The organism is Kitasatospora sp. NPDC059827, assembly GCF_042731675.1.
Taxonomy (GTDB): Bacteria; Actinomycetota; Actinomycetes; order Streptomycetales; family Streptomycetaceae; genus Kitasatospora.
In genome coordinates, this window is sequence record NZ_JBHWIV010000037.1 from 1 (window position 1) to 55934 (window position 55934).

The 55934-nt window shown below is 74.7% G+C and carries 51 protein-coding genes (1 of these 51 running past the window's edge); 28 read left to right on the forward strand and 23 right to left on the reverse strand.

All coding sequences use genetic code 11. The features are described from left to right. Positions 1-92: 92 nt before the first annotated feature. Positions 93-2306: an MMPL family transporter gene (locus ACFV8H_RS22935; protein WP_380402893.1), complete on the reverse strand. Its 2214-nt coding sequence runs from the start codon at positions 2304-2306 to the stop codon at positions 93-95. Between the two features lie 260 nt (positions 2307-2566). Here ACFV8H_RS22935 and ACFV8H_RS22940 point away from each other — a divergent pair, with 260 nt between their 5' ends. Together ACFV8H_RS22940 and ACFV8H_RS22945 are read left to right on the forward strand one after the other, a co-directional pair. Beyond that, the gene (locus tag ACFV8H_RS22940) at positions 2567-3787 is read left to right on the forward strand and encodes a sensor histidine kinase (protein WP_380402896.1); all 1221 of its coding nucleotides are present in this window, start codon (positions 2567-2569) and stop codon (positions 3785-3787) included. Further along, positions 3784-4491, forward strand: a complete 708-nt coding sequence (locus ACFV8H_RS22945; protein ID WP_380402899.1) for a response regulator — start codon at positions 3784-3786, stop codon at positions 4489-4491. The genes ACFV8H_RS22940 and ACFV8H_RS22945 overlap by 4 nt, the downstream gene beginning before the upstream one ends. Here the strand turns inward: ACFV8H_RS22945 and ACFV8H_RS22950 are convergent. The 3 genes from ACFV8H_RS22950 to ACFV8H_RS22960 form a co-directional block, all read right to left on the reverse strand. After that, positions 4488-5453 carry an alpha/beta fold hydrolase gene (locus ACFV8H_RS22950; RefSeq protein WP_380402902.1) on the reverse strand — a complete coding sequence of 322 codons (966 nt, stop codon included), beginning with the start codon at positions 5451-5453 and terminating at the stop codon, positions 4488-4490. The genes ACFV8H_RS22945 and ACFV8H_RS22950 overlap by 4 nt on opposite strands. A gap of 161 nt (positions 5454-5614) precedes the next feature. Further along, on the reverse strand, positions 5615-9103 hold the full coding sequence (locus ACFV8H_RS22955) for a S8 family serine peptidase (RefSeq protein ID WP_380402904.1): 3489 nt from the start codon (positions 9101-9103) through the stop codon (positions 5615-5617). Positions 9104-9550: 447 nt separating this feature from the next. After that, complete coding sequence (locus ACFV8H_RS22960; RefSeq protein ID WP_380402906.1) at positions 9551-10396, reverse strand: siderophore-interacting protein; 846 nt, start codon at positions 10394-10396, stop codon at positions 9551-9553. Positions 10397-10498: 102 nt separating this feature from the next. On the opposite strand from ACFV8H_RS22960, the gene ACFV8H_RS22965 reads away from it, so the two are divergent. Further along, on the forward strand, positions 10499-11257 hold the full coding sequence (locus ACFV8H_RS22965; RefSeq protein ID WP_380402909.1) for a TetR/AcrR family transcriptional regulator: 759 nt from the start codon (positions 10499-10501) through the stop codon (positions 11255-11257). Positions 11258-11282: 25 nt separating this feature from the next. On the opposite strand, the gene ACFV8H_RS22970 is transcribed toward ACFV8H_RS22965, so the two are convergent. Next, positions 11283-11480, reverse strand: a complete 198-nt coding sequence (locus ACFV8H_RS22970) for a hypothetical protein (protein WP_360230485.1) — start codon at positions 11478-11480, stop codon at positions 11283-11285. A gap of 155 nt (positions 11481-11635) precedes the next feature. Here ACFV8H_RS22970 and ACFV8H_RS22975 point away from each other — a divergent pair, with 155 nt between their 5' ends. The 4 genes from ACFV8H_RS22975 to ACFV8H_RS22990 are packed head-to-tail and all read left to right on the forward strand — an operon-like array spanning position 11636 to position 14763. After that, positions 11636-13093 carry a D-alanyl-D-alanine carboxypeptidase family protein gene (locus ACFV8H_RS22975; protein ID WP_380402912.1) on the forward strand — a complete coding sequence of 486 codons (1458 nt, stop codon included), beginning with the start codon at positions 11636-11638 and terminating at the stop codon, positions 13091-13093. 15 nt (positions 13094-13108) lie between these two features. Further along, positions 13109-13894, forward strand: a complete 786-nt coding sequence (locus tag ACFV8H_RS22980; RefSeq protein ID WP_380402914.1) for a DUF4239 domain-containing protein — start codon at positions 13109-13111, stop codon at positions 13892-13894. 36 nt (positions 13895-13930) lie between these two features. Next, positions 13931-14362 carry a PPOX class F420-dependent oxidoreductase gene (locus ACFV8H_RS22985; protein ID WP_380402917.1) on the forward strand — a complete coding sequence of 144 codons (432 nt, stop codon included), beginning with the start codon at positions 13931-13933 and terminating at the stop codon, positions 14360-14362. Beyond that, complete coding sequence (locus ACFV8H_RS22990; RefSeq protein WP_380402919.1) at positions 14362-14763, forward strand: NTP pyrophosphohydrolase; 402 nt, start codon at positions 14362-14364, stop codon at positions 14761-14763. Before ACFV8H_RS22985 ends, ACFV8H_RS22990 begins: the two co-directional genes overlap by 1 nt. A 39-nt stretch (positions 14764-14802) precedes the next feature. Here the strand turns inward: ACFV8H_RS22990 and ACFV8H_RS22995 are convergent, their stop codons facing one another. Beyond that, positions 14803-15276 (reverse strand): hypothetical protein, encoded by a 474-nt coding sequence (locus tag ACFV8H_RS22995; RefSeq protein ID WP_380402921.1) that lies wholly within the window; start codon positions 15274-15276, stop codon positions 14803-14805. 226 nt (positions 15277-15502) lie between these two features. Between ACFV8H_RS22995 and ACFV8H_RS23000 the strand changes: the two genes are divergently transcribed. Genes ACFV8H_RS23000 through ACFV8H_RS23010 form a run of 3 tightly spaced genes read left to right on the forward strand, consistent with a single transcriptional unit; the run spans position 15503 to position 18428 of the window. Then, a complete protein-coding gene (locus ACFV8H_RS23000; RefSeq protein WP_375896037.1) occupies positions 15503-15652 on the forward strand; it encodes a hypothetical protein in 150 nt (49 codons plus the stop codon). Positions 15653-15711: 59 nt separating this feature from the next. Next, positions 15712-17928, forward strand: a complete 2217-nt coding sequence (locus tag ACFV8H_RS23005; protein WP_380403061.1) for a heavy metal translocating P-type ATPase — start codon at positions 15712-15714, stop codon at positions 17926-17928. Then, complete coding sequence (locus ACFV8H_RS23010) at positions 17925-18428, forward strand: copper chaperone PCu(A)C (RefSeq protein ID WP_380402924.1); 504 nt, start codon at positions 17925-17927, stop codon at positions 18426-18428. The genes ACFV8H_RS23005 and ACFV8H_RS23010 overlap by 4 nt, the downstream gene beginning before the upstream one ends. A 66-nt stretch (positions 18429-18494) precedes the next feature. Here ACFV8H_RS23010 and ACFV8H_RS23015 read toward each other — a convergent pair whose 3' ends face one another. After that, positions 18495-19550, reverse strand: coding sequence for an Acg family FMN-binding oxidoreductase (locus ACFV8H_RS23015; protein ID WP_380402927.1), 1056 nt, complete (start codon positions 19548-19550; stop codon positions 18495-18497). A gap of 128 nt (positions 19551-19678) precedes the next feature. After that, a complete protein-coding gene (locus ACFV8H_RS23020; RefSeq protein WP_380402930.1) occupies positions 19679-20542 on the reverse strand; it encodes a universal stress protein in 864 nt (287 codons plus the stop codon). Between the two features lie 323 nt (positions 20543-20865). On the opposite strand from ACFV8H_RS23020, the gene ACFV8H_RS23025 reads away from it, so the two are divergent. From ACFV8H_RS23025 to ACFV8H_RS23065, 9 genes are all read left to right on the forward strand, one after another. Then, positions 20866-22569: a GAF domain-containing protein gene (locus ACFV8H_RS23025; protein ID WP_375886643.1), complete on the forward strand. Its 1704-nt coding sequence runs from the start codon at positions 20866-20868 to the stop codon at positions 22567-22569. Positions 22570-22774: 205 nt separating this feature from the next. Further along, positions 22775-24049, forward strand: coding sequence for a hypothetical protein (locus ACFV8H_RS23030; protein ID WP_380402933.1), 1275 nt, complete (start codon positions 22775-22777; stop codon positions 24047-24049). A gap of 241 nt (positions 24050-24290) precedes the next feature. Next, positions 24291-24920, forward strand: a complete 630-nt coding sequence (locus ACFV8H_RS23035; RefSeq protein ID WP_380402936.1) for an AMP-binding protein — start codon at positions 24291-24293, stop codon at positions 24918-24920. A 250-nt stretch (positions 24921-25170) separates the two neighbouring features. Continuing rightward, on the forward strand, positions 25171-26268 hold the full coding sequence (locus ACFV8H_RS23040; protein ID WP_380402939.1) for a RimK family alpha-L-glutamate ligase: 1098 nt from the start codon (positions 25171-25173) through the stop codon (positions 26266-26268). Next, positions 26265-27491, forward strand: a complete 1227-nt coding sequence (locus ACFV8H_RS23045) for an AMP-binding protein (RefSeq protein ID WP_380402942.1) — start codon at positions 26265-26267, stop codon at positions 27489-27491. The genes ACFV8H_RS23040 and ACFV8H_RS23045 overlap by 4 nt, the downstream gene beginning before the upstream one ends. Beyond that, positions 27488-28816 carry an MFS transporter gene (locus tag ACFV8H_RS23050; protein ID WP_380402945.1) on the forward strand — a complete coding sequence of 443 codons (1329 nt, stop codon included), beginning with the start codon at positions 27488-27490 and terminating at the stop codon, positions 28814-28816. The genes ACFV8H_RS23045 and ACFV8H_RS23050 overlap by 4 nt, the downstream gene beginning before the upstream one ends. Continuing rightward, a complete protein-coding gene (locus ACFV8H_RS23055; RefSeq protein WP_380402947.1) occupies positions 28813-29706 on the forward strand; it encodes an SDR family NAD(P)-dependent oxidoreductase in 894 nt (297 codons plus the stop codon). The genes ACFV8H_RS23050 and ACFV8H_RS23055 overlap by 4 nt, the downstream gene beginning before the upstream one ends. A 94-nt stretch (positions 29707-29800) precedes the next feature. Next, complete coding sequence (locus ACFV8H_RS23060) at positions 29801-31069, forward strand: phenylacetate--CoA ligase family protein (RefSeq protein WP_380402950.1); 1269 nt, start codon at positions 29801-29803, stop codon at positions 31067-31069. Positions 31070-31153: 84 nt separating this feature from the next. After that, positions 31154-32470, forward strand: a complete 1317-nt coding sequence (locus tag ACFV8H_RS23065) for an FAD-dependent monooxygenase (RefSeq protein ID WP_380402953.1) — start codon at positions 31154-31156, stop codon at positions 32468-32470. A 19-nt stretch (positions 32471-32489) separates the two neighbouring features. On the opposite strand, the gene ACFV8H_RS23070 is transcribed toward ACFV8H_RS23065, so the two are convergent. Together ACFV8H_RS23070 and ACFV8H_RS23075 are read right to left on the reverse strand one after the other, a co-directional pair. Continuing rightward, complete coding sequence (locus ACFV8H_RS23070) at positions 32490-32903, reverse strand: pyridoxamine 5'-phosphate oxidase family protein (RefSeq protein ID WP_375886590.1); 414 nt, start codon at positions 32901-32903, stop codon at positions 32490-32492. A 96-nt stretch (positions 32904-32999) separates the two neighbouring features. After that, positions 33000-33719 (reverse strand): response regulator, encoded by a 720-nt coding sequence (locus tag ACFV8H_RS23075; protein ID WP_380402956.1) that lies wholly within the window; start codon positions 33717-33719, stop codon positions 33000-33002. 247 nt (positions 33720-33966) lie between these two features. On the opposite strand from ACFV8H_RS23075, the gene ACFV8H_RS23080 reads away from it, so the two are divergent. Next, positions 33967-34347: a peptidoglycan-binding protein gene (locus ACFV8H_RS23080; RefSeq protein WP_380402959.1), complete on the forward strand. Its 381-nt coding sequence runs from the start codon at positions 33967-33969 to the stop codon at positions 34345-34347. 107 nt (positions 34348-34454) lie between these two features. Here the strand turns inward: ACFV8H_RS23080 and ACFV8H_RS23085 are convergent, their stop codons facing one another. The 9 genes from ACFV8H_RS23085 to ACFV8H_RS23125 form a co-directional block, all read right to left on the reverse strand. Beyond that, positions 34455-34988 (reverse strand): hypothetical protein, encoded by a 534-nt coding sequence (locus ACFV8H_RS23085; RefSeq protein ID WP_380402961.1) that lies wholly within the window; start codon positions 34986-34988, stop codon positions 34455-34457. 128 nt (positions 34989-35116) lie between these two features. After that, positions 35117-36766 carry a cytochrome c oxidase subunit I gene (gene ctaD / locus ACFV8H_RS23090; RefSeq protein ID WP_380403064.1) on the reverse strand — a complete coding sequence of 550 codons (1650 nt, stop codon included), beginning with the start codon at positions 36764-36766 and terminating at the stop codon, positions 35117-35119. A 319-nt stretch (positions 36767-37085) separates the two neighbouring features. Next, a complete protein-coding gene (locus tag ACFV8H_RS23095) occupies positions 37086-37958 on the reverse strand; it encodes a virginiamycin B lyase (protein WP_380402964.1) in 873 nt (290 codons plus the stop codon). A gap of 78 nt (positions 37959-38036) precedes the next feature. After that, positions 38037-39065 (reverse strand): AI-2E family transporter, encoded by a 1029-nt coding sequence (locus ACFV8H_RS23100; protein WP_380402966.1) that lies wholly within the window; start codon positions 39063-39065, stop codon positions 38037-38039. A 179-nt stretch (positions 39066-39244) separates the two neighbouring features. Next, positions 39245-40420, reverse strand: coding sequence for a winged helix DNA-binding domain-containing protein (locus ACFV8H_RS23105; protein WP_380402969.1), 1176 nt, complete (start codon positions 40418-40420; stop codon positions 39245-39247). Beyond that, complete coding sequence (locus ACFV8H_RS23110; RefSeq protein WP_380402972.1) at positions 40417-41160, reverse strand: glycerophosphodiester phosphodiesterase; 744 nt, start codon at positions 41158-41160, stop codon at positions 40417-40419. Before ACFV8H_RS23110 ends, ACFV8H_RS23105 begins: the two co-directional genes overlap by 4 nt. Continuing rightward, entirely contained in the window at positions 41157-41594 is a 438-nt protein-coding gene (locus ACFV8H_RS23115) for a hypothetical protein (RefSeq protein WP_380402975.1), read from the reverse strand. Before ACFV8H_RS23115 ends, ACFV8H_RS23110 begins: the two co-directional genes overlap by 4 nt. A gap of 27 nt (positions 41595-41621) precedes the next feature. Continuing rightward, positions 41622-42038 (reverse strand): molybdopterin-binding protein, encoded by a 417-nt coding sequence (locus ACFV8H_RS23120; protein WP_380402978.1) that lies wholly within the window; start codon positions 42036-42038, stop codon positions 41622-41624. Between the two features lie 105 nt (positions 42039-42143). Next, complete coding sequence (locus tag ACFV8H_RS23125) at positions 42144-43328, reverse strand: ROK family transcriptional regulator (RefSeq protein ID WP_380402981.1); 1185 nt, start codon at positions 43326-43328, stop codon at positions 42144-42146. Positions 43329-43411: 83 nt separating this feature from the next. Between ACFV8H_RS23125 and ACFV8H_RS23130 the strand changes: the two genes are divergently transcribed. From ACFV8H_RS23130 to ACFV8H_RS23145, 4 genes are all read left to right on the forward strand, one after another. Further along, positions 43412-44644, forward strand: coding sequence for an MFS transporter (locus ACFV8H_RS23130; RefSeq protein ID WP_380402983.1), 1233 nt, complete (start codon positions 43412-43414; stop codon positions 44642-44644). 115 nt (positions 44645-44759) lie between these two features. Next, positions 44760-45323 (forward strand): HEAT repeat domain-containing protein, encoded by a 564-nt coding sequence (locus ACFV8H_RS23135; protein ID WP_380402986.1) that lies wholly within the window; start codon positions 44760-44762, stop codon positions 45321-45323. Between the two features lie 9 nt (positions 45324-45332). After that, positions 45333-46082 carry a TVP38/TMEM64 family protein gene (locus ACFV8H_RS23140; protein WP_380402989.1) on the forward strand — a complete coding sequence of 250 codons (750 nt, stop codon included), beginning with the start codon at positions 45333-45335 and terminating at the stop codon, positions 46080-46082. Between the two features lie 221 nt (positions 46083-46303). Further along, entirely contained in the window at positions 46304-46555 is a 252-nt protein-coding gene (locus ACFV8H_RS23145; RefSeq protein ID WP_380402992.1) for a hypothetical protein, read from the forward strand. 131 nt (positions 46556-46686) lie between these two features. On the opposite strand, the gene ACFV8H_RS23150 is transcribed toward ACFV8H_RS23145, so the two are convergent. After that, positions 46687-48222 carry a TolB family protein gene (locus ACFV8H_RS23150; protein WP_380402995.1) on the reverse strand — a complete coding sequence of 512 codons (1536 nt, stop codon included), beginning with the start codon at positions 48220-48222 and terminating at the stop codon, positions 46687-46689. Between the two features lie 278 nt (positions 48223-48500). Here ACFV8H_RS23150 and ACFV8H_RS23155 point away from each other — a divergent pair, with 278 nt between their 5' ends. The 4 genes from ACFV8H_RS23155 to ACFV8H_RS23170 all read left to right on the forward strand — a co-directional run bounded on the left by ACFV8H_RS23155 (position 48501) and on the right by ACFV8H_RS23170 (position 52084). Further along, positions 48501-49016 carry a DinB family protein gene (locus ACFV8H_RS23155; protein ID WP_375886553.1) on the forward strand — a complete coding sequence of 172 codons (516 nt, stop codon included), beginning with the start codon at positions 48501-48503 and terminating at the stop codon, positions 49014-49016. Positions 49017-49285: 269 nt separating this feature from the next. Beyond that, a complete protein-coding gene (locus tag ACFV8H_RS23160; RefSeq protein ID WP_375886552.1) occupies positions 49286-49678 on the forward strand; it encodes a cell division protein SepF in 393 nt (130 codons plus the stop codon). Positions 49679-49838: 160 nt separating this feature from the next. Next, complete coding sequence (locus ACFV8H_RS23165) at positions 49839-50507, forward strand: TetR/AcrR family transcriptional regulator (RefSeq protein WP_380402999.1); 669 nt, start codon at positions 49839-49841, stop codon at positions 50505-50507. After that, positions 50504-52084 (forward strand): MFS transporter, encoded by a 1581-nt coding sequence (locus tag ACFV8H_RS23170; RefSeq protein WP_380403002.1) that lies wholly within the window; start codon positions 50504-50506, stop codon positions 52082-52084. Before ACFV8H_RS23165 ends, ACFV8H_RS23170 begins: the two co-directional genes overlap by 4 nt. A gap of 62 nt (positions 52085-52146) precedes the next feature. Here the strand turns inward: ACFV8H_RS23170 and ACFV8H_RS23175 are convergent, their stop codons facing one another. From ACFV8H_RS23175 to ACFV8H_RS23185, 3 genes are all read right to left on the reverse strand, one after another. After that, a complete protein-coding gene (locus ACFV8H_RS23175) occupies positions 52147-54612 on the reverse strand; it encodes a SpoIIE family protein phosphatase (protein WP_380403005.1) in 2466 nt (821 codons plus the stop codon). 145 nt (positions 54613-54757) lie between these two features. Next, a complete protein-coding gene (locus ACFV8H_RS23180; protein WP_375886544.1) occupies positions 54758-55378 on the reverse strand; it encodes a TetR/AcrR family transcriptional regulator in 621 nt (206 codons plus the stop codon). Positions 55379-55563: 185 nt separating this feature from the next. After that, positions 55564-55934 carry the final stretch of a 4-coumarate--CoA ligase family protein gene (locus ACFV8H_RS23185; RefSeq protein WP_380403008.1) on the reverse strand. Its footprint extends 1216 nt past the window's final position, so only the last 371 of its 1587 coding nucleotides appear in the window; its start codon lies beyond the right edge, outside the window; it ends in the stop codon at positions 55564-55566.

Below are 55934 nucleotides of genomic sequence, written 5' to 3' on the forward strand. Positions count from 1 at the left end.
GCTGGGGAGCAGCGGCGGGCCGGCGGCCTCAGGTGGTCAGCGGGCGCTCCGGTGGTCAGAGGCGCGCCGGTGGTCGGCGGACGCTCAGGCAGTCAGCGGACGCCGAGCTGGTCCGGGGCCGGGCGCGGCGCCGCGACGGGCGGCCGGGCGTCGGTGCCGGGCGCGGCGGCCGGGGCCGGTCGCAGCGGCCACCAGAGGGCGCGGCCGAGCAGGGCGGCCAGGGCCGGCACGGTGACCAGGGAGAGCACCAGCGCGGAGAGCAGGATCCCCAGGGTCAGCGAGAACGCGACCTGCTCGCTGCCCGGGGTGGTGGCCAGCGTCGCGAAGGAGCCGGCCAGCACCAGGCCCGCGGTGGCGACGGCCGGGGCGGTGTGCCGGACGGCGCGGGCCACGGCGGAGCGGGCCGACCCGGGCCGGTGCATCTCCTCGCGGATCCGGTCGGTGATCAGGATGTTGTAGTCGGTGCCGAGCGCGACCACGAACAGGAACAGCACCAGCGGGAGCGTGAAGGAGACACCGGGCCGGTCCAGGCCGTGCTGGAACAGCAGGGTGGCCGCGCCGAGGGTGGCGGCGAACCCGAGGCCGACGGAGAGCATCAGCGCGACCGGGGCGAGCAGGCTGCGCAGGAGCAGCAGCAGGATCAGGGCGATCAGGGCGGCCGCGACCGGGAAGACCACGGTGAGGTCGCGGTCGACGGCGGTGGCGATGTCGGCGAAGATCGCCGCGGTGCCGCCGACGTGGCCGACCGTCCCGGCCGGGGTGTGCGCGGCGACCGCGGCGCGGACCGGTCCGGAGGCGAGGTCCCGGGCGCGCTGGCTCTGCGGGTCGGCGTTCAGGTAGAGGTCGATCCGGGCGGCCCGGTGGTTGTCGGCGAGGACGGGCCGGCCGACCTGGCCCACCCCTTCGACGCCCTTGAGCTCGCGGGCCAGGCCGTCGAAGCGGGCCGCGTCGACGGTGCCGCCGTCCCGGGCGACCAGGTAGACGGTCGTCGGGTCGGAGACGCCGGCGGGCATGGCCCGGGCGATCTCGGCGGCGGTGGCGGCGGCGGCCGTGGTGGTGGAGTCGCCCTGGCTGTAGTCCATCGTGAGTCCGGCGGTGCCGGCGGCCAGCGTGCCCAGCAGGGCGACGGAGGCGAGCAGCAGCGCCAGCGGCCGGCGGGCGACGAGCTCACCGAAGCGGGCGGCGACGCCCGGGCGCGGCTCCCGGCGCAGGGCGCGGGAGGGCCAGAAGATCCCGCGGCCGCAGGCGGCGAGCAGGGCGGGCATCAGGGTGAGGCTGCCCAGCAGCATGACCAGCACGGCGACGGCGACGGCCGGGCCGAGCGAGCGGAACTGGCCGAAGCTCGCCACGGCCAGGGTGGCGAAGGCGGCCACGATGGTCAGCGCGGCGGAGGTGATCGCGGTGCCGACCTTGCCGGACACCTCGGCGGCGGCCTCCCGGGCGTTCTGCTCGGGCCGGGCGCGCAACTGCTCGCGGAAGCGGAAGAGCAGGAACAGCAGGTAGTCCACGCCGATGCCGAGCAGCACCACCCCGATCAGGCCGGGGGTGGAGCTGTCCAGCTTGAGACCGGTGAGGGCGGCCGCGCCGGCCACGGCGCCGCCGGCCGCGCCGCTGACGACGGCGACCGCGAGCAGCGGCAGCAGGGCGGCGAGCACGCTGCGGAACACCAGCACGTTGAGCAGCACGATCAGTGCGGTGAGCAGGGCGCTGCCGAGCACCGCGGCGCCCCGGTTGGCCTCGGTGGTGTCGGACAGCTGGGCGAGTCCTCCGGTGAACCCGGTGCGCATGCCGATCCCGTCGAACTGGGCCCGGGCCTGGTCCCGGAAGGTGCGGTAGACGCCCTGGACGCCCTCGTCCGAGGCGTTGCCGGTCAGTTCGACGCTGAGCAGTTCGAAGGTGCGGTCGGGTGCGACCGTGGCGGGAGCGACCCGGGGGGTCTGGGAGCGGTCGGGGACCAGGGCGGCCGGCTCGTCCGGTTTCCGGGGCATGGTGACCCGGCGTTCCCCCAGTTTGGCGGCGCCGGCCTCGATCTTGTGCTGGTCGTCGGCGGTGAGCGTCTTCCCGTCGGTGCGGGCGACCAGCACGGTGACGGTGGTGGCGTCCGGCTTGATGCCGAAGTCCTGCTCGGCGATCCGCAGTGCGGCCGCCGAGTCGTAGCTGCGCGGCAGGAACTCCCCGCTCTGCGACTGGGTCACCCGGGACATCAGCATCGGGCTGAGCACGGCCAGCCCCATGCCCAGCACCGCCCACAGGGCGATGACCTTCCAGGCGTGTCGGGTGGAGAATCCGGTCAGTGCGCGGATCACTGTTCCTCCGGTCGGTGGACGCGAACGTCGGCCTCTGGACCGGGGGTTCCCGGCCTGTTCCAAGACCATCAGCCGCGGGGGTGCCGGGGCGTCCTGGCAGCGGAGGATTCCGCCGGGGGCCCGCGCTCCCCCGCCGGGGGCCGGGACCGGGACCGTGGTCCTGGTCCGGGCCCCTGCTCCTCCGCCCGGGGGACCACGCAAGGGCCGCCCGGCCGATGCCAGAATGGGGGCGTCAGTGCTGGTCAGCCGGGAGGAATCAGATGGACGGGCGTCAGCGCCCCGGGGTGGACACGGCTACCGACGGGCCGCCGGAGGACTGGACGGACCGCCTCCCGTGGACCCGTACCGACGCCATGGTGGCCATCGGCGCCGGCGCCCTGGACCTGATCGGCTACGTCCTGCTCGGCCCGGCGACCGGCGCCCTCAGCATGTCCGTGCCGGGCTTCGCCGTGGTCGTCCTCGCCGGCCTGCCGCTGCTGGCCCGGCGCAGCCGCCCGGTGCCGGCGCTGGCCGCCGTCCTGGTGCTCCAGGCGGCGGCCGACCTGCTCTCCCCGAGGGGCCCGCACTTCGGCGCGGTGCTGGTCGTCGCGCTGTACTCGGTCGCGGTGAGCCGAGGCGTCCCGGTGACCGCGGCCGCCGTGGGCGTGACGGCGGTGACCACCACGCTGAGCCAGCTGCGCTTCGAATCCCCGCTCTGGCCGCAGCTCATCGCCGACCCCGTGGCCGCCGTCATGGTGGCCGGGGCCGGTCTGGCGGTGGCCCGCTGGCAGCGCGAGGTGGCCGCCAACCGCCGGCTGCTGGCCGACCGCGCGGTGGCCGACGAACGCCGCCGGATCGCCCGGGAGTTGCACGACATCGTGGCCCACCACATCACCACCATGCAGCTGATGGCCGGCGGTGCCCGCGCCAACCTCGGGGACCAGGAGGTGGTCCGGGACGCCCTGGTCGTCCTGGAGTCCTCGGGCCGGCTGGCGCTGCGCGAGATGCGCCAGCTGCTGAACGTGCTGCGGACCGGGGACGAACCGGACGCCGCCCCGCCGCTGCCCCAGCCCGGGGTGGAGGACCTGGAGCGGCTGGTGGACGAGTCCCGGGTGGCCGGGCTGCCGACCGAGTTCACCGTCGACGGGCCCCCGCGCCCGCTGCCGCCGACGGTCGGCCTGACCGTCTTCCGGATCGTGCAGGAGGGCCTCACCAACGCCCGCAAGTACGCCGGGCCCGCCCGGGCCACCGTCCGCCTCGCCTACCACCCGGACCGGGTCACCGTCGAGGTGCGGGACGACGGCGGCGGCGCGCCCCCGGCGGAGCCCACCGGCCGGGCCGGGTACGGCCTGCTCGGCATGCGCGAGCGGGTCGCCCTGCACGGCGGCACCCTGGCGACCGGCCCGCAGCCGGGCGGCGGCTTCGCCGTGGCCGCCGAACTCCCGCTGAGCGACGCCGAATCGGCCGAGGCCGCGGTCCAGACCGGGCAGGTGCTCCGATGACCGGGCGGATCCGGGTGCTGCTGGTGGACGACCAGCCGCTGGTGCGCCGCGGCCTGTCGCTGATCCTCTCCCCCGACCCGTCCCTGACCGTGGTCGGCGAGGCCGGGGACGGCGAGCAGGCCGTCGCCGCCGCCCTCCGGCTGCGCCCCGACGTCGTGGTGATGGACATCCGGATGCCCGTCCTGGACGGCGTCGGCGCGACCGAACGGCTGGCCCGGGAACTGCCCGGCTGCCGGGTCCTGGCGCTGAGCACCTTCGACATGGACGAGTACGTGGTGGCCGCGCTGCGCGCCGGCGCCCACGGCTTCCTGCCCAAGGACGTCTCCCCGGAGGAGCTGAGCTCGGCGATCCGGACGGTGCACGCCGGGGAGGCGGTGGTCGCCCCGCGGCTGCTCACCCGGCTGATCTCCACCTACGTCCGGGCGCCCGTCGCGCCCGCCCCGGTGTCGTCGGCCGCCGTACCCAACGGCGAGCTCACGCCCCGGGAGGTCGACGTGTGGCGGCTGATCGCCACCGGGCTCGACAACGGCGCGATCGCGCTGGCCCTGGAGATCAGCCAGTCCACCGTGAAGAACTACATCACCAGCATCTTCGGCAAGCTGGACGTCCGGGACCGCGCCCAGGCGGTGATCGCCGCGTACGAGTCCGGCCTGGTCACCGCCCGCACGGGGCACGGCGACCAGGCCGACCGGAACTCCGGTTAGTCGAGGCTCTTGAGGAAGTCCAGCAGCGCCTCGTTGACCTCGGCCGGGCGCTCCTGCTGGGTCCAGTGGCCGGTGTCCGGCAGCCGGACGTGCCGGTGCAGCCTGGGCAGCCGGCCCAGCAGGTAGGCCAGTGCCTCCGGCGGCACCATCGCGTTGACCAGGTCCTGTTCGCCGGCGACGTACAGCGCGGGCACGTCGACCGTCACGCCCGCGAAGGCGGCCAGCAGTTCGGCGTTGCGGTCCAGGTTGCGGTACCAGTTGAGGCCGCCGGTGAAGGCCCGCTCGCCGTGGGTCGCGTAGTCGGCCTCGAAGGCGTCGAGGTCGGCCTCGGTGAGCCAGGCCGGCAGCCGCTCCGGCTCCGGGACGGTGTCCAGCAGCTTCTTGCCCTCGGGGACGATCCACGCCCGCGGCTTCCCGTCGGGCTGGATGCCGCACAGGATGCGCCGCAGGCTGGTCCGGACGTCGGCGGCCAGTTCGGCGTCGGCCCGGCCGGGCTCCTGGAAGTAGAGCTGGTAGAAGCCCTCGCCCCAGTTCTCCCGGGCGGCGGTGAGCGGCGGCGGGCCGCCCACCGGCAGCGGCGGCACGCTCAGCCCGGCGACCCCGCGCACCAGGTCGGGCCGCAGGGCGGCGGTGGCCCAGGCGACCGGCGCGCCCCAGTCGTGCCCGACCACCACGGCCCGCTCGGCGCCGAGCGCGCGGATCAGCGCGGTCACGTCGCCGACCAGGTGGAGCAGGGTGTACGCGTCCACGGCCGCCGGCTGCGCGCTGCGGGCGTAGCCGCGCTGGTCGGGGGCGACCACCCGGTACCCGGCCGCGGCGAGCGGCGCGAACTGGTGGCGCCAGGAGTACCAGCTCTCCGGGAAGCCGTGCAGCAGCAGGACCAGCGGCCCCTCCCCCTGTTCGGCGAGGTGCAGCCGGACACCGTTCACCTCGATCTCGCTGTGCTTGATCGCCTCGTTCAACTCCCGCTCCCGTTCCGCTCCGTAGGACCCCGAGGGCTCTCCTCCCAGGCTCAACAAGCGGGCGGCCCCGGCTTGTTCCGGCAACGGGACAAGCAGCCGAGGCCGCCCCGGAACTCCGGGACGGCCTCGGCCTCAGGCTGGTGCGCTGAACTGGTTGAGCGTCAGTTCACCGTGTAGCTGTAGGGGATCGCCGCGAGCACCGCACCGGTGGTGCCGAGGCTGTTGTTGGCGGTCGGCACGAAGGTCGGGCCGGACACCAGGTAGAGCAGACCCTTGACCGTGCTGCCCTTGGGGCCGGTCGGGGTGACGGTCACCTGCAGCGAGCCGGTGGCGCCGGGGGCGACGGTCACCGGGGCGGCGGCCGTGGCCGTGGCGTTCACCGCGGCGGCGTACGGGTCACCGGTGCTGGAGGTCAGCGCCGGGTCGAACGCCAGGGTGTGCGCGGTGGCGGTGATGGTGGAGGTGCCCTTCGGCGCGCCGGCGGGGCCGAACGGGCCGATCTGCTGGACGAAGGTGCTCCAGGCACCGGGGACGATCGGCTGCTCGGCGCTGCCCTTGGAGGTGGCGACCGAGATGGCGGAGCCGTCCTGGGCCTTCTTGAGGTCACCGAAGAGGTCCGGCGAGGCGGTGGTGGCGCTCAGCTCGATCTGCGCCGGCGTCGAGGACGCCGCCACGGCCTTGAGCTGGTCGGTGCTCGGCGGCACCAGGAAGCTCGGCACCGAGGAGGTCAGGCTCAGCGGCAGGTTGACGCTGGCCGAGGCACCCTGCGGGACGAGCGGCAGGTCGACGCGCTTGTCGAGGCGGCCGTCGGCCGCGATCGACTGGGTGGCGACCGTGTTGTTGGTGTAGTTGACGTTGACGGTGACCGGCTTGCCGGCCGCCAGCTTCGTCTTCGGGTCGTTCGGCAGACCGGCCGCGGTGGCCTGGTTCTGGTTGAACGCGATGCTGCCGGCGAAGTCCTGGGCGAGCTCCTGGCCGCTGACCGGGCCGAGCACGTTCAGGACGAAGCGCCAGTGGCCCTCGGCCGGGTTGATCGTGGTGGCCGAGACGCCGTTGGCGGCGCCGGTCAGGTTGCCCTGGGCGTCGAACAGCGTGTTGCCCTCGATGTCGACCGGGGTGCCGTTCGGGCTGATCAGGGCGCCCTGCATGAACAGGTTCGCGTCCTTGCCGACGGTGACGCCGACCCGCAGGTCCTTCTGGCCCTTCGGGACGTCGAAGCCGTAGGCGAACATCTGCGTCGGCGAGGAGCCGCGGCCGTTGCCACCGGTGATGGTGCCGGTGAAGCTGCCCTTGCCGTCCTTGACCGGGACGAGGCTGCGCAGCACGACCGGGACGCTGGTGGTGTTGCCGTTCGAGCTGGAGACGAGGACCGCCTCGCTGCTGTCACCGCTGGTCGCCGGGGTGGTCAGCTGGACCTTGAGGGTCTTGGTCTGACCGGGCTGCAGCTCGGTGGTGTTCGGGCTCACCGCGCCGGCCGGGACCGCGCGCTGGGTGGAGGTGCCGAACTGGACGTCGCCGGTGTAGCCGGCCTTGCCCGCCGGGGTGTACATGATGGCGGTCCACTCGCCGGCCACCGGGTGCGGGACGTCGACCAGGCCGAAGTTGGCCGGGGTGGCGCCGCCCTGCGGACGGGTGTTGGTCTCGAAGCGGCCCGACGGGTCGAGCAGCGTCATGCGGACCACGGGGCCGTTGGTGACCGGGTTCGGGCCGCCGTGCCAGGCGATCGACGCCGCGAGGCGGTCGGCACCGGCCGGAACGGTGAACTTGACCTGCTTCTGCACCCAGTCGGCACCGTTGGTGGCGTACTTGAAGGTGTCGGTCGAGGCCGAGTCCAGCTTGACGACCTGCTGGTTGGTGGCCTGCGGCGCGAAGCTGCGGGTGGTGGCGCTCACCGACTGCGGCTCGTCACTGGTGTTGGTGACGGAGACGTCGGCGGTGTGGGTCGAACCGGGGGCGCCCTGGATGCTCACCTGGCCGGTGTTGACCACGACGGTGCGGGCACCGTCGGTGCCGTCGCCGTCGTCGTAGCCGCGGGCGGCCTCGACGGCGGCCCGGACGTTGAGCAGACCGGCGCCCTGCTCCTCGGCGGGGACGCCGAGGTCGGTGGCGGTGCCGGTGATGAACTTCTTCACCAGCGCCGGGGACGGCGAGTCGCCGCCGTGGGTGTCGCGGTAGGCCTGGATGACCAGGGCCGCGGCACCGGTGACGAACGGGGCGGCCTGGCTGGTGCCGCCGAAGGGCTGGATGTTCGAGCCCTTGCCGTTGAAGTTGGTGCAGTCCGCGTACTTGGTGGTGTCAGCGGTGCACAGCGCCCAGTCCGACTCGCCCGGGGCGACCAGGTCGAGGGTGCGGCCGGCCATGGTGAAGCCGCCCGAGGAGAGCGCGGAGATCCGGCTGTTGTTCCAGGTCTTGTTGGAGAACTTGGAAGCCGCGTAGCCGGTCTGCTGGTAGTTCTGGTTGTCCGTCGACGCGCCGACCGAGATCACGTACGGGTCGGTGGCCGGGGTGCCGATGGTGCCGCTGATACCGGCGTCACCGGTGGAGACCGCGACGGTGACACCGGCCTTGACGGCCTGCTCGTTGAAGAGCGCGATGGTGTCGTGGGCGCCGCTGTCCGGGGTGACGTTGCCGCCGAAGGACTCGTTCAGCACGTCCACGTGGGCGACCCGCACCGCGTAGTCGATGGACTGCAGGATCGACGAGTTGGACATCATCTCGCCGCCGGCCTTGAGGGCGACCAGGTCGGCGTCCGGGGCGAGGCCGCGGATGTTGATGTTGCAGCCGGCCGGCAGCGGGTGCGAGGCGTTGACGAACTGCGAGACGTCGTAGGTCTGACGGCCCTGGGCGATGACCGCCGAGGCGTCGCCGAAGGCCTCGGCGCCACCGCTCGGCGCGTCCCAGCCCTCACCCGAGAAGTCCTGGTGGTCCACCACGGCGTGCGAACCGTCGGCCCGGATGAAGTCCGGGTTGTTCGGGTCGAGCGCGTCGGCGATGTAGGCGACCTTGACGCCCTTGCCGGTGGCCAGGTTCTCCACGCCGGGGTTGCCGTTGCCGCTGTAGGCACGGACCGAGTAGAGGCCCTCGGGCTCCAGCAGCGGCTTGGTCGGGTCGGAGGGGCAGACCGTGTTGGTCGCGTTCTCCTGGGAACCCTGGCCGTTGCTGCCCGAAACGGCCTTCGACGCGTCGCCGGACTTGCCGGAGGCCGTGGCCGCGGTGTCCGCCTTCTTGGCGGTGGTCGAGGCGACGGGGGCCACCTGGACCTGGGTGTCGGCGACCACGGCGGCGACCGCCGGGTCGGACTGGAGCGCCGCGCGCTCGGCCGGGCTGACCGTGGCGGAGAAGGCGTTGCCCACCACGAAGCTCTTGACGTTGGTGCCGCCGTTGGCCTTGACCTTGTCCAGCAGCGGCTTCTGCGCGCTGGCGGTCTTCTGCTCACGTGCGCCGAGGTGACCGTGGTCGGCCGGGGCGTCCGCTATCTGGTCCTTCAGGATCACGATCACCGGTGCCGGCGACCCGTCCGAGGACGCCGCCTGGGCGTTCTGCGGATCCTGGGTCGGGGCCGCGCTCGCGATGGTCCCGAGGCTCAGGACCATGGACGCGGCGGTGACGGTGACGGCGGCTGCTAGCTGGGTCTTGCGCCAGCCGATCAATGGACATCCTTTCGTCTGATGAGACGTCAGGTTGCACGATCCGGCCTACGAATCCTGGTCGGACGCGCGGTGCTCCGGACCGCGCGTCCCGACAGCGGTCGCATTCCAGCGCATCCGGCACGACCACGACAAGGGGTTAAAACCCCATCAGAAAGTAAAAATGACCATCAGAAAGTAAAATACACAGTATAAATCCGGCCGCCGCTGCCCCTTTTTCACCGATCAGAGCCGGTCAGGGACGGTCAGAACAGGCTTCCGCAGCTGCAAAAACGTCAGTGGCGAACTCTGGACACTGGCGGAACATCGCCACCCCGGCCCACCCGCTGCCTCTTTGTCGACACCGCGACTCTTCTTCCCCGTCGACGGCTCTCGAAACAACGCTCGGCACGCACAACGAACGGCACGCAGAACGCTCGGCATGCAGAACGAACGGGGCGGCCGAGGAGTTCACCCCAGTCGCTCCCGGGCGTCCGCGAGGTCCTCGGCCGTCGGCGCGTCGTCCTGGGTCAGCCGGTGGCGCCAGTAGCCGGTGAAGTCGATGTCCGACTTCGGCACCCCGTGCTCCTCCACCAGGCAGCGGCGCAGCGCCCGCACCGCGCCCGCCTCCCCGGCCAGCCAGACGAAGGGCCGCCCGCCCGGCAGCGCGCCGCCCCGGAACGCCGCGGTCAGCAGGGCGCCCGGGGCCGCGCCGTCGCGGTGCAGCCAGCGCACCTCCAGTTCGGCCCGGGTCGCCAGCCGCTGACGCTCCGCCCGGTCCGCGACCTCGATCCAGGCGTACGCCCGCACCCCCTCCGGCAGGGCCTCCAGCAGCGTCGCCACGGCCGGCAGGGCGGTCTCGTCGCCGGCCAGCAGCACCCAGTCGGCGGCCGCCGCGACCTGGGCGAACGGGACCGGCGGGGCGTACAGCGCGGAGGGCCCGACCATGCCGAGCCGGTCCCCCGGCGCGGCCCGCAGCGCCCAGGCCGCGGCCATGCCGGAGTCGCCGTGCAGGACGAAGTCGACCTCGATCCGCCGGGTGCCGGGGTGCCTGCGGCGCAGGGTGAAGCTGCGCATGACCGGGCGGTCGGCCTCGGGGATCGCCAGATAGGCCTGGTACCAGCCCATCGGGTCGTCCTGCCCCGCCGGCAGCTCCGGCTCGCGCTGCCCCGGGCGCGGGAAGCAGAGCTTGAGCTGCTGGTCGGGCGTGCCACCCACGGTGTCGTCCAGGGCCTCCGCCTTGAAGACGACCCGGGCGGTGCGCGGCGTGATCCGGTCGACCGCTACGACCTCGATGAAGGTGACGGGCAGAGTCATCGGTAACCCCTCGCTGTGCGGATCGCTGTGCGGAATCCTGATACCTTACGACATAAAGAGTTGCTCTCGCCAGGATACTTTACGCCATAAGGAGATGCCGGGATGACCGTCTACGCCGGGCAGGGAGACGCCCACCGCTCGCTCGCCCTGCTGTGGGGGCACCCCGGGGAACCGCGCACCGGGCGCAGCGGCCCGAAACCGGGGCTGAGTGTGGACGCGATCGTGTCCGCCGGAATCGCGGTGGCCGACGCCGAAGGAATGGCCGCCCTGTCGATGCGCGCCGTGGGCGAACGGCTCGGCCGCACCGCGATGGCGCTCTACACCTACGTGCCCGGCAAGGCCGAACTGCTCGACCTGATGCACGACCGGGTGCTCGCCGAGCTCCCCACCGGAACACCGGAGTTCGACGACTGGCGGGCCGACGTCACCGCCTGGGCCGAGGAGTTGCACGCCTGCTACCTGCGCCACCCCTGGGTGCTCCAGGTCTCGCAGGCCCGACCCGTCCTCGGCCCGGCCGAACTCGCCGCCATGGAACACCTGTTGGCCGCGCTGCAACCGGCCGCCCTGCCCCCGGGGCGGCTGCGCGGGGCGGTCGCCGCGCTCTGGCAGTTCGTCCGCGGCACGGCCGCCGCCACCGCCGACGCCCGCGGCGCGGCGGCCGCCACCGGCGTCACGGACGAGGAGTGGTGGAGCACCCGCTCCGCCCGGCTCGCCGAACTGGCGCCGGACTTCCCACGGCGCTTCCCGCTGCTGACCGCCCTCCAGAGCGCCGGCGGCAGCCCGGAGGACACCGGCGCGGACGCCTTCCGCACCGGCCTGGCCGTCCTGCTCGACGGGGTGGCCGCAGGCGTCGGCGCCTGAACCGAGGGGCCGGGAGGGAGGCCCGCTACCCCCGCCGGGCGGCGGGGATCGCCAGCAGGGCGCCGAGCACCAGCAGCACGGCGTACCCGGCGGTCTCGTGGCCGTCCGGCACCAGGAAGCGGACGAAGCCGAACAGCCGGAAACCCCCGAGGTGGTCGGCCAGCAGGCCGGTGCCACCGCCCAGGATCAGGACGAAACCGAGGTAACCGAGCAGGGTCTTCATACTCCCGAGCCTAGGAATCCGCCGGCCCGCGCCCAACCGACTTTCGGCGCGACCGGCGTTGACCAAAGTCGCGTCCCGCCCTCCCTCCGGACGGAGCAGCAGACACGGCGGTCCGACGGCGGCGCCGGTACGTTCGCCGTGTGCAGCCAAAGCATGTGCAGCCAGAGCGTGAGCAGCGGGAACCGCAGCAGCGACCGCAGCAGAGACCACCGTCCGTCGCCAGGGTCGCGGCCGCCTCCGCCGCCTCCGCCCTGGTGCTCGCCGCCGGCGCCCCGGCGGCCCTCGCCCAGGACGCCGCCGTCGGCGGCGAGCGGCTCGGCCGCCCGGCCGTCCAGGTCGCGCCGCTGGCCGGGGCCCCCGCCCTGCCGGCCGAACTGACCGGCCGCTCCTGGCTGATCGCCGACGCCGGCACCGGCGAGGTGCTCGCCGCGCGCGACGCCCACCTGCCGATGCCCCCGGCCAGCACCCTCAAGATGCTGTTCGCGGACACCGTGCTGCCCAAGCTCAACCGCTCCACGGAGCACCAGGTCACCCCCGCCGAACTCGCCGACCTCGGCGTCGGCAGCAGCCTGGTCGGCGTCAAGGAGAACCTGCCGTACCGGGTGGAGGACCTCTGGCGGGGCGTCTTCCTCAGCTCCGGCAACGACGCCGTGCACGTCCTGGCCCACATGAACGGCGGCGTCCAGCAGACCGTCCGGGAGATGCAGGCCCGCGCCCAGTCCCTCCAGGCCCGGGACACCAAGGTGGTCTCCCCCGACGGCTACGACATGGACGGCCAGGTCTCCTCCGCGTACGACCTCACCCTGTTCGCCCGCGCCGGGCTGCGCAACGCCGACTTCCGGTCCTACTGCGCGACCCGCACCGCCCGCTTCCCCGGCGGACTCGACAAGGCCACCGGCCAGCGCACCGCCTTCGACATCGCCAACACCGACCGGCTGCTCGGCAAGTACCCCGGCCTGATCGGCGTCAAGAACGGCTACACCACCAACGCGGGCGCCACCTTCACCGGCGCCGCCGAACGCGGCGGCCGCACCCTGCTGGTGACCGTGATGCACCCCGAGGCGCAGAGCAAGGTCTACGACGAGGCCGCCGTCCTGCTGGACTGGGGCTTCGCCGCGGCGGGCAAGGTCCAGCCGGTCGGGCAACTCGTCGAGGACCTCGCCGCGCCGAAGGGCACCACCAAGGACGGCGCGCCGGGCGCGCCCGCCACCCCGGCCGACGGCGCCCCGCAGGCCGCCGCCGACAGCGAGGCCGACCTGCCGCCCTGGTCCCGCACCCCCGTCCTCGGCGGCGACGACTCCGTCCTCGCGCCCGCCCTCTGGACCGGCGCCGCCGTCGCCACCGGTCTCGCCGTCTGGGGCACCGCCCGCGGCTCCGCCCGGCGCCGCGCCGGCCTCGCCGCCGCCCGCACGGCCCCCGCCGTGGGCGCCGCGCCCACCGGCCCCAGGCCGACCGGCCCCGCGTCGGCCGGCGGCAGCACGGGCCTCGGCACGGGCGTCGACACCGGCGCCTCCCGGATCGGTGCCACCGGCGTCGGCGGCCGCGTCGCCCGCCGTCTCACCCGCCGCGCCCGCGCCCTCCTCCGCGGCACCCGACCCCGCCGGGACGGCTGACCCCGGGGGGCGGTCATGGAGCTCTGGCTGCTGAACCACCTGTCCACCGCCTGGCTCGGCGTGCTGGTGGTCGGCGGGTCCGTCCTGCTGGCCCTGGCCGGGAGCGTCCTGGTCAGCCACTGGTCCCCGGCCCTCGCCCGGGGCGGGAACAACGACATGGTCGGCGTGGTGCTCGGCATCTTCGGCGCGATCTACGGCCTCATCCTGGCCTTCGTCATCGTCAACCTGTGGACCGAGCTGCAGGACACCCAGAAGGTGGTCTCCGCCGAGGCCACCGCGGTCTCCCAGATCGCCCGGGACGCCGCCGCCTTCCCGCCCGGGCCCCGGGCGGCCGTCACCGCGTCGGTCGGCGACTACGTGCACGTCGTGGTGGAGCGGCAGTGGCCGCTGATGAGGGCCGGCCGCGGCGAGTTCACGGCCACCGGCACGGAGGTCGACGCGATGTACCGGGCGCTGCTCGCGTTCGATCCGCAGTCGCCGTCCGAGCAGGCCTTCTACGCGAAGGCGCTCGACAGCCTCAACGACGTGGCCGGGCGGCGCCGGGACCGGATCAACGCGAGCGGCTCCGAACTGCCCGTCCTGCTCCAGGTCCTGATCGTCGGCGGAGCGGTGGCGATCGTCCTGCTGGCCCTGCTGTACGGCGTCCGCGCCCGGCGGGCACGGCTGCTGTTCGTCGGCTCGGTGGCCGCGCTGATCGGTTTCAGCCTGCTGCTCGTCCTGGTGCTGGACCGGCCGTTCGCCGGGGAGCTCTGCATCTCGCCGGAGCCGTTCAGACAGAGCGCCCTCGCCCGCTTCTGGTGACCGGCCACAGCCCTCCCACCTCGTAGACTCTCGGCCATGACCACGCCCGACCCCACCGCAGCGGCCCGGCTCGCCCGGATCGTCAGCCTCTCCTCCGGCAGCTACCTGCTCGTCACCACCTACAAGAAGGACGGCACCCAGGTGCCGACCCCGGTGTGGGTGGTCCGGGACGGGGAGGCGCTCGGCGTCTGGACCGTCGCGGACTCCTGGAAGGTCAAGCGGATCCGCAACCGGGCCGACGTCCTGGTCGGCCCCTGCGACGTCAAGGGCCGCCCGACCGGCGACCAGTACCCGGCCACCGCCGAACTCCTCACCCCCGAACGCACCGCCGCCTACCGCACCCTGCTGCGCCAGAAGTACGGGCTGCTCGGCGTGCTCACCCTGCTCGGCAGCCGGCTGCGGCGCGGCGACCGCGGCACCGTCGGCATCCGGATCACCCTGACGGAGCAGGCGGACCGGACGGACTGATGGAACATGACGAGGCCGCGCCGCCGCCCCTGCTGGTGGTGGACGGCGCGAACGTGGTCGGCTCGGTCCCCGACGGCTGGTGGCGCGACCGGCGCGGCGCCGCCGAACGCCTCCGGGACGCCCTGGTCGCCGTGGCCGCCCGGGGCGTGCCGGAGCACCCCGGGCCGCTGGAGGTGGTGCTGGTGGTCGAGGGCGCGGCCCGGGGCGTCACCGGGCTGCCGGAGGTCCGGGTGGTGTCGGCGGCGGGCAGCGGCGACGACCGGATCGTGGAACTGGTCCGCGAGGCCCGCGCCGGGGATCCGGCGCGGGCCTGCCTGGTGGTCACCGCCGACCGCGAACTACGGTCCCGGGTCGGCGCGTTGGGCGCCGCCGTGACGGGCCCGCGGAGCGTCCGGCGCTGAGCCCCCGGCCGAGTCCGACCACGGTCGGTCCGACGGCGGTCAGTCCGTCGGCGGAACGGGGCGGACCTGGAGGGCGTTGATGCCCCAGTGGATCGACGGGTCCGAGGTGCGGACGGTGAACTGGAAGTCCCGGCCCGGCCGGGCGGGGATCTCCACCGAGCCGACGCCGACCGCGTCCGCCGGGCACTGCACCGTGAAGTCGGCCGGGGCCTGCCCGCCGACGTGGACCTGCACCGAACCGCCGCCCCGGCAGCCGACGATGACCGTGATCGGCAGCGACTCCGTCACCGAGGCCGTCACCGCGCCGCCGTTGCCGATCCAGTCCGGGATCGAGAACATGGTGTCCTCGTCCGGGGTCGGCGGCAGGATCCGCCCCGTCCCCGGCGTTCCGAACGGGTCGTCCGGGCCCGGCCCGTCGGCCGGCCGCGCCGACGCCGTTCCGGCGAACGCCAGTGCCACCCCCAGGACCCCGGCCGCCATGCCCAGTACGCGGGCCCGCTTCGTCGTCCCCATCGCCATCCCCCCGGATGCTCGTCGTCCGTGCGCCGGTCTTCGGCACACGAATGATCCTACGACGCCGGTACGACACCGGTGCGGCGGCGAGGGGCGGACCGGTACGGGCGGACCGTGACGAGCGCCACCCGCTCGGCCCAGGAGGTTCGGGAACCGACCGCTCCGGCCGTCCGACTGGTGGGGGGTGAAGCCGAAATCGCCGGGTGTCCGGCCGTCGAGTGTGCTGGTGGGGTTCGCCCTGCTGCTGGTGGTGGTGTTCGTGGTCTCGTACGCGGTGGGGCGGCAGGCGGGGCCGGTGGCCCCGGGGCTGACGCCGAGCCGGGGCGGCGGTTCCTCGCCCGGCATGGGCGGGCACGACATGGGCGGGATGCGGTGAGCCCGGTCGCGGGGGCGGACACCGGGGAGCTGGTGTCCACCGATCTGGCGGTCGGCGGGATGACCTGCGCGGCCTGCGTGGGCCGGGTGGAGAAGCGGCTGGGCCGGATCGACGGGGTGACGGCCGGGGTGAACCTGGCGACCGGCCGGGCCCGGGTGCTGCACCCGGCCGGAGTGTCCGTGGACGAGCTGGTCGCGGCCGTCGAACGGGCCGGGTACACGGCCGAGTTGGCGGCCTCCGGGGTGCTCGGCGGGCTGCCGGAGGAGGAGCCGGACGAGCGCCGGCGGCTGCTGGTCACCGCCCTGCTGGCCGTCCCGGTGCTGGCCCTGTCGATGGTGCCCGCGCTCCAGTTCGACGCCTGGCAGTGGGTCTGCTTCGCGCTGGCCGTGCCGGTGGTGACCTGGGGGTCGGCCGGCTTCCACCGGCGCGCCCTGCAAGGGCTGCGGCACGCCGCCGCGACCATGGACACCCTGGTCAGCCTGGGCGTGGTGGCCTCCTTCGCCTGGTCCGCCTACGCGCTGTTCCTGGGCGGGGCCGGGGAGTTGGGCATGCGGATGCCGTTCTCGCTGACCGCCGACGGTGGCGGCGCGGCGCACGTGTACCTGGAGGCGGCGGTCGGGGTGCCGCTGTTCGTGCTGGCCGGGCGGCTGCTGGAGGGCCGGGTGCGCCGCCGCAGCGGCTCCGCGCTGCGGGCGCTGGCCGAGCTGGGCGCCAAGCAGGTCTGCGTCCGGGCGCAGGACGGCGAGGAGCACCTGATCCCCGTCGAACTGCTGCTTCCCGGGCAGGAGTTCGTGGTGCGGCCGGGCGAGCGGGTGGCCACCGACGGGGTGGTGGTGGAGGGCGGTTCGGCCCTCGACCTGAGCCTGCTCACCGGGGAGAGCGTGCCGGTGGAGGTCGGCCCCGGGGACGCCGTGGCCGGGGCGACGGTAAACGTCGGCGGTGCGCTGGTGGTGCGAGCCACCGCCGTCGGCGCGGACACCCAACTGGCCCGGATCACCGCCCTGGTGGCCGAGGCCCAGGCCGGCAAGGCCCGGGCGCAGAGGCTGGCGGACACGGTCGCCGGGGTCTTCGTGCCCTGCGTGCTGGCGGTCGCGGTGTGCGTCCTGGGCTTCTGGCTGGGCGCGGGCGCCGCCCCGCAGGCGGCCGTCACGGCGGCGGTCGCCGTCCTGGTGGTGGCCTGCCCGTGCGCACTGGGCCTGGCCACCCCGACGGCGCTGCTGGCGGCGACCGGGCGCGGCGCCGAACTGGGCGTGCTGGTGCGCGGCCCCGAGGTGCTGGAGAGCCTGCGCCGGGTGGACACCGTGGTGGTGGACAAGACCGGCACGCTGACCACCGGCCGGATGGAACTGGCGGCGGTGACGGTCGCCGAGGGGTGCACCGAGGCGGAGGTGCTGCGGCTGGCGGGCGCGGTCGAGCACCGCTCGGAGCACCCGATCGGGCGGGCCGTCGCGGCCGCCGCCCGGGAGCGCTGCGGGACGCTCCCCCCGGTGGACGGCTTCGCCGCCGCCACCGGCCTCGGGGTGTCCGGCACCGTCGAGGGCCGTCCGGTCCGGGCCGTCCGGCCGGACGGCGACGCACTGCCCCCGGAGCTCGCCGCGGCGGTCACCGCGGCCGGGACGGCGGGCCGCACCGCCGTCCTGGTGGAGCTGGACGGGCGGGCCGCGGCCGTACTGGCGGTCGGCGACACGCTGCGCTCAGGCAGTTGGCGGGCCCTCCACCGGCTGCGCGGGATGGGCCTGGAGACCGTGCTGCTGACCGGGGACGGCCCGGGCGCGGCCCGGGCGGTGGCCGCCGAGCTGGGCATCGAGCGGGTGCACGACTCGGCCTCGCCCGAGCGCAAGGCCGAGGTGGTGGCCGAACTGCGGGCCGCCGGACGGACGGTGGCGGTGGTCGGCGACGGCGTCAACGACGCGGTCGCCCTCGCCTCGGCCGACCTCGGGGTGGCGCTGGCCTCCGGCAGCGACGCCGCGATCGGCGCGGCCGGGCTGACCCTGGTGCGCGGTGACATCGAGGCGGTGGTGGACGCCGTGCGGCTGGCCCGACAGACCCTCGCCACGATCCGGGCCAATCTGCTCTGGGCCTTCGGCTACAACCTGGTGCTTATCCCGCTGGCGGCCGTCGGGCTGCTGAACCCGATGCTGGCGGCGGTGGCGATGTCGCTCAGTTCGCTGCTGGTGGTGGGCAACAGCCTGCGGCTGCGCACCTGGGAACCGGGGCGCGGGCGGGCGACGGGGGGCCGTACGAACAGCAGCCGGGCGAAGGGCGGTCTGCGGTGAGGACATGGATATCCGGGCCGCTCGGCCGGCTCGCCGTGGCCGGCCCGCCGGTCGGCGCCGCGGCGCTCGCGCTGGCCCTGCTCACCGGCTGGACGGCGGTCGGCGGAGCCGGCGTCGGCCCCCGCCCGGTGGAGGCCGGCCCCGGCTGGGTGCTGCTGCCCACGGCCGGCGCGGCCACCGCCACCGCGGCCTTCTTCACGATCCGCAACCCGGGTGACGTACCCGACGAACTGACCGGCGCCGGCTGGGAGTTCGGCGGACCGATCACCCTCAAGCGGCACCTCCACCAGGGCGCGGCGGGCCGCTGGGAGCCCGTCCCCGGCCTGCCCGTCCCCGGTCGGGGCGAACTGGCGATGACGCCCGAGGACGCCGACCTGATGATCCCCGCCCCGCCCGCGCTGCGGCCCGGCCAGCGGGTGGCCTTCACCCTCACCTTCCGGCACAGCCCGCCGCTGCACCTGACCGCCGAGGTCCGCACGGCGGCCGACCGGCCGCGCTGAGCCCTAGCCTGAACGGGCCGGCCCGGTGCCGGGGAGCGCGGGCTCCCCGGCACCGGGCCGGGCCGTTCAGCCGAGTGTCTCCTCGACCGGCCGCCGGGGCGTCGCCGCACCGGGCGGGCCGTACCCGATCCGCAGCACCAGCTGGACGTGCGCCGGGCCGTCGGCCGGGTCGCGCAGCGCCCAGCGGAGGTCCGGCCACTCGAGCGCCTGGTGCCAGACCGTCAGCCGCACCCCGTGCACGGTGGCCAGCAGCCAGACCCTTTCCAGCGCCTGCCCGGCGCGCAGCCAGTCCAGCGGGCCGTCCCCGGGGGTGGTCAGGGTGCACAGCTGCGGCAGCGCCTCGAAGCGCCGCTCCGGCCCGACCGGCGGGGCGGGCGGCCCGCCGGGGGCCGTGGCGGAGCCCGGGCCGTACGGCGGGCGGCCGGCGTACCGGCGCATCGGGACCCTCGCGTCGCGGTCCAGAGAGCCGAGCGCCTCGTACGGGATGCCGTCGGTGCACTCCCCCGGCGGGCGCAGCCAGGCGCGGCTCTCCGCCACCCGGGCCGGGTCGTCCTCGCAACGGCGCTCCGCCTCGGCGGTCAGCGCCAGCACCCGCCGGACACCGGCTTCCTCCAGCGCGGCCACCACGATTCCCTCCTCGGCGGCGGCGGTGAGCAGTTCGCCGAGCACCGCCTCGGGCACGTCCCGCTGGGCGAAGGGCTCGCGGCTGGAGCGGCGGGCGGCGACGGCCGGGCGGAGGTCGCGGCCGAAGGGCAGGCGTACGCGGGCCGGGGCGGAGAGGTCGAGCAGGGCCAGCAGGCCGGGCTCAGCGGGCTCCGGGAGCAGCCGGACCACCGCCGCGCGGCCGAGGTGTCCGGCGGCCACCCGCAGGTTGAACACGGCGGCGCCGACCGCGATGTGCAGCGCCGCCCCGACCGGGTCGGCCAGCGGCAGCCCGCGGGAGGGGTCGGCGTGGACGGCGAGCCCGTGGCCGTCCGGGGTGGGCACGAAGCGCCAGGGCTGGCTGTTGTGCAGCGACGGCGCCGCGCCGCCCGCCGCGGCGAGCAGGCGCAGCTCCGCCGGGGTGAGCGCCGGGGTTGGAACCGGGCTCGGAACCGGGGCCGGAACCGGGGTGCGCATCATGGCGATCAACTCCTCACGACCGTCCGGCGGTCGACGACTCGACCGCGGAGTCCTCGCTGCTTCCGAGCGTGCGCGCCGGGCCCCGGCGCGGGCCAGGGCCGAAAGCCCCTCCGCCGCCGGGGCGTCGGTCACCCGTGCGGGACGACCGCCACCGGGGCCTCGGCGTGGTGCAGTGCCGCGTGGGCGATCCGGCCGAGCCGGGGGCCGAGCTCGATCGGACGGCGGCGCCGGCCCACGACCACCAGCCCGGCCCCGGCGGAGGCCTCCACCAGGCCGCGCGCGGCGCCCAGCCGGACGTCCTCGACCACCTCGACCGCCGCGTGCCGCTCGCGCGGACCGGCCAGGGCGAGCGACAGCAGCTTCGCCTCCAGCGCCTCCAGTTGGGCGATCTCCCCCGCCGGCACGGCCCCGCCCGCGTAGCCGAACAGCGGCGGCAGGTCCCAGCCGTGCACCGCCCGCACCCGGGCGCCGCGCAGGGCGGCCTCCTGGAAGGCGAAGGCGAGCACCTCCTCCTCGGGCGCGTGGGCGTCCACGCCGACCACCACCTCGCCGGCTCCCTCCCCGGCCCCCTCGCCGCCGACCTCCCGCACCACGACCACCGGCGTGCCGCTGCGCCCGGCCACCGCCATGCTGACCGAACCGAGCAGCAGCCCGGTGAAGCCGCCGCGTCCGCGCGAGCCGAGCACCAGCAGCTCGGCATCAGCGGCGGCCGCCACCAGCCCGTCCACCGGGGCGTCCAGCACCGTGTCGGTGTGCACGGCGAGCTCCGGGTGGCTCCGGCGGACCGCGTCCGCGGCTTCGGCCAGGGTGCGCTCGGCGGCTGCCGGGAGGTCGTCGGGCTCGGCGTAGGAGGACACCCCGTCGGTCAGCCACGGCCAGGCGTGCACCAGCCGCAGCGCCGCCCCGCGCCGTCGCGCCTCCTCGGCCGCCCACTGGGCGGCGGCGGTGCTCGCCGGCGAGCCGTCGACCCCGGCCACCACGGTTGACGTCATGACGGTTCCTCCACTGTCTCGGCACCGGGGACGGCGCGTGACTGACGCCCCGTCCGCTCTGCTCCCACCCTGTCGCCCGCCGACGGCGCGCCGCCAGAGGCCGCAAGCCCCCCGTCCACAGGACGAAAGACCCCCGCCGAACAGTACGGGCGACCCCGGCCGCCACCCCGTCGACACCCGGGCACTACGGTGTGGACACGGAATACCCGCTGGTCGGACGGTCCCTGATCGGGCCGGGCGGCGCGGGTCGACGGGTCACGGCGTGAACGAGGAGGACAGCGGTGGGCGGAGCGGACGGCAGCGCGGCGGGCGGCGGCGCGCGGATGCCCCGGCTGCGCCTGGACGAGCTGCTGGAGGAGCTCCAGTGGCGGATCGACGCGGCGCGCGGCACCCAGAACCGGGTGCACAGCCTGCTGGAGGCGGTGCTCGCGGTCGGCCGGGAGCTGGACCTCGCCCAGGCGCTGCACCGGATCGTGGAGGCCGCCGTCGACCTGGTGGACGCCCGCTACGGCGCGCTGGGCGTGATCGGGCCGGACGGGCACACCCTGTCGCAGTTCCTGACGGTCGGTCTGTCCGAAGCGGAGATCGAGGAGATCGGCCCGCCGCCCTCCGGCCGGGGCATCCTCGGTGAACTGATCCGCCACCCGCAGCCGCTGCGCTGCCCGGTGCTGTCCGAGCACCCGGCCTCGATCGGCTTCCCGGTCGGCCACCCGCCGATGCACACCTTCCTGGGGGTGCCGGTACGGATCCACGGGGAGGTGTTCGGCAACCTCTACCTGACCGACAAGCGCGGCGGGCTGGACTTCGACGAGGACGACGAGGCGGTGATCTCCACCCTCGCGGTCGCCGCCGGGGTCGCGATCGACAACGCCCGGCTGTACGAGGAGGCCCAGCTGCGCCAGCGCTGGCTGCGGGCGAGCACCGAGATCACCCGCAGCCTGCTGTCGGGCGCGCCGCGCCTGGAGGTGGTCGAGCTGATCGCCCGCCGGGCCCGGGAGATCGCCGGGGCCGAGCTGGCGGACGTCTCGGTGGCGCTGGCCGGGCCGGAGGAGCGGGCGGAGGAGCTGGCGGTGGAGGTCGCGCTCGGCGCCGAGCCCGCCGCCCGGCTGGGGGTGACGGTGCCGGTGGACGGCACGCTCTCCGGCGCCGCGTACGCCTCCGGCTCCCCGGCCACCAGCGACGACCTGGCCGCCGACGCCCGCTTCCCGGCCGGTCCGGCGGGCCGCTTCGACGGGCTGGGCCCGGCCGTGGCGGTGCCGCTGGGCACCGGCCCCGGGTACGGGCGGGGTGTGCTGCTGCTGGCCCGGGCGCAGGGGCAGCCCGCCTTCGGGCCGGAGGAGACCGGCCCGCTGCTGGGCTTCGCCGACCAGGCGGCGCTCGCCCTGGAGCTGGCCGAACGGCGGCGCGACGCCGAGCAGTTGAACCTGCTGGAGGACCGCGACCGGATCGCCCGGGACCTGCACGACCTGGCCATCCAGCGGCTCTTCGCCACCGGGATGACGCTGCAGAGCGCGGGCCGGCTGATCGAGAGTCCGGCCGCCGCCGACCGGGTCGCCCGGGCGGTGGCAGACCTGGACGAGACCATCAAGATCATCCGTTCGACCATCTTCGGCCTGCGCGCCCACAGCGAACCGGACCGCGGCCTGCGCGCCCGCGCCACCCGGGTGGTCACCGAGGCCCAGGGGCCGCTCGGCTTCGCGCCCCGGCTCAGCCTGGAGGGGCTGCTGGACACCGACGTCCCGCAGGAGCTGGCCGAACACGTGGTCGCCGTGCTGGCGGAGGCGCTCAGCAACGCCGCCCGGCACGCCGGGGCCGGCCGGGTCGAGGTCAACCTGCGGGCCCTGGCCGGGCGGGTGGTGCTCACCGTCACGGACGACGGCACGGGCATCCCCGAGGGCGGGCGGCGCAGCGGGCTGCGCAACCTCGCCGAACGCGCCGCACGGGTCGGCGGGGCCTTCACCCACGGCCCGGCGGACGACGCGGGCGGCGGCACCCGGCTGGTGTGGGAGGCCCCGCTCGGGTCCTGACCGGCGACCCCGTACCCGCAGCCGTACCCGGCGCGACCGGCGCCGCACCCCGCCGCGCCCGCCGCCGTACGGGGGAACTCCGCCGCGGCCCCGCCCCGTAGCGGCGCCGCCGCCCCGGGGCGCCCCTAGCCTGCTTCGCGTCCCCCGAGCGTTGCGCCGAGCCCCCGCCGTGCGCCCCGCCGAGCGTCGAGCACGAGGACGGCCGATGGCCCACGAGTCACCCGCGACCGCCACCCCGCCCCCGGGCACCGCCGAGGTGCCGTCCGCGCCGCCGCCCAGCGGGTCGGTGACGGCGCTGCGGCTCGCGGCGGCCGCCGCCGGCGCGCTGCCCGCGGCGGTGCTGCGGCTGGCCGGGATCCACCCCTCGCCGGTGCCGGCCATGCTGTTGTTCGGTCTCGGGGTGCTGTCGGCGGCGCTGCTGCTGATGTGGGCGGCGGAGACCGCCCGGGCGGACATCTCCGGGCCGCTGGCGCTCGCCCTGCTGGCCTTCATCGCGGTGCTGCCCGAGTACGCCGTCGACCTCTGGTTCGCCTACACGGCCGGCACCCGCCCCGAGTACGCCGCCTACGCGGCCGCCAACATGACCGGCGCCAACCGGCTGCTGGTCGGCGTCGGCTGGCCACTGGTCGCGCTGGCCGCGTACCTGGCCGCCCGGCGCCGCGGCGTCGCCCCCGGGATCGTGCTGCGCGAGCACCGCCGGATCGACACCGCGTTCCTGGGGGCCGCCGCGCTGGTGGCCTTCGTGATGCCGGCGATGCGGCGGATCTCCTGGGTGCTCGCGGTGGTGCTGATCGCCTGGTACGCCTACTACCTGTTCCGGATCAGCCGTTGCAGCGAGACCGACGAGGAGGAACTCGTCGGTGTCCCGGCCCGGCTGGCCCTGCTGCCGAAGGCCCGCCGACGGCCCGTCACCGTCCTGGTGTTCCTCGCGGCCGCGGCCGTCGTCTTCGCCTGCGCCGAGCCCTTCGCCACCTCGCTGGTGGACGCCGGCTCCTCGCTCGGCATCGACCGCTTCCTGCTGGTGCAGTGGCTCGCCCCGCTGGCCTCCGAGGCCCCGGAGCTGATCGTCGCCGTGGTGTTCGCCTGGCGGCTGCGCGGCGACGACGGCCTGGGCGCGCTGCTCTCCAGCAAGGTCAACCAATGGACGCTGCTGATCGGCTGCCTGCCGCTGGCCCACCTGCTGGGCGGCGGCCCGGCCTCGCTCCCCCTGGTCGAACGCCAGGTGGACGAGGTGCTGCTGACCGCCGCCCAGACCGTTCTGGCCGTCGTCCTCCTCCTCGACCTGCGGTTCCTGCCCTGGAAGGCCGCCCTGCTGCTGGTGCTGTTCGCCGTCCAGTTCGCCCTGCCCGGCGAGTCCTCCCGACTGGCGCTCAGCTGGGTGTACTTGGGCCTGGCCCTGCCGTTGCTCGTCCTGCGGCTGCGCGAACTACCGCCCACCGTACGGGCGCTGGCCGGGCGGATCGCCGGCGACCCGCACTGAGTGGGGTGAACTGCCGTGCGGGCGGCGACCGCAGGAGCCGAGCGGGTGGGCGGCGAACTCCTCGGGGCGCCCGGGCGCACCGTCCTCACCCGAACGATTTCCCCGGTCGGGGGCGGTTCACAGTTCCGCCACGAAGTCTTGGAAGAACACCCTCAACATCCATTGTCGCCACGCATGTTCGAAGGTAGAGTCGCCGTTCGCCGAGCACGGATGAGCAGTTCTCAGCGCATTTGGGGCGGGCATGTCAAATATTCACGATTTCCCCCGGGTCGCCCCCGACCTACTTGACGTCCTCAGAGATATCGCACGTCGAAATCCCCGCCGTCCGGCGATCGTCTACCACGGACCCGCCCCGACCCACGGCCGACCCCTGGAGTCGGCGAACTCCCTGGCCACAGAGCCGGGATCGAACCCCGGCACGGTCGCCGTACCGACCGTCCACGCACCGGAAACGGTGGTCGCACTCCTCGGCGTGCCGACCGCCGGGGGCCGCTGTCGCCCCGTCGACCCGGCATTCCCACCGGCCCGCCGACAAGCCATGGCGGCGGCCGCGCAGTGCCGTACTGCGGTCTCCGGAAGCATCAGCGAAAGCCTTCAACTCGCAATCCGATTAGTGGAGTTACCGGAGTCGACCGCAGAACCTTCGAATAATCCCGGGGACCCCCCGGCACACCCGTCCACGGTGGCGCCGGAACAACCGGCCGGCATTCCCTTCACGCTTCACCACGGGTTCGACCGGGCAGCCGAAACCCGTCCTGACTCCCCGCCGGGCCGTCAGAACCGCCGCCGACGCCACCACCCCGGCCGGCGTGGCCCGACGCATCGCGGCCACCGCACGAACGAGGGGGCCACCCCGAACTCCGCGTCCTGACAGGCTGATCGGGCCTCGGCGCCACCCCCACCACGACCGCCCCCGGACCGGGCCGACGCCGACGCCGACCGCGCCGCGCCGCACCAACGGGTGCGCAGGGCCGTCGCCGAGGTCCGCGCTGCGGCCGAGCCACACACACCCGCTCCGCACCACACCCCTCACCACACCCAGGCGCCCGCCCGAGAGGCCGCGCGCCCGGCACCCCACGCCCGGAGACCGCCATCACCCCCGCCGCACCCCGAGGAGCACGATGACCACCCCCGCCCCGCCCGGCCCGCTGCGCCGGCTGTGCTGGATCTTCCCCGACCGGGAGTCCTCCCGGATGGCCGAGATGTGGCACGGCTTCTTCTGGGACCTCTACGCCGAGAGCGCCGCCGACCTCGGCCTGCGCTGGACCAGGCACGCCCCGGACGCCGTCAGCGTGGACGCCACCGGCCCCGGCCGCCCCCGGGTGTACGTCGACGACGAGGTGGTGACCCCCGAGGACACCCTCTTCATCACCGCGCTCTACTCGCTGCCGTACCAGTCGATGGACGTCTTCAACCAGTACGCGCTCTACGCGGTGCTCGAACAGGCCGGCTTCTACCTGCCGTTCCCCCCGCAGGTGTCGCTGATCGGCAACGACAAACTGGCCACCCTGCTGTTCCTGGCCGACTCCCCGGTGCCGACCATCCCGACCGTGCGGATCGGCACCGGGCGGGACACCGCCAAGTACGGCTACGAGGTCGCGCTCGGGCGGATGACCTACCCGGCCATCGTCAAACCGGCCGGCTGGTGCGGCGGCGGCGGGATCAACCTGGCCCGCAACCCCGAAGAGGTGCGCGGCCTGGCCAGCCTCGCCCAGGGCGGCGACACCACCCTGGTGATCCAGCCCTACCTGGGCGACGGCACCATCGACTACCGGGTGTACGTGGTCGACGGCCGGCCGTACGCGGTGATGAAGCGCACCCCCGAGCCCGGCTCCCCGGTCGCCAACGCCAGCCGCGGCGGGGGCATGGAATTCCCCCCGGTGCCACCCGAACTCGCCGCCGCCACCGCCTGGTTCGCCGAACGGCTGCCGATCCCGTTCTTCTGCGTCGACTTCCTGTACGACGGCGAGCGGTACTGGTTCTCCGAGCTGGAACCGGACGGCGTGATCGCCCCGGACCGCACCGACCCGCACCGCAGCCTGCAACGGGACGTCACCCGCGCCCGGTTCGCCGCCTACCGGGACGGCCACGCCAGGTGGCTCGCCGACGGCGCCCGCCCGCTCACCCTCGACGCCGCGCCCCGCACCGGCCCCGTCCCCCGCACCATCCCCACCCCCGTTCTCGTCCCCGCCCCCGCTCACCGGACGGACCCCCGATGACCGCCTTCTCGCTGTCCCCCGAGGCCGCCGCGCCCCGGCTGCACGTGGCCCGGCGCACCCTGGACCGGCTGCGCAGCGTGCCCGCGCTGGCCCCGCACTACCCCGCGCACCTCGACGCCGGCTCCCTCGACGCGCTCGCCCAGCTCCCCCCGCTGGCGAAGGTCGACCTCAACACCGCCCTCGCCCACCTGGAGCCGGCCGCCGAGCAGTCCGCGACCTGGCTGTTCCAGAGCGGCGGCAGCACCGGCGCCCCCAAGGTCGGCTACGCCCCCACCGGCTTCTACATGGCCAGCGTGCACGCCCACTGGCAGCCGCTCGACCGCACCGACCTCTTCGTCAACGCCTGGGGCGCCGGCCGGATGTGGGGCGCCCACTTCCTCGCCGCCGCCCTCGCCGACCTCTCCGGCTGCCGGATCATCGCCCTCGGCTCGGTCGCCAAGGACGAGTACGGCGCCTGGCTGGAGCTGCTGGCCGCGCGGCGGGTGACCGCCATCGGCGGCACCCCCAGCGTGCTGCGGCTCTGGTTCGCGCACGCCAGGTCCGCCGGCATCCGGCTGCCCGCGCTGCGCAAGGTGCTCTGGCTCGGCGAGGCCTGGCAGCCCCAACTGGACGCCGACCTCGCCGAGGTGGCCCCCGAGGCGCGGCGCTGGGGCATGTTCGGCAGCACCGAGACCTGGGTGGTGGGCACCAACACCCCGGACTGCCCGGCCGAGGTCTTCCACCCGCTGCCGCACCAGTTGGTGCACGCCGACCCCGGCGGACTGCTGGACTTCACCGCCCTCGACCCGGAGATGCTCAACCCGGTGCTGCGCTACCGCACCGGCGACGCGGGCGAGTTGACCGACTGCCCGTGCGGGCGCCCCGGGCCGGCCATGCGGGTGCTGGGCCGGCGCGACAGCGTCGTCCAGGTCCGCGGCCTCGGCCTGGACGTGGACGAGCTGATCGAGCGGGCGGAGCGCGCCCCGGGCGTGGCCCGGGCCCAGGTGGTGCTCACCGAGCGGGACGGCCGGGCGACCGGCGTGGACCTGCTGGTGGTGACCGCCGGCACCGTGGCGGTACCGGACGTCGAGCGGCTGCGCACCGAGCTGTTCACCGCCACCTGCACCCTCGGCACCGCCTTCCAGCACGACCCGTGGGCCTTCCGGGTGCGCCCGGTGGACGAGTTGGTCAGCAACGGCCGCACCGGCAAGACCGCCGCCCTGGTCGTCCGGGAGGAGTCGTGACGGCCGACACCACCCTGGCGAAGCGCGCCCCGGCGCCGCTCGGGCGGAGCTTCTCGCTGTTCTGGGCCGGACAGACCGTCAGCCTGGTCGGCGACAAGGTCACCGTCTTCGTCGTCCCGACCCTGATGATCTTCGTGCTGCACGCCTCCGCCCTCCAGGTCGGCGTGGTCGCGATGGCCCAGTACCTCGGCATCCCGCTGCTCGGGCCGGTCGCCGGGGTGCTGGTCGACCGCTGGGACAAGCGCCGCACCATGCTCGTCTGCGACCTGGTCCGGCTGGCCGCCGTCGCCGCGATCCCGCTCGCCCACGCCCTGGGCGCGCTCTCCACCCCGCTGCTGTTCGGCTGCGTGGCCGTCATCAGCGGCGCGACCATCTTCTTCAACGTCGGCTACCTCGTCGCCGTCCCCGCCGTCGTCCCCGAGGACGGCATGGTCCGCGCCTACTCCCGGCTGGAGGGCAGCGGTTCGGTCGCCGAGGTCGCCGGGCCGTCCATCGCCGCCGCCCTCTACAGCGCGCTCGGCGTGGCCGCCCTGCTGGTCGACGCGGCCAGCTACCTGGTCTCGGCGGCCTGCTTCCGCCGTATGCGCCCCTGGGGCGAGCGGACCGTCGAGGAGGGCTCGATCCGGGAGCGGCTGACCCGCGGCTTCCGGCTCAACTGGGCCGACCCGGTGCTGCGCCGGGTGGTGCTGGCAGCCGTGGTCCTCAACTGCGGCGGGCCGGTGTACGTCACCGTGCTGCCCGTCCTCGCCTACCGCGGCCTGGGCGTGCAGGTCGGCGTGTTCGGCGCGGCCATGTCGGTCGCCGCGCTCGGCGCCCTGCTCGGGGCCGTGGTCGCCCCCCGGCTCTCCCGTCGGTTCGGCCTCGGCCGGACGATGGCCTGGTCGCTGCTGCTGCACTGCCTGGTCGGCCTCGGCGTGCTCGCCGCGCCCGCGCTGCCGCCCGGCCCGGTGATCGCCGTGACCATGGGCTGCTACGGCTTCTTCATGTCCTGCATCAACGTGTGCAGCGCCCCCGTCCGGCAGTCCCGGATGTCCGCGCGCAACCAGGGCGTGATGCACGCCGCCTTCCGGACCGTCACCTGGGGCGTCATCCCGCTCGCCGCGCTGGTCGGCGGACTCGCCGTCGCGCTGCTCACCGGACCGCTCGGCGTCCTGGACGCCGCCCGCCTCACCATGGCCGGCGGCACCCTGCTGGCCGCCTGCTCCTTCGTCCCCGCGCTCGGCCTCCAGCCGCTGCTGGACGCCGCCGAGCGGGCGAAGAGCACGGCCGCAGTCCCGGCGGAGGCAGTCCCGGCGGAGGCGGTCCCGGCGGAGGAGCCGACGTGAACGACACCGAACTCACCGACCCCACCGGCCGGGTCCTGCTGATCACCGGCACCTCCTCCGGCATCGGCCTGGCCACCGCCCTCGCCGCCGCCCGGGCCGGCTACACCACCGTCGCGACCCTGCGCGCACCCGAGCGCGCCGGGCCGCTGCGGGCCGCCGCCGAGGCCGCCGGGGTCACCCTGGACGTCCACCGGCTGGACGTCACCGACCCCGGCTCGGTCACCGACTGCCTGGCCGCCGTGCAGCGTCGGTACGGGCGGCTGGACGCCGTCGTCAACAACGCCGGCGTCTCCAACTCCGACCCCACCCTGGAGATGTCCACCGACGCGGCGCTGCGCGCCAACCTGGACGTCAACTTCTTCGGCGTCGCCACCGTCAGCCGGGCCGCGCTGCCGCTGCTGCGCGCCGCCGGCGGCCGCCTGGTCACCGTCGGCAGCGTGCACGGCGTGGTCGGCCAGCCCTTCAACGAGGCGTACTGCGCGGCGAAGTTCGCCGTCGAGGGCTTCCTGGAGGCGCTCGCGCCGGTCGCGGCGGCGCACGGGGTCCGGGTCTCGGTGGTGGTGCCGGGCTTCGTCCCGGACACCGGGTTCGGCGTCTTCCCCGACGTCAACCGGGCCACCCTGCACGCCGCCTCGGGCCCGTACGCGGACACCTTCGCCGACTACCTCGACTGGGTCGGCGGCCCGGGCTGGGAGTCGGCCGGCCAACCCGCCCGGGAGGTCGCCGAGGTCGTGCTCCGCACCCTGCGCGAGCCGCGGCCGCCGTTCCGGGTGCCCGCCAACGCCTGGGCCGCCGACTACCTGGCCGCCAAGCTCGCCGACCCCGACGGCTCCGCCGTCCAGACCCTCGCCCGCGGCTGGCTCGGACGGCCCGCGGCCACCCCCGGCTGAGCCCCCCTCCGCCCGCCGCCCGCCTCCTGCCCCCCGTCCCGACCCTCCTCCCGACCCTCCTCCCGACCCCCTCCCGACCCACGGAGTCCCGCCCATGCCCGCCAAACCCCTGGCCGAGCTGATCCGCTTCGCCCGCGCCCACTCGCCCTTCTACGCCGAGCTCTACCGGGAGCTGCCCGAGGGCGCCGACCGGCTCGACCAGCTCCCGGTGATCGACCAGACCGCCTTCTGGGCCGCCAACACCTGGCCCGACAACCGCGTGCTGACCGGCCCGCTCACCGACGCCGGCGTCTACAAGACCGGCGGCACCACCGGCGTCCCCAAGTTCTCCCCCTGGACCCGTGCCGAACACGCCGACTCGGTCACGGCCTTCGGCGCCGGCCTGGTCCGGGCCGGGCTGCGGCCCGGCCACCGGGTGGCCAACCTGTTCATCGCCGGCGAGCTCTACGGCGGCTTCCTCTACATCGAGAACGCCCTGCACCACGCACCGGTCGACAACGTGCGCCTCGGCGTCGGCGGCGCCGCCCCGGACAGCTACATCGCCGACCTGATCACCGGCTTCGGCGTGCACGTCCTGGCCGGCGAGCCGATGAAGCTCAGCGCCGTGGCCGAGTGCCTGGTCGCCCGCGGCGAACGCGCCGACGGCGTCGAACTGCTGCTGTTCGGCGGCGACCTGCTCTTCGCCGACCTGCGCCCGCTGCTCGCCCGGGCCTTCCCCCACGCGGCCGTCGCCTCGGTCGGCTACGCCTCCAACGACGCCGGACTGGTCGGCGCGCCCGTCCCCGGCGACGACGTCCGGGTGCACGAGGCCTTCGCCGACCGCACCGTGGTCGAGCTGCTCGACGAGGTCACCGGCGAGCCCGTCACCACCCCCGGCACGCCCGGCCGCGTCGTGGTCACCAACCTGTTCCGCACCCTGATGCCGATCCTGCGCTACCCCACCGGCGACCGCGCCGCCTGGGTCGACGGCGAGTGCCGACGCTTCCGCCTGCTCGGCCGCACCAGCGAGGGCGCCCGGGTCGGCACCGTCACCCTGCCCACCGAGGAGATCCGCAGCGTGCTGGTCGCCGCCGACCCGGACCGGCACATCGCCGGGATGCAGCTGGTGCAGCGCCGTTGGGACGGCCGCGACGGGGTCATCCTGCGGCTCGGCCACATCGGCCAGCCGCCGCCCGCCGACCTCGCCGACCTGTCCGACCGGCTGGTCGACGCCGTCCACCGGGCCCTGCCGCTCTACCCGTCCGAGGCCGCCCTCGGCAGCATCCACCCCCTCACGGTGGAGTGGGTGCCGCGCTCCGAGCTGGTCACCAACCCGCGGACCGGCAAGCTCCAGCAGGTCCTGGACGAGCGGCCCCGGGAGTAGGGAGCGGAGGGTGGGTGATGACGCACTGTCAGCACCCTGTCGGTGCCCCGCCGGTGCTGGCAGCGGTCTGTCCGTGTCCTGTGGGTGGCGCTGCGCAGTCTGGTCCACGACAGCAGCGCCGAACCCACCGGAGGCACCACCGTGACCACCACCGTGACGACCACCCCCCTTCCGCTCGACTCCCCGGCGCACCCCGGCGCCACCGGACCCCGGGCCTCGGTCCTGGTCTCCGGCGCCGGCATCGCCGGCACCGCACTCGCCTACTGGCTCCAGCGCTACGGCTTCCGCGTCACCGTCGTGGAGCGCGCCCCCGGCCTGCGCGGCGGCGGTCAGGCCGTGGACATCCGCGGCAACGCCCTGGAGGTCGTCGACCGGATGGGCCTGCTCGCGGAGGTCCGGTCCCGCCGGACCGGCCTGCGCGGCATGTCCCTGGTCGACGGGGACGGCCGCGAGCTGCGCCGCACCACCGAGTGGACGGCCAGCGGCGGCCCGGTCGGCGGCCCCGACGTGGAGATCCTGCGCGACGAACTGGCCGAGCTGATCGCCGGGGCCGCCGGGCCGGGCGTCGAGTACCGCTTCGACGACAGCATCGACACCCTCGTCCAGCACGGCGACGGCGTCCAGGTCCGCTTCCGCAGCGGCGAGGAGCGCTCCTTCGACCTGGTCGTCGGCGCCGACGGCCTGCACTCCCGGACCCGCCGCCTGGTCTTCGGCCCCGAGGACGACTACCTGCACCCCGTCGGCAGCTACGTCGCAGGCTGGACCGTCCCCAACCACCTCGGCCTCGACCGCTGGGAGATCGCCCACGAGGGCGCGGACGGCCACGGCTGCCTGGTGATGACCGTCCGCGGCAACACCGAACTGCGGGTCTTCGTCACCTTCTCCACCGACGAGCCGCTCGACCGGATGCTGCCCCGGGACCGCGCCGAGCAGCGCGAGCTGGTCGCCGGGCGCGCCGCCCACCTGCGCTGGGAGGTGCCGCGCTTCCTGGCCGGGATGTGGGAGACCGAGGCCTTCCACTACGACGTCGTGGCCCAGATCCGGATGGACCGCTGGTCCCACGATCGGGTCGCCCTGCTCGGCGACGCCGGGTACTGCTGCTCCCCGTTCACCGGCCAGGGCACCAGCATGGCGCTGACCGCCGCCTACGTCCTGGCCGGGGAACTCCACGCGGCCGGCGGCGACCACCGCACCGCCTTCCCCGCCTACGAGCGGCGGCTGCGCGGCCACGTCGCGGCCAACCAGGCCATCCTCGACCTGACCCGCGACCGCTACGGGGCCGACGCCTCGCTGCTCGGCGGCCCGGACACCGACGGCGCCCCCGGCTTCGACCGGCCCGGCGTGGAGCTGGAGGCGGCCTTCCGGGCCGCCACCGCCTTCGACCTGCCCGACTACGCCTGACCTCCCGGCACCAGGGCGTCTAGAGCAGGCAGCGGCCGATCACCAGTTCCGGCCGGATCCGGATCCGGACCACGTCCGGGGCGGTCGCCGTCCCCGGGCGGACCTGGGCACGGCCGAGGACGGTGACGAACCAGCCGGAGCCGTCCCGGCCGTCCACCTCGTCGGCCTCGAAGGCGATCACCGCGCCGTCCACCGCCCGGGCCAGCTCGGAGTCGGCGGGCGCGGAGACCAGCACGCCGCCGGGCGCGAGCCGGAAGGTCACCGGCAGGACGGCCGGAAGGGCGTCGACGGTGTAGACCACCCGCCCGACGGGGGCCCGGCCCAGCAGCTGCAGCGCCCGCCTCCGGTCGAGTTCGCGGGGCCCGGACGGGTCCGAGCGGTGGACGGGGTCGGACGGCGCGGGCCGGGGGGACGGGACGTGATCGCGGTTCATGCGAGCGATGCTCACCCGGGGCCGGGCCCGGTCACGAGGGCCGATGGTCCCGCCGAGGGGCCCGCCCCGGGCAGGTCGTCAGCCCCGGGCGGGTCGTCAGCCCCGGCCGAAGCGCAGCGGCGACGCCGAGGCGGCGGCGGCCGACTGCCGCAGCTCGGTGGCGATCAGCGCCGCCTGCACCCGCCGCTCCACCCCGAGCTTGGCCAGCAGCCGGGACACGTGGTTCTTCACCGTCTTCTCCGCGAGGTAGAGCCGCTCACCGATCTGCCGGTTGGTCAGGCCCTCCCCGATCAGCGCCAGCACCTCCTGCTCGCGCGCCGTCAGCGCCGGTCCGGCGGTCACCGGCCGGGCGGGCTCGGCGTCGCTGCGCAGCCGGTTCAGCAACCGGGTCGCCGCGCCGGGGTCGAGCATCGACCGGCCGGAGGCCACGGTACGGACGGCGGCGACCAGGTCGGTACCGCTGATCTGCTTCAACACGTACCCGGCGGCGCCCGCCATCACGGCGTCCAGCAGCGCCTCCTCGTCGTCGAAGGAGGTCAGCATCAGACAGGCCAGGTCGGGCATCCGCGACCGCAGTTCACGGCAGACGGAGACCCCGTCGCCGTCCCCGAGCCGGACGTCCAGCACCGCCACGTCGGGCCGCAGCGCGGGCACCCGGACGAGGGCCTGCTCGGCCGTCGCGGCTTCCCCGACGACCTCCAGGTCCGGTTCGCCGTCCAGCAGGTCGTGCACCCCGCGGCGCACCACCTCGTGGTCGTCCAGCAGGAACACCCGGACCGGCGCCGAAGCCCCGACGCCCTCCACCTCGGTCGCCATCACGCGGTTTCCACCTTCGTCACCCCCGCACACTCCCGGCGGGGCCCACCGCATCATCCCCCGCCACCCCCCGGCGGCCCAGGGCCCAACGGCCCCATTCGCCCGTCACCGTCACCGTCCTCGGCTCCGTCCCCCGTCCCTCCGCCGTCCCGGGACGTCCCGCGCTGGTGGGACGTCCGGCCCGCTGTTTGGCTGATGACCGCCCGCCCGGACTCCGTACCGGGCCGATCGGAGAAGGAACCCCGTGATGCGGACGAAGCTCGCCCTCAGGACCACCCTGGCCCTCGCCACCGCGGCCGTGACCCTCACCCTGGCCGCCCCGGCCCAGGCCTCGACCGGCGCCTCCTACATCGGCGACGGCTACCCGAACGGCTACAACTCCGTCCACTGCGTGCAGACGATCCTCAACGACTGGGTCGCCAACGTGGTGGGCGACTCGGGCGCCCGGGTGCAGGAGGACGGCATCTGGGGCCCGAAGACCAAGGCCCTGGTGGTCCGTTACCAGACGGTCCAGAGCCACAGCAACCCGAGCGTCGTCCCGGACGGCATCGTGGGCAGGATCACCGGCGACATCATGATCTACAGCAACACCCAGCCCTGCTACAAGTACATCCCGACCATGTACTGATCCCACCGAACCCGTCCGGCCAGTGCCGCCCCCTTCCGGCACGGGCCGGACGCCGTCGTCGGCAGCGCGGCCCTGACGACCGCTCAGCGCTCCCGGCGGACGGCCTCTCAGCGGCCCTGCCGCCGGGCGTTCCCCAGGCCCACCAGCAGGAAGGCCAGCGCCACGCCTGCCCCGCCGACCGCCGCGAGGGCCGCCTTCGCGGCCGACCCGCCGCCGTCGGTGAGCAGGATCGACACCGCGGCCGGCACGGCCACGGCGGTGCCCACCAGCAGCCAGCCCGCCAGGGCGACGGCCGACGGGCGGCCGCTCCGCGGCACCGGCCCGGCGTCGAGCGCGGCCCAGCGGGCCGCGGTCTCCCGCCGCTCCCCGCGCCGGTCCCGCAGCGCCCGCACCCGCAGGACCGTGCCGCCGACCAGCCCGGCCAGGGCCACCTGGGCGGCGGGGCGCCAGTCGGGCCAGGCGAGCAGCAGTCCACCGGCCAGCGCGAGTGCGGCCCACCAGAGCACGCAGGCGGCCGCCGCGGTGCGGGTAGAGCGGGGCCGGTCGGCGCCGGCCTGGAGGTCGGCGATGGCGGGCAGGTACCAGACGCAGCCGCTCGCGGTGAGCGCGGCGGTGCCGATGGCGAGGACGGTGTGGGTCATGGCCGGCCTTCCGGTGTCGCAAGGGGAGTGACGGAGGGTGGGAGGAGGAGCCGTCCCCGCCCGCCCGGGGGCAGCGACGCGGGCGGGGACGGCGTTCGGGGGGCTGGGAGTGCCGTGTGGATCGGGCTTCAGCCGTCGAGGGACGAGGCCCGGGCCCGTTCGACCCGGCTCAGCGGCCGGTCGTACTTCACCGGCTCCACGTCGCCCAGGTGCGGCGCCGGCTTCCCGCTGTGCACCAGGACGTCCCGGGCCGCGATGTCCGGGTGGTGGAGGTCGAAGGCCGGGGATTCGGAGCGGATCCGGGGCAGCTTGACGAAGTTGTGCCGGGGCGGCGGGCAGGAGGTGGCCCACTCCAGCGAGCGGCCCCAGCCCCACGGGTCGTCCGAGGTGACCTTCTCGCCGTACTTGGCGGTCTTCCAGACGTTGTAGAGGAACGGCAGGATCGACAGGCCGAGCAGGAACGACCCGATGGTCGAGACGGTGTTCAGGGTGGTGAACCCGTCCGAGGCCAGGTAGTCGGCGTAGCGGCGCGGCATGCCCTCGGCGCCCAGCCAGTGCTGGACCAGGAAGGTCGTGTGGAAGCCGACGGTGAGCGTCCAGAAGGTGATCCGGCCGAGCCGCTCGTCGAGCTTCTTGCCCGTCATCTTGGGCCACCAGAAGTGGAAGCCGGCGAACATCGCGTACACCACCGTGCCGAACAGCGTGTAGTGGAAGTGGGCGACGACGAAGTACGAGTCGGAGACGTGGAAGTCGATCGGCGGGGCGGCGAGCAGCACGCCCGTCAGCCCGCCGAACAGGAAGGTGACCAGGAAGCCGACCGTCCAGAGCATCGGCGTCTCGAAGCTCAGCGAGCCCTTCCACATGGTGCCGACCCAGTTGAAGAACTTCACACCGGTCGGGACCGCGATCAGGAAGGTCATGAAGGAGAAGAACGGCAGCAGCACCTGCCCGGTGACGTACATGTGGTGCGCCCACACCGTGACCGAGAGCCCGGCGATCGCGATGGTGGCCGCGATCAGGCCGGAGTAGCCGAACATCGGCTTGCGGCTGAACACCGGGATGACCTCGGAGACGATCCCGAAGAAGGGCAGCGCCAGGATGTACACCTCGGGATGCCCGAAGAACCAGAACAGGTGTTGCCACAGCATCGCCCCGCCGTTGGCCGGGTCGAAGACGTGCGAGCCGAACTTGCGGTCGCACTCCAGCGCGAGCAGTGCGGCGGCCAGCACCGGGAAGACCAGCAGCACCAGCACCGAGGTCAGCAGCACGTTCCAGCAGAAGATCGACATCCGGAACATGGTCAGGCCGGGCGCGCGCATGCAGATGATCGTGGTGATGAAGTTGACCGCGCCGAAGATGCTGCCGAAGCCGGAGAGCGTCACGCCCATGATCCACATGTCCGAGCCGACGCCCGGCGAGTGGACGGCGTCGGAGAGCGGCGCGTAGAGGAACCAGCCGAAGTCGGCGGCCCCCTGCGGGGTGGCGAAGCCCGCCGCGGCGATCAGCGAGCCGAACATGAACAGCCAGTAGGAGAGCATGTTCAGGCGCGGGAACGCCACGTCGGGGGCGCCGAGTTGCAGCGGCATGATCCAGTTCGCGAAGCCGGTGAACAGCGGCATCGCGAACAGCAGCAGCATCACCGAGCCGTGCATGGTGAAGGCCTGGTTGAACTGCTCGTTGGAGAGGATCTGCGTTCCGGGCCGGGCGAGTTCGGCGCGCATGACCAGCGCGAGGATGCCGCCGATCAGGAAGAACGCGAACGAGGACACCAGGTACATGGTGCCGATCGTCTTGTGGTCGGTGGTGGTCAGCAGCCTGACCACGGCCGAGCCGGGTCGGCGGGGCCGAACCGGCCCTGCCGACAGGGGCGTTGGCGGTGGGGTCGGGTCGCCCTGTGCCTGGGTGGCGCTCAAGGACGCGCTCCTTCGGAACGTCGTGCGAATGGATGGCGATCCATGATCCGAACGCACGCCCCGTGCACCCCAGGGCCGTTGGGCCCGCCCGCCCGGGGCCGCTGGGCCCGAGTTCCCGGCCGCGGCCGGGACCTCCCGACCGGGACCCGGGCCGGGACCCGGGCGGATTCAGCCCCTCAGCCCCTCAGCCCCTCAGCCGGGCGAGCTGTCCGCGCTCCAGCGCCGCGTACACCGTGCCGTCCGGGTCGACGGCGATCCCGTGCGGCTCGGCGCCCCGGCCGGGGATGGTGTGGCCGTCCAGCCGCCCGTCGGGGGTGAGCACGCCGATCCGGCCGGCGGCCCACTCGGTGAACCAGAGCCGCCCGTCCGGGCCGGCGGTGATCGCGTGCGGCCTGGCATCCCGGTCGGCCAGCGGGTACTCCGTCACCTCCCCGTCCACGGTGATCCGCCCGACCAGCCCGCCGCCGATCCCGACGTACCAGAGCGCGCCGTCCGCGCCGGCGGTGATCCCGACCGGCGCGGTGCCCGCGGTGGGGAGCCGGTGGACGGTCACGTCGCCGTCGGTGCTCACCCGGGCGATCGCGTCGGCCTGGTTGAGCGCGCACCACAGCGCGCCGTCCGGCCCGGCGGTGATGTGCGCCGGCATCGCCCCCTCCACGGGCAGCGGGTACTCCGCCACCTCCCCGTCCACGGTGATCCGCCCGACCACGTCGGCGTTGACCTCGGTGAACCAGAGCGCCCCGTCCGGCCCGGTGACGATCCCGCCCGGCCCGACGCCGATCGCCGACAGCGCGAAGGAGGAGACCTCGCCGTCCACCGTGATCCGGCCGATCCGGCCGACGTTCATCTCGGCGAACCAGAGCGCGCCGTCCGGGCCGGCGGTGATCACCGACGGCGCGCAGCGCGGCGCGCCGAGCCCGAACCGCCGCACCGAGCCGTCCGGCGCCAGCCGCCCGATCTCCCCGGCGTGGACGAGCGTGAACCACACCCCGCCGTCGGGCCCCACCGTGATCCCGTACGGCCCGTCCCCCGCCTCGGCCACATCGATCAGTTCCACCCGCGCCCCTCTCAAACTATCGCGACCGTTGTCGCGTTAGTGATGCTCGCATGCCCGTCCCGCCCCGGGCAACCGATTTCACCCCGGTTCGGAGCCCAGCCCCCGCAACACCGAGATCACGCCCATCCCCGCCGCGCAGACCGGCACCGCCAGCAGGGCGCCGAGGATGCCCGCGATGCCGGAACCGGCCACCACGGCGACCATGATGGTCGCCGGGTGCAGCTCGACCGTCCGGCTCTGGATGATCGGCTGGAGGATGTTGCCCTCGATCATCTGCACCGTCAGCACCACCCCGAGCGCCCACAGCGCCGTGCCCAGGCCGCCGTCGGCGAGGGCCACCAGCACCGCGACGGTGCCGGACAGGAAGGCGCCCACGAAGGGGATGTACGCCCCCATGAAGACCAGCGCCCCCAGGCCCGGGGCGCCGGGGACGCCCAGGGCGAGCAGGCCGACGGTGATGAAGCCCGCGTCGATCAGGGCGATCAGGGTGGTGCCGCGCATGAAGCCGGCCATCGCCTCGAAGGCCCGCTCGGCGCAGGCCACCACCGTCTCGGCGCCGCGCCCGGGCAGGTGGGCGCGGATGCTGTCGCCGGTGCGGTGGCCGTCCCGCAGGAAGAAGAACACCAGGGCCAGGGCCAGCACCGCGCCGGTGATCAGCTGGGTGAGCAGGCCGAGGCCGGACAGCACGCCGTTGGTCAGCGTCGAGACCAGCGAGTTGGTCTCGCCCTTGGCGTCGGCCAGCGCGTGCTCGACCTTCGCCCCGAACGGCCCCAGCCACTCGGCCAGCCGGCGGCCGGCCGCCGGGAGCGAGCCGGCGATCTGCGGGGCGCTGTGCACCAGGGAGTTGACCAGCAGGACGATCACCCCGGCCACCGCCGCGACCAGCAGCACGCAGGTCAGCCCGGCCGCCAGGCTCCGGCTGACGCCCCGCCGGACCATCCAGGGCACCACCGGGTACAGCAGCGAGGCCCCCAGCAGCGCCAGGACGAACGGCACGGTCGCGGCCCGCAGCTCGACCAGCGCGAACACCACCAGCGAGCCCACGGTGATCAGCAGGATCACCGCCACCGACCAGGCGGCCGCCTGCCGCACGGCGGGCGGCAGCATCAGGTACGGCCTGCGGTGGTCGGGCGGGCCACCGGACGGCCCAGTGGACGGACCAGCGGGCGGGCCACCGGACGGGCGCTCCACGGACACGGCCACCTCCGCCGGGATCGTCATCGGGTCCGGCGGCGACGAGTCCGGACCCGACCCAGCTCAGCAGAGAATCTGACGATCCGCCCGTTCTACGCCCCGCCGGCCGCCTCGATCCGCACCGGTCCGCGCGGGCCACCGGCCGCGCCGGCGAAGGCCAGCACCCGCTCCGCCTCGGCCTCCGCCGCCACGCGGTCCGCCCGCGCCAGCCGGACGAACGGCTCGACGACCACACCCTCCGCCGGCCCCGCGTACCGCCACGTCCCGGCGACCAGCCCGTCCACCAGCAGGGTGCCGAGCACCAGGCCGTTCCGGGTCATCACCCGGTCCTTGTACCGCTCCGGCAGCACCCGGCTCCGGTCGGCGTGCGAGAGCAGCAGGTTGTCGAAGGGCGCGACCAGCCGCACCGGCGCCGGGACGTCCGGGTCCGGCCGGGGCGCCCCGGGCAGGTCGTACAGCACCCGGTCCCGCTCGTCCCGGAAGGTGAGCAGCTGCGGCGCGAGCCGCCGCAGCACCGGGCCGAGGCCGCCGAGGCCGGACCACTTCCGCAGGTCCGCCGCACTCGCCCGGCCGAAGGCGGCCAGGTAGCGCAGCACCAGCCCGCCCAGCCGGTCCGACCCGTCCGACCCGTCCGGCCCGTTCGAGCCCCCCGGCCCGTCCGGCGAGGGCGACGGGTCCAGCGGGCGGCCGAGCCAGGCCTCGGCGGTGGTGTGGGCGGCCGGGCCGCTGCGCCCCCACAGCCCGCGCGGCGGCACCTGGACCAGCGGCAGCAGGCAGCGCGCGGCCTGGGCCAGCGCGGCCGGGTCGCGGTCCGGGCGGGTGGCGGCCAGCAGCGTGCCGAGCTGCTGGAAGGTGCGCGGCTCCCGCTCGACCAGCGTGCGGGCCTCGGCGGCGAGCGCGGCCGGGTCGAGCCCGGCGAGCCGTCGGCCGTAGGTGGTGCGCAGCGCCTGGTCGAGGACGGGCTGGAGCAGCGGGCGCAGGGCCAGGCAGTCCTGGGCGGTGACCAGGTGGATGGTGCCGCGCTGGAGCGCGATCCGGACCGCCGCCCGCCGGTCGAGCAGGTCGCTCAGCCCGTCCGGGGTGAAGTCGTCCAGCCGGGAGAGCAGCCCGAGGTAGGGCGGCTGCGGTGCGGCCTGGGCCTGGAGTCCGACGAGGTGGTGGACGACCTCGGCGGGTGGCCGGTCGGTGCGGGCGAGCAGGTGCTGGCGGGCCAGCAGGGCGCGGCCCAGGGCCCGGGGGCCGAGCACCCGGGGGCCGGGCACCGTCACCGGCGGCCGTCCAGGACCGAGCGCAGTACGGAGATCCGGTTGGTGGTGATGGAGGCGGCCCCGGTGTCGCGCAGTCGGCGCATGGTGCGGCGCAGGTCGGCGGTCCAGGTGGAGACGGCCAGCCCCTCGTCGGCGGCGGCCCGGACGAAGTCGGGGGTGACCAGGCCGAACGGCGGGTTGAGGAAGCGCGGGCGCAGGTCGCGCAGCAGCGCGGGGGCGGGCATCCGCGGCTGCTTCCAGGTGAGCGCGATCTCGGCGTCGGGGCTGAGTGCGCGGACGGCGAGCATCGCGGTGGCGGGCCCGCAGAAGGCGACCAGGTCCTCGGCGCCCTGTCCGGTGACGACGGACCAGGTGGCGGCGGCCGGGCCGGGCTCGTCGAGGTCGATGAGCAGTCGGGGGCCGTCGGCCGCGGCGACGGCCTTGATCGCCTCGGCGAGGGTGGGGACGGCCAGGTCGCCCTGGCGCAGCTCGGCGAGCTGCTCGGTGGTGACCCGGCCGATCGAGCGCGGGTCGCCCCAGAGGCGTTCGAGGGTGGTGTCGTGCAGCAGCACGGGCACCCGGTCTCGGGTGAGCTGGACGTCCACCTCGACGGCGTCGGCGCCGGCGGCGAGCGCGGACTCCACCGAGGGCAGGGTGTTCTCGCGGTGGCGGTACGGGTCACCGCGGTGGGCGACGGCGAGGACCGGGCGGCGGTCGGCGGGGGCGGGAACGGAGGCGGAGGCCGCGGTGGGGATGCTCATCGGATCTTTCCGGAAAGCCAGGGGGTGAGGTCGTGGACGCCGAGGGCCTCGCGGTAGCCGGACTCCCCGGGGACGGTGACGATCAGCGTGCTGGACGGCGGGAAGGTGCGGACCTTGACATGCACCAGGCCGGACCAGACCGAGTTCAGGAAGGCCGGGACGCTGTCGCGCGGGACGTCGAAGGCGATGCCCTCCACGGTGACGGCGGCCTCGTCGTGGGTGAACAGCCGGACGGCGGTGTGCGGGCTGCCGTCGAACTCGAGCAGGGCCTCGTGCGGGATGGCGCCCGGTTCGTCGTCCTGGCCGACCAGCCCGGCGAAGGTCCGGTCGCTGCCGATGTCGTGCTGGGCGCGGACGGTGCGGCCGTGCCGGGCGGCGACCGCCTCGATCGCCAGGACGGCGGCCTGGGTGGTCGGCAGGTTCGGGTGGTTCATCCGGGCCTTTCGTTCAGCAGACCGGCACTAGCGCCGTTCGATCATCACATTGGTCGACTTGATGACCGCAGTCGCGGGTGCGCCCGGGACCAGGTTCAGCTCCTCCGCCGCGTCCCGGCTGATCAGCGACACCACCCGGAACGGCCCGGCCTGCACCTCCACCTGGGCGGCCACGTCGCCGAGCCGCACCTCGGTGACGATCCCGGGGAAGCGGTTGCGCGCCGAGGAGGGGCGCCCCTCGGCCTCGGCGTTCTCCGGCCGGGCCAGCTCCCGCGCGAAGGCGGCGAGTTCGGCGCCGGGGATGATCCGGTGCCCGTGCTCGTCCCGCACCGCGGCGAGCCTCCCGGCGTCCACCCAGCGCCGCATGGTGTCCGCGCTGACACCGAGCAGCGCGGCCGCCTCGCCGATCCGGTACGGGTTGACCGGCACCTCGGGCTGGCCCATGTACGACTCCTGACGGTGGTTCGAGCTACGGGGTACGCGCCCCCGGTGGGTTTCGCGCCCCCGGCGGCCATCCTGCCGTACCGGGGACGCGGACGGAAAACAGACCTACGGCTCGCCGAAGAGGTCCCGCCGTACGGCGTCCCCGGCGGTGAGCACCGCCCCGGCGAGGACGGCGCCGCCGCCCGCCGTACCGGCCCGCACCTCGGTGCGCAGCGGGGAGAGCCGGGCGAGGCAGCGCTCCACCCGGCGGGCCAGTTCGGCGCCGCCGGCCCGGCCGATCTCGCCGCCGAGCACCACGCAGCCGGGGTCGAGCACCACGCAGACGCTGGCCGCGCCGAGCGCGATCCGTTCGGCCAGCTCGTCCAGGAAGGCCGCACCCGCCGCCCCGCCGGCCAGGGCGGCGCGTACGACGGCTTCGGCGGCGGCCGCGTCGTCGGCCGGGCCGACGGGCAGCCCGTGGGCGCGGGCCAGCGCGCACAGAGCGGCGCTGCCGACCAGGCCGTGGAAGCCGCCCTCGCAGCTGTCGGCGCTGGGCAGGCCGGTGGCGCCGGGGACGGGCAGGAAGCAGATCTCGCCGGTGCCGCCGGAGAAGCCGCGGCGCAGCCGCCCGTCGAGGATGACGGCGGCGCCGACGCTGTGGCCGAGCCACATCAGCACGAAGGTGTCGCGGTCGCGGGCGGCGCCGACCCGGTACTCGGCCCGGCCGGCCAGGTTGACCTCGTTCTCCAGGATCACCTCGGTGTCGGGCAACTCCCGTAGTGCGGCGAGGAGTTCGGCATGCCAGCGGGGGAGCTGGCCGGTGCTGTGCAGCCGGCCGGTGGCGGGGTCGACCAGGCCGGGGGCGCCGACGGCGACGGTGTGCAGCCGCTCGACGCCGGCGCCGCGCGCGGTCTCCCGCAGGGTGCGGACGATCGCCGCGGCGGTGTCCTGGGGCCCGTCGGCCTCGACGGGGATCTCGGCGGTGCCGAGGGTGCGCCCGGCGAGGTCCGCGACGACCAGGCTGACGCCGCCCTCGCGGACGTCGAAGGCGGCGATGTGGGCGCGGGAGGCGACCAGCGCGTAGAGCCTCGCGTTGGGGCCGCGCCGCTGTTCGCCGCGTTCGCCGACGACGGCGACCAGGCCGGTGCGCTGGAGGCGGTCGAGCAGGTCGGCGACGGTCGGCCGGGAGAGGCCGGTGAGGTCGCGCAGCTCGGTCGCGGTCAGGGGGCCCTGTTCGAGCAGGAGGTTGAGCGCCAGCCGGTCGTTGATGGCCCGGGCGGTGCTCGGCGTGGCCGTACGCACGGTGGTCATGGCGGATCATCCTTCCAGAGTGTTTCTATCAGGGTCCCTTCCTGATAGTTTATCGACCACCAGGACCGGGAGGGAACCGCAGCATGACCGCCACCAGTCTCGAACCACTCTCCGAACCACACCGCGCCCGCCGGAGCATCGCGCTGGTCTTCGGCGTGCACGGCGCCGTCGGCGGCACCTTCGTCACCCGTATCCCGTGGATCCAGGACCGCCTGAACCTCTCCCCCGGGCAGCTCGGCCTCGCCCTGGTGATGCCCGCCATCGGCTCCTCCCTCGCGATGCCGCTGGCCGGGCGCGTCGTCCACCGCTACGGCGGCCGGGCGGCGGTCCGCGGACTGCTCTCGCTCTGGTGCCTGGCCCTCACCCTGCCCGCGCTCGCCCCCTCGCTGCCCGCCCTGTGCGCGGTGCTGCTGGTGTACGGCGCCACGGCCGGCACGGCGGACGTCGCGATGAACGCCCAGGGCGTGGAGATCGAGCAGCGCCTCGGCCGTTCGGTCATGTCCGGACTGCACGGGATGTGGAGCGCGGGCGGCCTGGTGGCCTCCGGCTTCGGCATCCTGGCCGCCCACCTCGCCCTGGACGCCCGGCTCCAGCTGGCCGTCACCGCCCTCGTGCTGCTCGCCCTCGCCCAGCCGGTCTGCCGCGGACTGCCCGACCTCCGCTCCCCCGAGGAGTCCGAGGCCCCGCCGCGCTTCGCCCTGCCGCCGCGCAGCTCGCTGGTGATCGGCCTGGTCGGCTTCTGCGCGGTGTTCGGCGAGGGCGCCTCGATGGACTGGAGCGGCGTCTACCTCAAGGACGTCACCGGCGCCTCGGCCACCGTGGCCGCCGCCTCGTACACCGCCTTCGCGTTCACCATGGCGGTCAGCCGCCTGGCCGGCGACGCGGTGGTCCGCCGCCTCGGCGCCGTCCGCACCAGCCGCCTGAGCGGGGCCGTCGCCACCCTGGGCGGCGTGCTGGTGGTGGCCGCCGACACCCCGGCACTGGCCGTCCCGGGCTTCGCCCTGATCGGCATCGGCGTCGCGGTGATCGTCCCGCTGGCCTTCGCGGCCGCCGGCCGGATCGGCAACAACCCCAGCCAGGCCATCGCGGGCGTCGCCACCGTCACCTACACCTCCGGCCTGATCGCCCCCGCCGTCATCGGCGCCCTCGCCCAGGCCACCTCCCTCACCGTCTCCTTCGGCCTGGTCACCCTGCTCGCCCTCGCCCTCCTGCTGAGCGCCGGCGCCCTGCGCCGGGCCGAGCCGAACTCCGCCGGGGAGAACGTGACCGGGCTGCCGCCGGAGAACGCCTCCGGGAAGGACCTCTCGACGATCTGACGGGGATTCCCGAGCCGGGCCCTACGGCCCGGACGCCGCGCCGCCACCCCACCGACCCGCCACCCGGGGCGAAATCCCTTTGCCCGGGCGGGCGTTGCGGGCCGACACTGGGACCGTGCTCGGATTCGTCAGAACTGACAACGAAGCCCTGGTCGCCTGCCTGGGCGACCCACAACGCACCGTGGCCGCGTACCGGGAGCTGCTCCGGCGCGGGGCGGACGCGCTCGAAGCCATCCGGGCCGGCCTGGCCGACGACCGCGCGGCCGTCCGGGAGGGCTGCTGCCGACTCCTGGACCACCTCGTCGACACCGACTCCATGGGCCGGCTGATCACCATGGCCGACGACCCGGACCCCGAGGTCAGGATCGCCGCGTTCCACGCCCTGGCCTGCGACCGCTGCAAGGACGACGCCTGCGCGCCGGGCGCGGGCCTGGTCCTCGAACCCGCCCTCCGCCACCTCGCCGACGACCCGGACCCTCGGGTCCGGTCGCGGGCCGCCGAGCTGGTCGGCAAGTTCGTCCACACCGACGCCCGCGCCGCCGACGCCCTGACGGCCGCCCGCACCGGGGACCGCAGCCCGGCCGTCCGGAAGAAGGCGGGGTGGTACGCCCCGGGCGGGCCGATCCACCGGCGGACCGCCCCGCGCACCCCGGACCGGCCCGTGGCGGGGACCGGCTAGGCTCGGCCCGTGCCCGCAGCCCTGACCACGCCCGCCGACTCCGCCGAAGCGGTCGAACCCGCCGAAGCCGCCGAGGCCGCGGAGGCCGCCGAACGGGCCCCGGGCCGCTCGCCCTGGTGGCGGTTCGGCCTGCTGGTGGTCCTGCTGGGGGCGTGCGCCGGGTCGCTGCTGCTGTGGAGCCCGACGGACCTGCTCTCCGGCGGCCTGGCGGACCGGCTGCCCGGCTACTGGTTCGCCCCGCTGTTCGCCCTGGTCTACGCCGTCGGCACGCTCGCCTTCGTCCCGCGCCCCGCACTGAACGCCGTGGCCGGCCTACTGCTGGGCATCCAGCAGGGCGTGCTGCTCGCCGTGCTCGGCACCACCCTGGGCGCGGCGCTGGCCTTCGGGCTCGGCAGGGGCCTGGGCCGGGAGGCACTCAGGCCGTACCTGCGCGGCAAGGTGCTCGGCGCCCTCGACCAGCGCTTCACCGACCAGGGCTTCCGCAGCGTCCTGGTGCTGCGGCTGCTCCCCGGCCTGCCCTTCCAGGCCGGGAACTACGGCGCCGCCTTCTCCGGGGTCCGCTTCCTCCCCTTCCTCCTCGCCACCGCGATCGGCGTGGTCCCGACCACCGCCGTCTACGTGACGGCCGCCGCCAGCGCGGACCAGCCCGGCTCGGCGGCCTTCCTGGTCTCGGCCGGGGTGATCGCCCTGCTGGTGCTCGGCAGCCTGGTCGGCGCCTGGCGGGCCTACGCGGCCCGCCGTCGTCCGCGTACCGACTGACCCCTTCTCCGGTAAACCATGAGATTTACAACATGACGGAGCGTCACCGCCCACGGCGAGCCCGCTTCGCTCCGTAGTTAGTGCACGGACACACGTCCGTTTTGCTCACCCTTGCCCCGCTGTGCACCCTGTTGATCTAGCCGAATTGCCCGTGCCATTGTCGACCGGCCGGGGGGCGAAGCCTTTCGGCTGTTCATGCACGAACGGAAAGGCAGCAATTCATGAAGTCGAAGAAGTCGAAGGCCGTCTCCCTGCTCATCGGCGGGGCCGCCATGGCCATCCCGCTGCTGGGCGTCAACACCGTCAACGCCCCGCAGGCGAGCGCGATGACCTTCGACCCCAACGCCTGCCTGGACCTCTCCCAGGTCCAGAAGTGCGAGAACGGCGCCCTGTGGGGATTCGTCCGCCCGCAGGGGCCGACCCAGGACCCGTGCGGAATGCCCTGGCGGGCCGTGAAGGTCGGCAACTGCTAGGAGTCGATCCCGGCGCGCGGATCATCGTTCCGTGCACGAATTCCGGAATGCGACCGGGCGCCCGGTGAGCCGCGGGCGGGGAGCGCCCCCGCCCGCGGTGCCCGGCCGGTCGTCCCGGTCGGTCGTCCCGGTCAGTCGTCCTGGTCCTCGCCCTGGTCGTCGCCGTCGTCCGACCGGCTGCCGGTCGGACGGGCGAAGGCCTGGGAGCCCTCGGCCGCCGGGGCGTCGGTACCGGCGACCAGGTTGCCGCTGGTCGATTCGAACACCAGGGTGTTCCCGGCGGCGGACACGAACGGGGCGTTGGAGGAGCCGTTGCCGGCCGAGCCGTCCGGCGCGGTGGTGACCCGCTTGGTGCGGCCGGTGCGCAGGTCCTGGCGGTAGACGTCCCAGCCCGGGTGCTGGGGGCCCGGCACCAGGTTGTCGGCGGCGGAGTCGAAGTAGAGCCAGCGGTTGTCGGCGGTGATCGAGCCGTGCCCGGAGGAGCCGACCGAGGTGGTCCCCGGCAGGCCGCCGCTCACCTTCCGCACGGCGCCCGTCCGCAGGTCCCGGACGTGCAGCACGGTGTGATACCGGTGGCCGCCGGTGGAGCCGCCCGGCTCGGGCAGGGAGTAGACGGCGTACCGGCCGTCCGGGCTGACGGTGGCGTCGAAGTCCGCGTCGGCGACCTTGCCGTCGACATCGTAGCTGGCGGGCGTGAGCTTCCCGGAGGCCGCGTTCCAGGTGTAGTAGACGGCGCTGGTCGGCCGGGCCAGGGCCAGCTCCGGCGCAGCGGCGGGGGCGGTGGGGGCCGCCGGGGCGGGGGTCGACCCGGTCGGCAGCAGCTCGGAGAGCGAGCCGAAGCCGATGGTGCGCCCGTTCGCGCTGATGGTCGGACGGAAGGAGGTGCTCTCGCCCGGCTTGCCGGCCGTGTCCCGGGAGATCAGCCGGGTGGTGTGGGTCCGGCGGTCGGTGAGGTAGACGTTGATCTTCCAGGTGTACGGCCTGGCCAGCGAGGGCGCGGCCCCGATCCCGGCCCCGGCCCCGGCTCCGGGCGCGGGGTCCACCACGGTCGGGTCGAGGTCCGTCCGGGAGGACACGTAGACCACGTACCGGCCGTCGGCGCTGATCTGCGGCGCGTAGGAGGCGTGGAACTGGTCGGTGTCGGTGGCCGTGAGCCCGCCGCTGACCAGCTCGGTGCGGCCGGTCCTGCGGTCCCGGAGGTACACCTCGGTGCGGCCCTTGACCTGCATGCCGGGCACCACGTTGTCGGCGTTGCTCTCGAAGGCGACGTAGCGGCCGTCGGCGTTGATCGCGGCCTGGTCGGTCCAGCCGTTCAGCGCCTCGCCCGAATCGGAGAGGTTGACCCGCTCGGTGCGGCCGGTGCGCAGGTCCCGCAGATAGGCGTCGCGCCCGCCCACGGTGGGCTGGGGCACCAGGTTCTTGGCCCAGGAGGTGAACAGGGCGTAGCGGCCGTCCGCGCTGACCCCCTGGCTCCAGGACTGGTCGTCGGGGGCGGCGCCGTTCACCCCGGTGCTGATCCGGACGGTGCCGCGCAGCGCCGGGTCGGCCTGGGCGGGGGCGGCGGTGACGGCGAGTGCGACGGCGGCCGCCAGCACGCTGCCGGCGCCCAGCAGCCGGCGGTCGCGGGTGCCCCGGGTGGTACGTGTGGTCCGGGTGGTACGTGTCATGAGCTCAGTCCCCTCTGCTCGCCCGGCCGGGCTCCCTCCCGGCGGCGGGCTCTCGACCGAGCCAATCGGTCGGGAGGCCCGGCGGTCAACGGCCCGGGGTGATCTCGGCGGAAAATCCACCAACGAGCCCGTGCCGCAGGACAGAAGGCCAACACCGTGCCGACCGCCGCCGTCGCCCTCCCCCACCCGCAGGCCCACCCGTAGGCCCACCCGCCGACCCACCCGCCGACCGACAATTCGGTCGCACCGGCGGGCCGTCGGCGGCCAGGATGTCCGGCATGACCGAACTCACCCCGCGGGTCGACCCGCCGATGGCCGCCGACGAGGCCGCCATGCTCACCTCCTGGCTCGACTACCACCGCAGCACGCTCGCCCTGAAATGCGCGGGCCTGACCGACGACCAGCTGCGGCTGCGCTCCGTCCCGCCGTCCACGCTCTCGCTGCTCGGCCTGGTCCGGCACATGGCCGAGGTGGAACGGCACTGGTTCCAGGGCGTGCTGCTGGGCGCGGAGGTCGCCACCGGCCACTACTGGACCGAGGCGGATCCGGACGGCGACTTCGACAACGTGGCCACCGCCGACGTCGCGGCGGACTTCGCCACCTGGCGCGCCGAGATCGAGGCCGCCCGCCGGGCGTCGGCCGGTCTGCCGCTGGACACCGTCGGCAAGCGGCCGCGCCACGACCAGGAGGTGACGCTCCGCTGGATCCTGGTCCACATGATCGAGGAGTACGCGCGACACAACGGTCACGCGGATTTGTTGCGCGAACTGGTGGACGGTTCGACCGGCGAGTGAAATCGTTTCCGCATTGTTGACAGAAGGTCAATTGCGCGGTGACCGCTACCGATATGGTCTACGCGCGCAACCGTACGGAGCTGCGCCGCGTCGCTCTCTTTGCCCGGGTCCGCCCGGGTTTCCGGCACGGCACGACTCTTACGGGGGCCGCGAGCGGGCACGGGACCGGTGAACAGTGCGATACTCGGACAGTTCCGTCGAGTGGATGACGTGTCAAGAAGGACACTCACCCCCGGGGGACCAGACGGGACGAGGCAGGGAGGCGCGGCATGGGAGCACTTCGCGACGAGCACCACAACGGGTGGCTGATGCCCTCCGGGAACTACCCGGCCGCGGTGTACGACGACGAGTGGGTGGATCAGGAGACGGTGCCGGCCGTCCCCGCGCCCGCGAAGATCGTCTCCCTGCGGCCGACGGGCTTCGAGGCGGCCCGCACGGTCGGTGAGCACATCCGGGCGTCCATCCCGGTGGTGATGGACCTCACCGAGATGAACGAGGCCGAGGCCAAGCGCATGGTCGACTTCGCCTCCGGACTGATCTTCGGCACCCAGGGCGGCATCGAGCGGATCGCCCGCCGGGTCTTCCTGCTCACCCCGGCGGACGTCGAGGTGATGGTGATCGACCGGCCGATCGACGACACCGGGTTCTACAACCAGAGCTGAGCGCAGCGGCGCGGGCCCTGCGGCCCGCTCCACCCCGACCGGGGACGGCACCCGCCGTCCCCGGTTTTTTTGCTGCCCGCCGGCCGGCCGCCGGCCTCGCAGATGAGATCCGCACAGTAAAAGTGAGACATCGGTGTCTCACTTGGCCTACACTCGTTGCATGGCCACCGACCGCGACACCGTTCTGGAAGCCGCCGTCGGCGTGCTGTCCCGCCGCCCCACCGCCCACCTGGACGAGATCGCCCGCAGCGCGGGCATCAGCCGGGCCACCCTGCACCGGCTGTTCCCCGGCCGCGACGCGCTGATCCGCGAGGTCGGCCTGCTGGGCCTGCAGCGCTTCGCCGCCGCCCTGGACACCGCCGCCACCGAGGAGGGCGACGCCCAGGCCGCACTGCGCCGCCTGGTGGACGCCGCCGTCCCGGACGCCATGCTCTGCGCCTTCCTGGCCGGCGAGAACCAGCTCTACGACCACGCGGACATCAACGACCTCTGGGAGGTCCAGATCGACCGGCTGCACGCGCTCTTCCTGCGCGGGCAGCGCGAGGGCGTCTTCCGGATCGAGCTGAGCGCCGCCTGGCTGAGCGAGGCCTTCTTCGACCTGGTGGCCGGGATCGGCTGGGCCATCCAGGACGGCCGGCTCGCCCCGCGCGACGCCGCCTTCTCGCTCGCCGAGCTGTTCCTCGGCGGCGCGCTGCGCCGGCCGGAGGCCGCTGCACCCGCCCCCTCCCCCGCACCTGTCACCATCCCTGTCGCCACCCCTGACGCCGGCCCCGCCGCCGCCACGACCCACAGCACCTCGGACCGGAAACCGGAAACCGATACACCATGAGCAGTACCCCTGCCCTGACCGTCCGCCAGCGCTGGACCGGCCTCGCCGTCCTGGTGCTGGCCGTCACCGTGGTCGCCCTCGACGCGACCGTGCTCTCCCTCGCCATTCCGTCCATCAGCGAGACGCTGCGCCCCAGCGGCACCCAGCTCCTGTGGATCGGCGACTCCTACTCCTTCGTGCTGGCCGGGCTGCTGGTCAGCATGGGCGCCCTGAGCGACCGGATCGGCCGCAAGAAGCTGCTGCTGACCGGTGCCGCCGCCTTCGGTGCGGCCTCCCTGCTGGCCGCGTACGCGCCGGGCCCGGGCTGGCTGATCCTGGCCCGCGCGCTGCTCGGCGTCGCCGGGGCGACGATCATGCCCTCCACCCTGTCGCTGATCCGCAGCCTCTTCCCGGACGACCGGGAGCGGGCCACCGCGATCGGCATCTGGGGCGCGGCCGCCACGGCCGGTGCCGCGCTCGGGCCGGTGGTCGGCGGGCTGCTGCTGGAGCACTTCTGGTGGGGCTCGGTGTTCCTGCTGAACATCCCGGTGCTGCTCCTGCTGCTGGTCTTCGGCGCCTGGCTGCTGCCGGAGTCCAAGGACCCGAAGCCCGGCCGCTGGGACGTGCTGAGCGTCGGGCTGTCGATGGCCGGGGTGATCGGCGTGGTCTACGCGATCAAGGAGGCCGCCGCGCACGGCGTGGCCCGCTGGGACGTCCCGGTCACCTTCCTGCTCGGCGCCGCCGCGCTCACCCTGTTCGTCCGCCGCCAGCTGCGGCTGGAGACCCCGTTGCTGGACGTCCGGCTGTTCCGCGACCGGCGGTTCACCGCCGCCGTCACGGCCTCGCTGATCTCCCTGGTCGGCCTGTCCGGCGTGATCTTCGTGGTCTCGCAGTACCTCCAGCTGGTGCGCGGCTACGAGCCGCTCCAGGCGGGCCTGGCGGAGCTGCCGGCCTTCGCGGGCTCGGTTGCGGGCGGTCTGCTGACCGCCCGGATCGCCCGGCGCTTCGGCGCGCGCAAGGCGCTGACCGTCAGCCTGCTGGCGATGGGCCTGGCGGCGGGCGCGCTGGGCTGGCTCCAGCAGGACACCACCTACCTGCTGCTGGCGGTCTCCTTCCTGATCACCGGCACCGCGGAGGGCGTGGTCTACACCCTCGGCGCCGACCTGGTGCTGAGCGCCGCGCCCGCCGACAAGGCCGGGGCCGCCTCGGCGGTCTCCGAGACCGCGTACGAGCTGGGCACCGCGCTCGGCATCGCGCTGGTCGGCTCGGTGGTCGGCTCGATCTACGCGAACGGGCTGTCCGTACCGGCCGGGGCCTCCCCGGAGGTCGCCGCCCGGGCCGGGGAGTCGCTGGGCGCGGCCGTGGAGACGGCTGAGGGGCTGTCGCCGGACCTCGCCCAGCCGCTGCTGGCGAGCGCCCGGGACGCCTTCGTGCACGGCATGAACAGCGCCGGGCTGCTGGCCGGGGTGCTGCTGCTCGGCGCTGGCGTGCTGGCCTGGCTGCTGCTGCGCGGGCTGTCCGCGCCGACGGCGGCCGAGCCGGTCACCTCCGGGCCGGGCCAGCCGGAGCAGGCGGAGCAGCCGCAGGTACGCGCGTAAGGAGACGCGAGAACGGTCGTTCCCAATGACGGGAACGACCGTTCTCGCATGTCGGGCGGCGGCTAGGAGACCCCGAAGGGCAGTTCCAGCTCGGCCCAGACCACCTTGCCGTCCCGGGTCAGCCGGCTGCCCCAGCGCTGGGCGAGTTCACTGACCAGGAACATCCCGCGCCCGCCCTCGTCCTGCTCCGCGAAGGGGCGCAGCTGCGGGGCCGCGCCGCCGGCGTCGGAGACCTCGACGGTGAGCACCCGGTCGCGGAACAGCCGCAGCCGGCGCGGCGCCTCGGCGTGCAGCAGGGCGTTCGTGACCAGTTCGCTGACCAGCAGTTCGGCGTAGTCGGAGAGCGCGTTCAGGCCCCAGGCGTCCAGGGCGGCCCGGGTGAAGCGGCGGGCCTTGCCGGGGAGCTTGCCGCCGCCGGTGAGCGGGAGGGTGGCGACCCGGTCGGCCGGCACCGGCAGCGCCCGGGCCATGATCATCGCGATGTCGTCCTCGGTGCCGTCGGTGACCAGGGCGCCGATCACCGCGTCGCAGCTCTCCTCCAGCGTCCGGCCGGGCCCGGCCAGGGTGCGGGCCAGCAGGTCGATGCCGTGGTCCAGGTCCTGGCCGCGCCGCTCCACCAGTCCGTCGGTGTAGAGGGCGAGCAGGGCGCCCTCGGGGAGGGTGAAGCCGATGGACTCGAAGGCGACCCCGCCGACGCCGAGCGGGACGCCGGGCGGCACCTCGATCCTGCGGGCGGTGCCGTCGGTGCCGACCCAGACCGGCGGCAGGTGCCCGGCCGAGGCGACCTGGATGGTCCGCTCCAGCGGGTCGTAGACCGCGCAGATGCAGGTGGCGAACTGGCCCTCGCCGATCCCGGAGGCGGTCTCGTCCAGTCGGGTGAGCACCTGCTCGGGCGGCATGTCCAGGGTGGCCAGGGTGCGGGCGACGGTGCGCAGTTGTCCCATGGTGGCGGCGGCCCGGATGCCGTGGCCCATCACGTCGCCGACCACCAGGGCGACCCGCCCGCAGGACAGCGGCACCACGTCGAACCAGTCGCCGCCGACCTCGCTGACCACGCTGCTGGGCAGGTAGCGGTAGGCGATCTCCAGCCCGAGAGTGCGGTGGATCTCCTGGGGCAGCAGGCTGCGCTGGAGGGTGAGGGCGGTCTCCCGCTCCCGGCGGTAGAGCCGGGCGTTGTCCAGGGCCAGGGCGGTGCGGGCGACGAGTTCCTCGGCGAGCGCGACGTCGGCGTCGTTGAACGGCTCGGGGTTGCGCATCCGGATGAACTCGGAGCCGCCGAGGACCATGCCCCGGGCGGTGATCGGCACCATCAGGTACGAGTGGATGCCGGCGGCCATCCCGGGGGCGACCCGGTCCTCGCTGGAGACCAGGCCGCGCAGCACCTCCTCGTCCACGTGGGCGCGCAGCAGCGGCCGCCCGCTGCGCAGGCACTGGGTGTAGCTGCGGTCGGGGGCGTACTCGGAGGTCTCGCCGACGACGTCCACGGCGTGCGCCAGGCCGGTGTCGTAGTTCTCGCCGACCGCGACGGCGCGCAGGGTGACGGAGCGGTCGGAGGGGATCGGGGTGGGCTCGGACCCGCGCAGCACCGGTTCCAGCAGGTCGACGGTGGCGAAGTCGGCGAACCGGGGGACGACGGCCTCGATGAGTTCCTCGGCGGTGCGCTGGAGGTCGAGGGTGGTGCCGATCCGGGCGGTGGCCTCGGCGATGGTGGCCAGCCGTTCCTGGGCCCGGGCGGCCCGGGCCTCGGCCTGGAAGCGTTCGGTGACGTCGATGATCGAGGAGCAGACGCCGAAGACCCGGCCGGTGGAGTCCTCCAGCCGGAAGTAGGAGGCGGACCACGCGCGGTCCCGCTTGGGGTCGCCCGGGACGCGGCCGTGCGAGCGGGCGTCCACCACGGGCTTGCCGGTCTTCAGGACCTGTCGCATGGTCTGTTCGATCTCGCCGCTGTTGATGCCGGGCAGGACGGCGGATATCCGGCGGCCGAGGTGGGCGGAGACCGGCACGCCGTTCATCCGGGCCAGCGCCTCGTTGATCCGGACGTAGCGCAGGTCGCTGTCGTAGACGGCCATGCCGATCGGGGAGCGGCCGAAGACGCCGTCCAGCACCGCGAGGTCGGCCTCGACGGCGTGCAGGGCCCGGGTGTCGGAGGCGGTGGCGAGCAGCAGCAGGGTGCCGGCCGGTCCGGCGATCGGGTAGGTGCGGAACTCCAGCTCGACCCGGTGGCCGTCGCGGTGACGGACCGGGAAGACGAAGGAGGCGCCGCTGCCGGACATGATCCGCTGGAACAGGCCGAGCACCGCGGGCCGGTCGGTCTCGTCGGTGAGCAGCCGGGCGGCGTAGCTGCCGACGGCCTCCTCGGCGGAGTAGCCGAGCAGCGCCTCGGCGTCCTCGCTCCAGTGCAGGATCAGACCGTCGCTCTGCAGCAGGGCCGTGGCGAGCGGGACGAGGCGGTGGCCGTCCGGACGTACGGGATCGCCGCTCGGCGCGGGGCCGGCGGCGGCGGTCGCGTCCCACTCGTGTCCGTGCATTCAGGCAGCACCCCGGTTCGGCTCGTGCCCGGCCGGGTGGGCCTCGCGGTCGGTGCCGGCCGGGGTTCTTCTCCAGACTGCACGGACATCGGCCGCCCGGCGACCCCTTGGTCAGGGGCCGTCCGGTCGCTCGGTTGTACGGGCGTCATGGGCGTACCGGCCGCAGCGTACTCTCCAGAACGCCCGCCCACTGCCGGATCACTCCGGAACGTCGAAGGCTGTCGTCGGTGAGCAGGTTGGCCAGGCCGAGTCCGCGGGCGAGGTCCAGGGTGGCCTGCACCGATTCGCGCACGCCCGGGCGGGTCTCGTCGGCGTCCAGGAACTCCACGGCGGCCCGGTGGGCCTCCCGGCCGACGTGGCCCTCCAGGGCGACGATCCGCTCGCGCAGGCCGTCCTCGGTGGCGGCGGCGGTCCACAGGTGCAGGGCGGCCCGGAACAGCGGGCCGGTGTAGAGGCGGACGATCATGTCGACCACGGCCCGGGTCCGGTCGGGGCCGGCGGCCGGCAGCTCGTCCGCGTGGGCGCGGACGGCTGCCAGCCGCTCGGCGGTGACGTGCTCGACGGCCGCGGTGAAGAGGTCCTCGCGGGTCGGGAAGTGGTGCTGGGCGGCGCCCCGGGAGACGCCGGCCCGTTCCGCGACCACGGTGACGGTGGAACCCTGCCAGCCGAGCTCGGCCAGGCAGTCCACGGCGGCCGCGAGCAACCGGGCCCGGGTCGCTCGGCTGCGGTCCTGCTGGGGGGTGCGGACGGCGGGTTGGCTGGTCATGGCGGGTGGCGGTTCCTGTGTCGATGGGGTCTGCTCCGGTCGGGGCGCGGCGGGTCGGGGCGCCACGGGTCGATCCTCACAGACGGGCCGCACCCTCCGGCCGCCCGGGTCCTGGGCTGCGGGGTCCTGAGCGCCCTGGACCTGGCCGCCCCGGTGCCGGCCGACGGGGTCCTGGTCGGCGGGTCTCAGCGGGCGGCCTCGCGGGCGCGCAGTTCGCGGCGGAGGATCTTGCCGGCCGCCGACTTGGGGACGGCGTCCACGAACTCCACCGCGCGCACCTTCTTGTAGGGGGCGACCTGCCCGGCGACGTACCCGGTGACCTCCTCCGCGGTGAGCCCGCTGCCGGGCGCGCGGACCACGAAGGCCTTGGGGCACTCCGTCCCGTCGGCGTCCCGGACGCCGATCACGGCGGCGTCGGCGATCTGCGGGTGGCCGAGCAGGACGGCCTCCAGTTCGGCGGGGGCGACCTGGTACCCCTTGTACTTGATCAGCTCCTTGACCCGGTCGACGACGAACAGGTAGCCGCGCCCGTCCACGTGGCCGATGTCGCCGGTGT

Coding starts and splice junctions, on each gene's coding strand:
- ACFV8H_RS23085 (WP_380402961.1), bottom strand. CDS start 34,988: ATGACCCACACCGTCCTCGCCATCGGCACCGCCGCGCTCACCGCGAGC.
- ACFV8H_RS23120 (WP_380402978.1), bottom strand. CDS start 42,038: ATGGGCCAGCCCGAGGTGCCGGTCAACCCGTACCGGATCGGCGAGGCG.
- ctaD (WP_380403064.1), bottom strand. CDS start 36,766: ATGTACCTGGTGTCCTCGTTCGCGTTCTTCCTGATCGGCGGCATCCTC.
- ACFV8H_RS23045 (WP_380402942.1), top strand. CDS start 26,265: ATGACCGCCTTCTCGCTGTCCCCCGAGGCCGCCGCGCCCCGGCTGCAC.
- ACFV8H_RS23170 (WP_380403002.1), top strand. CDS start 50,504: ATGAGCAGTACCCCTGCCCTGACCGTCCGCCAGCGCTGGACCGGCCTC.
- ACFV8H_RS23020 (WP_380402930.1), bottom strand. CDS start 20,542: ATGACGTCAACCGTGGTGGCCGGGGTCGACGGCTCGCCGGCGAGCACC.
- ACFV8H_RS23165 (WP_380402999.1), top strand. CDS start 49,839: ATGGCCACCGACCGCGACACCGTTCTGGAAGCCGCCGTCGGCGTGCTG.
- ACFV8H_RS22970 (WP_360230485.1), bottom strand. CDS start 11,480: ATGAAGACCCTGCTCGGTTACCTCGGTTTCGTCCTGATCCTGGGCGGT.
- ACFV8H_RS23005 (WP_380403061.1), top strand. CDS start 15,712: ATGACCTGCGCGGCCTGCGTGGGCCGGGTGGAGAAGCGGCTGGGCCGG.
- ACFV8H_RS23040 (WP_380402939.1), top strand. CDS start 25,171: ATGACCACCCCCGCCCCGCCCGGCCCGCTGCGCCGGCTGTGCTGGATC.
- ACFV8H_RS23080 (WP_380402959.1), top strand. CDS start 33,967: ATGCGGACGAAGCTCGCCCTCAGGACCACCCTGGCCCTCGCCACCGCG.
- ACFV8H_RS22940 (WP_380402896.1), top strand. CDS start 2,567: ATGGACGGGCGTCAGCGCCCCGGGGTGGACACGGCTACCGACGGGCCG.
- ACFV8H_RS23030 (WP_380402933.1), top strand. CDS start 22,775: ATGGCCCACGAGTCACCCGCGACCGCCACCCCGCCCCCGGGCACCGCC.
- ACFV8H_RS23025 (WP_375886643.1), top strand. CDS start 20,866: ATGCCCCGGCTGCGCCTGGACGAGCTGCTGGAGGAGCTCCAGTGGCGG.
- ACFV8H_RS23150 (WP_380402995.1), bottom strand. CDS start 48,222: ATGACACGTACCACCCGGACCACACGTACCACCCGGGGCACCCGCGAC.
- ACFV8H_RS23110 (WP_380402972.1), bottom strand. CDS start 41,160: ATGAGCATCCCCACCGCGGCCTCCGCCTCCGTTCCCGCCCCCGCCGAC.
- ACFV8H_RS22960 (WP_380402906.1), bottom strand. CDS start 10,396: ATGACTCTGCCCGTCACCTTCATCGAGGTCGTAGCGGTCGACCGGATC.
- ACFV8H_RS22990 (WP_380402919.1), top strand. CDS start 14,362: ATGGAACATGACGAGGCCGCGCCGCCGCCCCTGCTGGTGGTGGACGGC.
- ACFV8H_RS23035 (WP_380402936.1), top strand. CDS start 24,291: ATGTCAAATATTCACGATTTCCCCCGGGTCGCCCCCGACCTACTTGAC.
- ACFV8H_RS23100 (WP_380402966.1), bottom strand. CDS start 39,065: ATGCTGCCGCCCGCCGTGCGGCAGGCGGCCGCCTGGTCGGTGGCGGTG.
- ACFV8H_RS23125 (WP_380402981.1), bottom strand. CDS start 43,328: ATGACCACCGTGCGTACGGCCACGCCGAGCACCGCCCGGGCCATCAAC.
- ACFV8H_RS23070 (WP_375886590.1), bottom strand. CDS start 32,903: ATGAACCGCGATCACGTCCCGTCCCCCCGGCCCGCGCCGTCCGACCCC.
- ACFV8H_RS23180 (WP_375886544.1), bottom strand. CDS start 55,378: ATGACCAGCCAACCCGCCGTCCGCACCCCCCAGCAGGACCGCAGCCGA.
- ACFV8H_RS23160 (WP_375886552.1), top strand. CDS start 49,286: ATGGGAGCACTTCGCGACGAGCACCACAACGGGTGGCTGATGCCCTCC.
- ACFV8H_RS23175 (WP_380403005.1), bottom strand. CDS start 54,612: ATGCACGGACACGAGTGGGACGCGACCGCCGCCGCCGGCCCCGCGCCG.
- ACFV8H_RS22980 (WP_380402914.1), top strand. CDS start 13,109: ATGGAGCTCTGGCTGCTGAACCACCTGTCCACCGCCTGGCTCGGCGTG.
- ACFV8H_RS22945 (WP_380402899.1), top strand. CDS start 3,784: ATGACCGGGCGGATCCGGGTGCTGCTGGTGGACGACCAGCCGCTGGTG.
- ACFV8H_RS23130 (WP_380402983.1), top strand. CDS start 43,412: ATGACCGCCACCAGTCTCGAACCACTCTCCGAACCACACCGCGCCCGC.
- ACFV8H_RS22995 (WP_380402921.1), bottom strand. CDS start 15,276: ATGGGGACGACGAAGCGGGCCCGCGTACTGGGCATGGCGGCCGGGGTC.
- ACFV8H_RS22985 (WP_380402917.1), top strand. CDS start 13,931: ATGACCACGCCCGACCCCACCGCAGCGGCCCGGCTCGCCCGGATCGTC.
- ACFV8H_RS23060 (WP_380402950.1), top strand. CDS start 29,801: ATGCCCGCCAAACCCCTGGCCGAGCTGATCCGCTTCGCCCGCGCCCAC.
- ACFV8H_RS23075 (WP_380402956.1), bottom strand. CDS start 33,719: ATGGCGACCGAGGTGGAGGGCGTCGGGGCTTCGGCGCCGGTCCGGGTG.
- ACFV8H_RS23115 (WP_380402975.1), bottom strand. CDS start 41,594: ATGAACCACCCGAACCTGCCGACCACCCAGGCCGCCGTCCTGGCGATC.
- ACFV8H_RS22965 (WP_380402909.1), top strand. CDS start 10,499: ATGACCGTCTACGCCGGGCAGGGAGACGCCCACCGCTCGCTCGCCCTG.
- ACFV8H_RS23015 (WP_380402927.1), bottom strand. CDS start 19,550: ATGATGCGCACCCCGGTTCCGGCCCCGGTTCCGAGCCCGGTTCCAACC.
- ACFV8H_RS23145 (WP_380402992.1), top strand. CDS start 46,304: ATGAAGTCGAAGAAGTCGAAGGCCGTCTCCCTGCTCATCGGCGGGGCC.
- ACFV8H_RS23155 (WP_375886553.1), top strand. CDS start 48,501: ATGACCGAACTCACCCCGCGGGTCGACCCGCCGATGGCCGCCGACGAG.